The sequence below is a fragment of the Wielerella bovis genome (assembly GCF_022354465.1).
GTDB classification, from domain to species: domain Bacteria; phylum Pseudomonadota; class Gammaproteobacteria; order Burkholderiales; family Neisseriaceae; genus Wielerella; species Wielerella bovis.
On the sequence record NZ_CP092361.1, the window covers coordinates 979,556 to 1,037,226 of the forward strand.

The window sequence follows — 57,671 nt, forward strand, 5'->3', positions numbered from 1 at the left end:
TGCCTGAAACATGTTTAAACAATTTGTTGAGCAAACTGGGGGATTGACTGTCCATTGTGGTTTTTCTGGGTAATAAAAGTATTTTATTTTTCAGGCTGTCTTACAGTACACGACAAAAAACATTTCCGTAGGTCGGGCATTTATGCCCGACATCAGAAATCACGGCACATCGTCGGGCATGAATGCCCGACCTACAAAATGTCGTGTACTGAAAGGCCGCCTGAAAATTAAGCATAAGGGTCGGCAATATGTAACTGTGCCAATAAATCGGTTTCCAAAGTTTCCATTTCTTCGGCTTCGGCATCGTCCATGTGGTCAAAACCGATTAAATGAAGCGTGCCGTGAATGACTAAATGCGCGTAATGGTCATGCAGCGATTTGCCTTGTTCGGCGGCTTCGTGAGCAACAACTTGTGGGCAAATAATCAAATCGCCACGTAAAACATCATCTTGTTCTACAAAAGAAAATTCGCCTTCATTGTGAGCAAAACTCAATACATTGGTGGCGTAATCTTTGTCGCGATAATCATGGTTGTAAGCACGCGCTTCGGCTTCGTCCAACAAAATCAATGAAATTTCGGCGCGGCGATAAAAGTTTTTCAGGGCGTGCCAAATCCATTGATAAAATTGTTTTTCGCTAGGCAGATTATTTTCTTGGCTATCATTTTGATAATACAAAGAAAAGCGTTGTTTTTGAATGTATAAAAAAGGGAAATATTTGGTTTGTTTTTTCATAATTGGATTGTTTAAAACAGGTTTTCAGGCTGCCTTTTTTGGGATAGGCAGCCTGAAAAAAATTATTTGATTTGTCCCAATAATTGTTCGCGTGTTAGCAAGAAAACGAAGCCGTCGCCGCCGCTGGTGTTTAGCCACATAAACGGTAATTCTGGATAGGCAGCTTCTAATGTTTCGCGATTGTGTCCAATTTCTACTAGCAATACGCCCATTGGATTGAGGTATTTGGCTGCGTGGAGCAGGATTTGGCGTGTAGCATCTAAACCATCTTCGCCACTACCAAGTGCCAACTCGGGTTCATGCAAATATTCATCGGGTAAATCGGCAACAGATTGTGCGTCCACATAGGGCGGATTGGAAATAATCAAATCATATGTGCCTTCCAAGCCTTCAAATAAATCGGTATGAATCAGGTTGATGCGGTTTTCCAAGCCGTATTCTTCCACGTTGATGGCGGCAACTTCCAGCGCATCTAAACTCAAATCCACCGCATCAATTTCGGCGGCGGGATAGTGGTCGGCAAGTTGAATGGCAAGGCAGCCTGAACCTGTACACAAATCCAAAGCGCGATGCACCAATTCGGGATATTCAATCCATGGTGTGAGTGGTTCGCCAAGTAATTCGTAGATAAATGAACGCGGTACAATGACCCGTTCATCTACATAAAAATCGTAATCGCCTTGCCATGCTTGATTGGTAAGATACGCGGCTGGCACGCGTTCAATGACGCGGCGATACAATTTGTCCAGTAATTCTACACGCTCATCGTGCAGCAAAACGGCATCCAAATAGGGTTCCAGTGTATCCAATGGTAGATTGAGCGTGTGCAAAATCAAATAAGCGGCTTCATCGTGAGCGTTGTCGCTGCCGTGTCCAAACGATAATTGTGCTTGATTAAAACGGCTGACGGCGAAACGCAAAACATCGCGCACGGTTTTCAGGCTGCTTTCGGCTTGGGTAAACAGGTTTTCCAAGTGAGCGATGAATGGGTCTTCTTCGGAAGTGGGTAGGTTGTTTGTTTGATGAGACATGGTGGCTAGGGAAAAAATAAAAGTATTATTATAGCGATTTTTATTGATTATGGCAGATAAAAGGCAGCCTGAAACGTTTGTGTTGTTTTTCTTTGATGCAGTTTTCTAACTTTAATCGTTCCTATAAATATGAATACAAGGTTTCAGGCTGCCTTTATTCGCATCCTCCTACAATATTGACACTTTGCGTATGAAATTTGTCTAATGTGCTGCGGTGTCCAACGCTGACGATGATGCTGTCGGGTAATTTGGCGCGGATTAGGCGATAAAGTGCTGCTTCGGTTGGTTCGTCTAATGCGGCAGTGGCTTCGTCTAACAAAATCAATTTGGGTTTTGCTAATAAGATGCGTACAAAGGCGATGCGTTGTAATTCACCTGGTGACAAAATATGTTGCCAATCTTTGATTTTGTGTAAATGTTCGCGCATATAGGCGAGTGAACAGGCGTGTAGGGCAGCGTGTAAAGTGGTTTCGTCTGGTAATAAATTGGGATAACAAATGGCTTCTTTCAGGCTGCCTTGTGGGACATAAGCACGTTGCGGTACAAACATGGTTTCTTGCATATCGGGGGCAGCGATGTATCCTGACCCACCATGTGTCCATAATCCTGCTAGTAAGCGTAGTAACGAGGTTTTACCGCAGCCTGAAGGTCCTTTTATCAGTAGACTTTCGCCATTTTTAACAGATAAGTTGATGTTATCAATCAAAATATCGCCATGTGGACGTAATAATGCGATATTTTGAATTTTCAGGCTGCCTTGTGTGATTTCGCGTTCAGGCTGCATGGGATGTGGGTCGGTTTCGGTGCTGGCGAGAAAGCCGCTTAAACGTTCCAAGCGAGCGCGATAGGCAGTAAAGTTTTCGTAAAATAGGCGGAAAAATGATAAGGCGCGTTGTAATCGGGCAAATGCTTGTACGGTTTGTTGAATATCGCCAAGTTTAATTTGTCCTGCAAATAGGCGCGGTGCTTGTAAAATAATGGGCAGCAGTTGGATACCTTGACTGAACATGTCGTTAAATCCGCTTAATGTTACGCTTTGACGAGCAATGCGCCAGCGATTACGGATAATATCGGCAAAGCGTTGCGATAATCGTTGTTGTTCTACTGACTCGCCGTGATAAAAGGCGACACTTTCGGCATGGTCGCGTACGCGAATGAGTGAATAGCGGTAGTCGCCATTCAGTCGTTCATTTTCATAGTGGTATTTAATTAATGGGTTACCAATCCACATGGCGGCAAAGGTGGCAAGTATCACGAAAATAAAGACGAAAAAAACCAGCCCGTGTGGAATGCTGATGCCAAATATATTGAGTACGCCTGCCAAGCCCCATAAAACAATACCAAATTCTAGCGACGAGATGACGGAATTGAGCATACCTCGCACAAATTCTATGGTGTTGGCGATAAATTCTTGTGCATCTTGTTGAATACGTTGGTCAATATTGTCAGGGGTATGGTGGCGATTTTGTAGGCGATAGTAGTTTTTGTTGGCGAGCCAGCGTGTAATGAGAACACGATTGAGTCGCTCTGACCATTTTATGGCAAGAGCTTGGTCAAAAAAGTCGTTGATGACGCCGTTAAATGTGCGTAGCAGAACAACGCTGGCATTCATGGCGGCGAATTGCCAAAATGCGTTAACGTTCATGTCTTGCATGGATGTATATAAACCACTTGACATAAACGTGCTTAATACATTTAGGCGGATTTCGGTTAGCAGCAAAAGAATCATTATGGCGATGAAGCCTATGATTTTCAGGCTGCTTTTGGTGTCTAGGCAGGGGGCAAGGACATGGCTGAATTGTTTACCAAAACGGGTAAAATATGCCAGTAAAACAGTGGTAATGATGAGTATGAGTGTAACTCCACCAAAGGTTTGTAGTAACCACAATGGGGTGGCATTCAAAGTAATTTGCCATTTTTGCATGGTATTTTTTAAGAATAGGCAGCCTGAAAATAGTATCCACTGTGTTTTCAGGCTGCCTATTTTTGATAATGTTAATTAAAATGACCAATCGGCTTTCAACCAGAATGTGCGTGGCATACCAACTACAGCGAAACTGCGGTCATATTGTCCGCGTTGTACTTGCCAATAGGCTTTGTTAAATACATTTTCTACTGCGCCACTAATGGTAACATTTTGATTGTTTTTTAGTTTTAAGCCATATTTTGCGCCAACATCAACTAATGTGTATGAAGGGAAAGCGTATTGTTTTTGTGTATCTTGATACGATTTACCAAAATGGCTGATGCTGGTGTTCAGAGTTAAACCGTTTACATAAGGCGTATCCCATTCAACGCCTGCTTTGGCGATGATGCGCGGATTGGCAACTTGTACGCCGTTTACTAAATTATCTGCATAATTTGGATAATCGTGCACACGAGATTGCAAATACATCAAACCAAAATTGGGACGCAATGTGCCGTTCATGAGGTTGGCATAGGCATTCAATTCTATACCACGATTGCGCTCTTTGCCTTGCTCTTTTCCTGCGTAAACAGAGCCTGTTGCAGCAAGACGTGCGTAATCAGTATTCGATGCATTGCCACCTCGCCAGTAGCCAGGACGTGTGATTTGGAATGCGTTTAATGTGGTTACAATATCGCCCCAGTTTTTGCGGACACCAATTTCAAATTGACGGCTGACACGAGGGTCTGCCATAGTGGTATCCCCTGTTGTGATATCGGTAGAAACTGCACCAGGTTCCAAATCTTCCATGTAGTTTGCATACACGGTTAAGTTGGGATTAGGTACCCATGCTGCCATAGCCATTGGGCTGAAACGTGACGCATCTACCGACGTTTGTCTGATGTAATTATCTTGTTTAATCATTTGATAACGTCCACCCAAAGTGAGTCGGTATTGATTGTCCATCACGCCAAAAGTATTCGCCAATGCCAAGCTATCCACCACTACTTTGGAATGGACGCTTGGATTGGGATTCCAAGCTGTACCTACATTGCTATCCAAAGCCGCTAATTGTGAGGGAATATCCAACGCAGGATTAATTGTGGCAGCAGTGGTTTGACGTGCGCCTTGATAAGTTAAACGTTTGCGGATAATACGGTCATACGCCACATTCCAGCTATTGCTCACACTTTCTAAATCAAAATCGCCACGCGCTGCCAAGTTCATACTCAATGTTTTAAACCGTTGGTCGGTTAAACGTGCGCGGCCAGATTGATATGTTAAGCCACTTTTAGATGCGGTGGGTGAAGCAAAATTTCCCTCATAACGGGCATCGTTGTAGCCTATACCACCTGTAATTTGCACGTTATCAGTAGCATCATATTCAAATGTCGCCATATTGGTTTGGCTGCGCGTATTTTGTGCCTGCCAACTTGGTGCCAAATTCACATCGCCACTTGGTGCATCAAACAAACGACCTTGTGCATTTTGAATATCCTGAATGCGCGCACGACCACCATGTGTTTTACGTTTTGCATAAATACTGTCTACTGATGCACGCAGTCTTTCTCCACGATAATCAGCATTCACAGAAAATTCCTTATTATTTTCGTCATAGCCTTCGCGTGGCGTATCACCTGCACGCATCAAGCCATTTACACGAACACCCCATTCTTTGCGTTCACCAAAACGTTGTCCCAAATCTGCCGCAACTTGTCCGCGCGAGTCGCTGAACCAGGCTGTACTAATTTTGCGATTACCTTTATTGGACGCTTTTTTCGTCTCCATATTAACTGCACCCGAAACCGCACCTTCTGGATCCATACCCGTAACAGCGGTTGATGCGCCTTTAATCAGTTGTGCTGAACCAATGTGGACACTTGCCGTACCTTGTGTGCCATACATACCAGCCAGACCATTGACGCTAAATTGTCGTGCATCAAGTTGATAACCACGGAAATACAAACCTGTCAGCGTATTGCTTTCGCCACCAAATTGCCATGTAGAAGCATCTTTTTTTGCAATAGCATCTACTAATGTTCGTTGCTGCGAATCATTGAGATATTTTTCATCATAATTAACAACCGTAATCGGCACTTGGAAAGCATGTACTTTCCCCAATAGCCCCAGATTTGCTGTATCACGCAGATTACCATCGCTAGCTTTGGATAGTGCTCGAACACGTTTGACAACAACATTTTGTAATTCTTGTTGATGAGGTGTGGTTTCAGCAGAAGCGATGCCTACGCTTAAACTGAATAATGCAAGTGGTAGATATTTTAATTTCATAATAAATAACTATATTTTGTGAAGAGAGGTAAAAATATGTATTTTAATATAGAATACAAATTATTATCAATTTTTTTAGTAGGATAAAAAATAGGCAGCCTGAAAATTCTGATTAATAGAGGTTTCAGGCTGCCTAATTATTTGAGTAAATTAATAATTTATATTGCTTATCTTAGAACCTGTGTTCGTAAGATTGATAGCTTGATTTTATTGTCAATTCATGCGAATACAAGGCGGCTTCCCACGCCAATATTGAACATATTGGCGTGGGAAGCCAACGCAGTAGTCGTATGAATTGGCGATAAAAGCAAGCTATTAAGATTATGAACACAGGTTCTTAAAATTAAATCATGTCAAGAGATGTCTAAATCTGACAAATTAATTATTGAGATAGCAGCTTTTTCATAGAATAAAAAACACAAATTTCAGGCTGCCTCCCAAGACCAGCGACGTTGATATGCGTTCAATACTGCATTGGGATACTTATTGCTGCCCAAACTGCCATTGTAGCGTGCCAATGCACGGCGTAAATTACCATTTTCCACATTATTGTAGTGGCGCAAAATAGTACAGCCATAGCGCAAATTAGTGCGAACATCAAATAAATTGTGATTTTCATTGCCGATATAGCGCTGCCAAAACGGCATTACTTGCATCAAACCTTTTGCGCCCACATTACTGATGGCGTATTGCCGAAATGCGCTTTCCACTTCAATTAAGCCCAAAATAATTTGGGGATTCAAGCCTGCACGCGTGGCTTCATAATGAATCATAGTCAGTAAACGGCGACGATACCACTCGTTATCCACATATCGTGTGAGCCGTCCTGACATTTCATTGAGCCAACGTTGTCCCTCCGATGCTTTATCAAACACCAAACGCGGCGGACTAGCGTGTTCCACCGATTGACGCATAATGCTAGCAACATCATCGGATAAAGTTTCTTCTCGTTGTGCACCCGCAAAAACAAATTTAGGGCAGAGTAGGGAGGTGCTTGCTGTGAGCAAAAATTGGCGACGTGAAAGTTTGGACATTTTTATTAATTGGACAATTAAATGAACCTGCAATGTAAAGAAAAATGCCACGCATGGCAATGCTTTTTTGTTGGTATGATGATGAGAATCATCATAATCAAAGTTGTATTTTTAGATAAAATATATTTTCAGGCTGCCTAAATATATTTAAAAAGTAATCTGAAAATATTTTTCAGTTCAAAAAAGGAAAATCATGTTGTCTCCAATTTCATCAGAAACGATTGCTAGAATTACACAAGAAATTGAACATAATGAAAGTATTGAATTTCATCAAAAACAATACAACTCGCCGATGTATTCGCATTCATGGTATCAAACACAAGTTGTGAGACAAATGTCAGAATGGCTAGGTTATTCTTTGGTTGGTGGGGGTTATCTAATTATTCCATTGATTTTATTGATAATAATTATAAGTTTGATGGTGTATATAATCGCACCTTTGCATCGTTTTTTATTGCGCCAGCCTCCAAAAAATCCGCTCGTTCGTTTCAATTTTTTGCAACGTAATATCATGATTTTTCATGAAAATAAATTGGTTGAGACCATAGAGTTTGGCTTGGTTTCATCTTTGATGTGCGAACAAAAACCTTTGTTTTTATCCCGTGCTAATAAATTGATTGTATTACAAGTTTATGATAAAAATAGCCAAGCTCACACGGTTTTGGAAATGGAAACAGCTCCTTTGTTTGGTCAAACAGATGCGCGCTTTTTAAAACAAACCGATGATTTATTAGAGAGTCTTGCAAAAAAAATGAATTTGAAATTATTTTTTGATAAATCAAATTGGTAGAAACTTTGTTATATTTGTTTTCAGGCAGCCTGAAAACTTTTTCTTAATTAAAACAAGGGAATCATCATGCAAATTTCGTTAAATGAAAATCTGAATTTCAGTCGCATTATTCACGGCTATTGGCGCGCGCACGAATGGGGTTTAAATACCGAGCAATACATTGATTTAATTGAAAATGTGCTGAATTTGGGCATCACGACTTTTGACCATGCGGCTTGCTATGGCGGTTTTACCAATGAAACCGCGTTTGGCAAAGCATTGGCGGCAAAACCCAGTTTGCGCGAACAAATGCAAATTGTCAGCAAATTTGGGATTTTGTTTCCCAATCAGACATTTAGCGAAATGAAAACCAAGCATTACAACCACACGCGCCAACACATTATTTGGTCTGCCGAGCGTTCCGTGCGCGAATTGAATTGCGATTATTTGGACGTTTTGTTGGTACATCGCCCATCGCCTTGCACCAATCCCGAAGAAATTGCGGTGGCGTTTGACGATTTGCATGGTCGTGGTTTGGTGAAACATTTTGGCGTGTCCAATTTTTCGGTTAGTAAAATCAAAATGTTGCAATCGTATTTGGGGCAAGATTTGGTAACGAATCAAATTGAAATTTCGCCTTTGCAACTGACTTCGTTTGACAATGGCGATTTGGATTTTGCGCTGGAAAAACGCATGAAACCAATGGCTTGGTCGCCATTGGCGGGCGGCAAATTGTTTGACGGCAACGATGAACGCGCCCAACGGGTTCAGGCTGCCTTGCGCGAAGTGGGCGAGAAATATGGCGAAAACCGTTTGGATACATTGGCTTATGCGTGGCTGCTCAACCACCCCGCGAAAATCATGCCGATTGTGGGCAGCGGTCAGTTGTCGCGCATTCAAAATGCTGTGGATGCGTTGCGCCTGAATTTCAGCGAAGAAGATTGGATTCAGATTTACAGCGCATCTGTGGGCAAACCTGTGCCGTGAGTTTTCAGGCTGCCTGAAAACACAAATCAGTCATTTTGCATTACAATGTAAAACATTTGCAATACATTTAGAGGAGCGTGTGAATATGGCAAACATCAATATTCGCGTTGATGATGATTTGAAAAAACAATCATTTGCGGTGATTGAACGCTTTGGCATGACCCCCAGTCAAGCGTTCAAAATGTTTCTGACCCAAATCGCGCACACCAACACCATTCCCTTGTCTTTGGATTATCAAAACATCAATTACGAAGCCAATCCCACCACCATGCAAGCCATTGAAGATTATCGGAAAGGGCGCGTGGAAAGCTGTTCATCATTGGACGATTTAATGGACGGCTTGAATGAAAAAAATTGATTACACCAACCAGTTTAAACGCGATGCAAAAAAGCATTTTTTGGCATTGGCAACGGCTCAATGGACGGAAGTGATGTATTGTTTAATCAATGATTTACCTGTTCCCATTCAATACCGCGACCATGCTTTAACGGGCAATTTGTGTGATTTGCGCGATTGTCATATTCAGCTCGATTTGGTTTTGTTCTACGCCAAAAATGATGACACGATTACGTTGGTTCGTTTGGGCAGTCATAGCGAATTGGGTTTGTGAATTTTCAGGCAGCCTGAAAGTGTCAAATGGGGAAAAATATGGATAAAAACAGCATGATTTCAATAATTAAGACTTTGATTGGCATTGCCATTTTTCTCTTTTTTACTCACCCTAATGCATTAGGTGGGGCATTTGCGATTATTTTTGTTTTTGCTTGGTTGGTAGATGAACTAATCGGGCGCAAGAAACAATCGCCAAAACTTGGGCGAATTAGAGTGGCGTGTTGGTTGGTGGCGTTTGCTATATCATGTGGCATGCACTATGTTTACAATCACAATGCGCGGATTCATGCCCAAAAAATTGCCGATGATTTAGATGCTTATCGCACAAAACACGGACATTATCCCGAACATAATGCCTACAATGCACCCAGACAATATCATTTGCGCTACATTTGCTTTGAAGAATGTGTGAAAAATCAAAATTTGCCCATTTTGATTTATTCGTCATCATTAAGCCCGTTTTCCCGATATGGTTATGATTTTAAAAATAAAACTTGGGAACATACGCCTGATTGAAGGATTTGGCATTTTTCAGGCAGCCTGAAAATTTATTTAAATTATTTTTGTAAATGTAAGCATAGGAGTAAGATTATGATTTCAAATGATAGAACAGTTGTATTGAAATATTTTGTGCAACAATACTTTGATAATGATGTAAAACAAGTTGCAGAAATAACAGGTTATAAAGAATCGCAAATTAAAAATTGGCTAGAAGGAAAAACTCAGCCACAGAAAGCAACCTTGAAATACATTATTCATTGTGCGACAGCTCCCGAGTTTTACATCATTAATGAATTTTTTCCATTTGATAATAGTAAAGCACTACAAACTCAAATTAAAGAGTTATTGGGTAATCGTTATAAATATGCAGGTATTTATGCTTTTTATGATGCGTTCGGTAATTTGTTGTATGTTGGCAAAGCCAGTACTGACTTATTAACAGAAATTCAAGATGCTTTAAAGCGCACGATTCCAGTAGAAAAATTACCTAATTTTAAAAATATTGGTGAAAAAGATAGACCTCAAATTCGGGCGGAATTAGTTAAATATATTTCAGCTTATTATGTTGGCGAAACAGAATTTTCTGATTATCCGAAACACGTTGAATCTTTAATTTTACGCATTTCTAAACCATTATTTAACAAAATCAAAGGTTCTTTATTACATCATGCACCCAAACCAGAAGAATGATATTTCAGGCAGCCTGAAAAAATATTTTTTCAACTTTTCTTAAACAAAAACAAGGATAAAACAACATGACCAAACAAATCGCTATCTTACGCGGAGACGGTATCGGCCCAGAAATCATCGCCCAAGCCGTGCGTGTATTGGATAAATTGATTGAACAAGGCTTGGACGTGGCATACGACTACGCGCCTTTGGGCGGCGAAGCCTACGACCAATACGGTGTGCCTTACCCTGAATTTACGCAAAATCTGTGCCGTCAAGCGGACGCGGTGTTGCTCGGTGCGGTGGGTTCGCCACAATATGATAATTTGGAACGCCCTTTGCGCCCAGAACGCGGCTTGCTTGCCATTCGTAAAGATTTGAATTTGTTTGCCAATTTGCGCCCAGCCGTGTTGTACAAAGAATTGGCAAATGCGTCCACGCTGAAACCCGAAGTGGTGGCGGGTTTGGATATTCTGATTGTGCGTGAATTGACAGGCGATGTTTATTTTGGCGAACCGCGTGGCATCCGCATTTTGGAAAACGGTGAGCGCGAAGGTTTCAATACCATGAAATACAGCGAAAGCGAAATCCGCCGTATTGCCCACGTTGCGTTTAAAGCAGCACAAAAACGCAGCAAAAAAGTGTGTTCGGTGGGGAAAGCAAATGTATTGGAAACCACAGAATTGTGGCGCGAAATTTTTGATGAAATTGCGCCTGAATATCCCGATGTGGCACTCAGTCATATGTATGTGGACAACGCCGCCATGCAGCTCGTGCGTGCGCCCAAACAGTTTGACGTGATTGCGACTGGCAATATTTTTGGTGACATTTTGAGCGACCAAGCGTCCATGCTGACGGGTTCCATTGGCATGTTGCCGTCCGCGTCTTTGAACGAAACGGGCAAGGGTTTGTACGAGCCGTCTCACGGTTCTGCGCCCGATATTGCGGGGCAAAACAAAGCCAATCCTTTGGCGACCATTTTGTCGTTGGCGATGTTGGTGCGTTACAGTTTGAATGATGAAAATCGCGCCAAGCAAATTGAAAATGCCGTGCAAAAAGTATTGGAGCAAGGTTTGCGCACGGGCGATATTTTTGAAGAGGGTACAAAATTGGTGTCTTGCTCGGAAATGGGCGATGCAGTAATTGCGGCATTGTAATGTTTTAGGCAGCCTGAAAATGTAAAATGTATTTTCAGGCTGCCTATTTTATTTAGGCTTGGATTTATCCTAAGGAATGATTATGTTTAAGAACCTGTGTTCATAATCTTAATAGCTTGCTTTTATCGCCAATTCATACGACTACTGCGTTGGCTTCCCACGCCAATATGTTCAATATTGGCGTGGGAAGCCGCCTTGTATTCGCATGAATTGACAATAAAATCAAGCTATCAATCTTACGAACACAGGTTCTAAGTAAAAATAATATGGTGAATTCACTAAACCAGTACAGCGTTGCCAGCTCTCTTATGTACTCGGTGTACACGGCAGTCGCTGTCGCCTTGTCCTGATTTAGTGAATCCACTATACTGTTGCTACTTATTGTATTTTAACTGAACTATATTTACTTGAGATGCAGTGGTTGCTGTTACTTTATCTTAAATTTCTATGTTAAATGACTGCACATGGTGGTAATTAAAATTATTGTTTCATATATTTAATCCAAAAAAGTTTATTAATTTAAATATTTTCAATTAGTTATCATTGTATTACGTTTAAATAAATCTTTAATAGGCAGCCTGAAAGTAAAAATTTACACTAATAAATCTTGTCAAACTTTGACATATTTTAACAAATGTTTTATGATGAGTTCCAGTTGCTGTTAGAACGCTTCACAAAACGCTCACGGCTTTTCTATTTTCTATCTTTTTAATCAAAGAGGTATGTTTATAATGGAACCAATTATTTTGAATGGCTACTACACGCTCATTGCGGCAACATTGGTTTTGTTGCTGGGGCGCATATTGGTAAAGAATATCAAATTTTTGCGCGATTTCAATATTCCTGAACCGGTTTCGGGTGGTTTGATTGCAGCTGCTATTATCACAACACTATATTACACGGCAGGCATTACTTTCCAGTTTGAATCCGCTTTGCAAACAACTTTCATGTTGATTTTTTTCTCATCAATCGGCTTATCTGCCGATTTCTCGCGTTTGAAACAAGGTGGTTTTCCATTAGTTGCTTTCTTGATTATTGTGAGTATCTTTATTGTGTTGCAAAACTTTGTTGGAATTGGTTTGGCAACTTTAATGGGACAAAATCCTTTGGTTGGTTTATTAACAGGTTCTATCACATTAACAGGTGGTCATGGTACAGGTGCGGCATACGGTAAAACTTTGTCTGAACAATTTGGTGTGCAAGGCGCGGTAGAAATGGCTATGGTTTCTGCGACTTATGGCTTGGTAGCAGGTGGTTTGGTTGGTGGTCCAGTAGCACGTCATTTGTTAAATAAAATGGGTCATAAACCTTTGGCAGATGAGGTGGATTCTGGAGACCTTAAAGGCGAATACGATAATCAAACATTTGAAAAATCTGCACGCATGCGTTTGATTACTGCGGAATCTGCGATTGAAACAATGGCTTTGTTTGCTGCTTGCTTGGCATTCTCATCATTTGCATACGGTTATATGACTGAACACTTTCCAAACTTTAAATTACCACAATTCGTATGGGCATTAGGTTTTGGCGTATTATTGCGTAATGCACTGACAGGTATGTTTAAATTTGATATGTTTGACCGCGCGATTGACGTGTTTGGTAACGCATCATTGAGTTTATTCTTGGCAATAGCATTGATGAGCATGAAATTGTGGCAACTGGCTGGCATGGCAGGTCCATTGTTGGTTATCTTGTTGGCACAAACTGCGGCTATGATTTTATATGCTTACTTTGTTACTTTCCGTTTCATGGGTAAAGACTACGATGCTGCCATTTTGACAGCAGGACATTGTGGCTTTGGTTTGGGTGCAACGCCAACCGCGGTTGCCAATATGCAATCAGTAACAGGGACATTCGGTCCATCACATAAAGCGTTTTTGATTGTGCCACTGGTCGGCGCATTCTTCATTGACTTGGTCAATGCTGCTATTCTTGACCGTATGATGGCATTTTTTGGTTAATACTATTTAAAAATTAAGGCAGCCTGAAAAACTTATTTTTCAGGCTGCCTTAAAGCTATTTTTTTGATATGATGCACGCTTAAATTTTTACGAAGGATATTTAAATGACGAAACAAACCCTTATTGCTGCTACTTGCGCTGCCTTGCTTTTGTCCGCCTGTTCTAATAAAGAAGAAAACACCGCCGTGGCATCTAGCGCAGCTGTGGCAACAGATTGTAATCATCCTACTGTTGCTACACAGGTTCAACAAATCATTCAGCAAGCCATCGCAACACAATCACAAGGTTTTATCAATAAAAATGACAGCAATGGTATTTTGGATTCGGATAAACTCATCGCCATTGTAGCGCAATTAGGCATCAATATAAGCGATGTTCAAGCAGGTAAAATGCCCCATACTTGTGAAGCCCAAGTCAGCATTAACATTCCAGAAAACGTGTTGGCGCAAGCCAAAACCAATGCACCTTTGTTGCAAATTGAAGCACCCGTAGATGTCATTACCAAAGGCATCATTGGCAGCAACACAAAATTTGACAACAATACCTTATCTCTACCTTTGAATTACTCCATGCAAAACAATCAATTTGCATTGACCGATAAAAATTTAAATGGTGTGGCAAATCTGCTGACCGATGCACTTATGGCCTATGCGGTGCGTGATTTGCTGACTGTTAATGGCAAAGAAATCCGCCGCGAAGATGCTTTGCGTATGCTGACAAAATCAGCCGAGCCCAAACCCAATACCGCATCAACGCCCGCTGTAGTACCCCAAATTAAACAAGTAGAGCCGATTGGCGAACCAATTCCTACACCACCTGCCGATGTGCAAATGCCAAAAGAGGAAGTTATACCAGCAGAATCTCAACCTGCTGAAAATGCAAACGCACAAACGCAGCCTGAAACCTTAACGCCTCCTGACAGCAAACCACAAAGTCGCATTACCGATAATGATTTGGATAATGCGCGCCAAGCCAATGATGATGCCACACAAAACATCAAAGGCGCATGGCGTAAAATTGCGCCCGAAATCCAAAAAGATTTGGTGGCAGAACAACGTGAATGGGAAAGTAAAAAACGCCAATCATGCCGTAGCGCAGCCGCCAAAGGTGCGGACGCAGCCGAAAGTCGTTATTTGCAAATGCAATGCGATACTCGTATGACACGCGAACGCATAGAATACTTAAATGGTTACAGCATTGATTAATATTGTAAAAAAAGGCAGCCTGAAAATGTGGTATGCATTGTTTATCTTGCTTTCAGGCTGCCTGATTGTGTACGCTATTCGTTGTTACACCGCATACGTTACTGCCCCCTATTTGTTTGATAATCCAGCCCAGTTGTCCACGCAAAAAACCGCCTTGCTACTGGGTACCAACCCCAAACTCAAAGATGGGCGCAATAATTTGTATTTTGACTACCGCATTCGCGCCGCAGCCGATTTGTATCACGCAAACAAAATCCGCTACATCATCGTCAGCGGCGACAATCGCAAAAACAGCTACAACGAACCCGATTACATGAAAGCCGCGCTCATCGCACAAGGCATTCCTGCAGAACGGATTTATCCCGATTACGCAGGCATTCGCACTTTGGATTCCGTGTTGCGCGCGCACGCAATTTTTGGGCAACAGCGTCTCATCATTATTTCGCAAAAATTTCACAACGAACGCGCGGTGTATCTGGCGCAAGCACATGGCATAGAAGCCTACGGCTACAACGCCACCGATGTGGATGTGTATAACGGTTTCAAAACCCAACTGCGTGAATATGGCGCGCGAGTCAAAATGCTGCTGGACGTGTGGACAGGCAAAACCGCGCGACATGGCGGCGACAAAATCGTCATACCCGAATAAAACATTATTTGCAGGCTGCTTCACAATACACGACATTTTTTGAAATAAGCACGAATCTTGTTCCTTCCCCCGTCCTAAACGGGGGAGGGCTAGGGTGGGGGAAATCGGTGGAACAAATTTATTTTTCTGAAAATTAACGAGCCACCCCCCACCCTAACCCTCCCCCGCCAGCGTGGGAGGGGATAGATTTCAGGTAATATTAAAGATTCATGTCGTGTACCGTAAAGCTCCTTATATTCAATATTTTGAATAGCCAGTCTGAAAACCACATTAAATCAAATTATTATGTCTGATATTCTACAAAAAATTCTCGCTACCAAAGCCCAAGAAGTTGCCGCGCAAAAAGCCGCTATTTCTTTGGACGACATCAAACGCATGGCACACGATACCGAACCGCCACGCGATTTCATTGGCGCGATTACCGCCAAACATCAACTCAATCAACCCGCTATTATCGCCGAAATCAAAAAAGCCAGTCCGTCCAAAGGCTTGATTCGTCCCGATTTTCGTCCTGCCGACCATGCGCGTGATTACGAAGCGGCAGGCGTGGCGTGTTTATCCGTTTTGACCGATGAGCCGTATTTTCAAGGCTCGCCCGATTATTTGCGCCAAGCACGCGCCGCCGTATCGCTACCCGTGTTACGCAAAGATTTTATGATTGATGAATACCAAGTCTATCAAGCGCGAGCATGGGGCGCAGATGCGATTTTATTGATTGCAGCAGCATTGGACGAAGCGACTTTACTGCATTTGGAACGCACGGCACACGAGTTGGGCATGGCGGTTTTGCTGGAATTGCACGATGCGAGCGAGTTGGCAAAATGCGCCAAAATGAACACCATTTTGCGCGGCGTAAACAACCGCAATCTGCGGACATTTGACGTAGATTTGCAGCAAACGATTCAACTGCTGCCGCATCTTTCAGGCTGCATTACCGTTACTGAAAGCGGTATTCGCGATAAACAAGATGTAGATTTTATGCGTGAACAAGGCGTGCATACTTTTCTCATCGGCGAAACGTTTATGCGTGCAGACGATATTACCGCCGAAGTTCGGAAGCTATTTTAATGCGTAGGCAGCCTGAAAATATCCGCTGGATTGGCTTGCTGTGCGTATTATTGTCTGCTTGTTCGCCCAATCAAGATGATGCGCCACAAACTTCGCATATCATCGCTGCTTCGGTGGAGGCTAATCAAGCGGCGATTGCCAGCGCAATTTTGGCGGATGCCGAGCCTCGCAGCGATATTTTACAAGCGCGAAAAGAGGCAAAAGCTGAAGTTAGTGCATCGGATATTGCCGAAATGGCGACGCAAATGAATATGTTGCCAGAATATGTGCCTGATACATTTCAGGCTGCCTCTGTGCCTGAAAATTTACCGCCATTGCATCCGATTTGCGAGCAATATTATCAACGCGTTGATGCTTGTTTTGCGCGACAAGGCGATGATGCCAATGCCTTGCGTGCGCAAAATCAAGAAGCAAAAATTGAAGTCATGCGTGAAAATCCCGATGAAGCAACGTGCCACGCGCTGAACCAGAGTTTTAATTCTGTCGCCATGAATTTAGGTTGCGAATAGGCAGCCTGAAACCCATTAAAGTCCACATCATGAAATTTGCCTTTCTTTTTCTCAAATTCCTGTCCCGATTTCCTGTTAGCACGCTGCAAAAAATAGCGCGTGTTGTCGGTTTTTTGTGTTATTGGCTGGTTGTGCCGCGCCGCAAAGTCGGGCAGCGCAATTTGGCACTGTGTTTCCCCGAAAAATCCGCCGCCGAACGCGAACAAATTTTGCGTGAACATTTTTATCATATGGCATTATTGGTATTGGAATATGGGCGATATTGGTATGCCGATGCAGGCAGCCTGAAAAATGCCGTGCGCTATCAAGATAAAGAAATTTTGGATAAGGCATTGGCAAATAAAGAAAAAGTGATTTTGTTGTATCCGCATTTTACTGCGTTTGAAGCCGCCGTTTACGCGCTCAATCAAGACGTGGCATTGACCAGCGTGTATTCGCACCAAAAAAATGTTGAGCTGGATAAACAAATTTTGCATGGACGACACCGCTACAACAATGTCTTTTTGATTGGGCGCACCGAAGGTTTACGCGCCATTATCAAACACATTCGCAACAGCGATGCGCCTTTTTTGTATTTGCCTGACCAAGATTTTGGCGCGAAAGACAGTATTTTTGTGGATTTTATGGGCGTTCAGGCTGCCACGATTACAGGTTTGTCGCGCATCGCCAAAATGACCGATGCCAAAGTGATTCCCGCCATTCCCACGCGCGAAAACGATGGCACGGTAACATTGCAGTTTTATCCCGCGTGGGACAATTTCCCCAGCGAAGATGTTATGGCAGATACACAGCGCATGAATGATTTTATCGCCGAGCGTATTCGTGAACAGCCAGCGCAATATTATTGGCTACACAAACGCTTCAAAACCCGTCCCGAAGGCGAAGTTTCTGTTTATTAAAAATAAGGTTTCAGGCTGCCTTAATATCGTTGTTTAAAATAGAAATCAGGCAAAGCGACAACGAATGCAAAGGGTAGCCTGAAAATGACTTAATAAATATAGATGTATCTTTTTCTAAATATCTATTATCAAATATTTTTTTGTGATACATTACTTTGCACTCGCCCAAATATCAAAACAGGAAAAATACCATGAGTACCCATTTTATCCGTCCCGACATTCTCGCACAAAGCGCGTATCAAGTTGCCGATGTTCCCGCCGATTTCATCAAACTAGATGCCATGGAAGTACCCTACACTTTTCCCGAAGAGTTGCAAAAACAACTGGCGGAACAATTAGTCAATACGCCCATTAATCGCTATCCCAATATTGCCAGCAGTGGCATTCAGGCTGCCTTGCGTCAAACTTTCCACATTCCCGAAACCACCGCCATCGCTTTGGGTAATGGTTCGGATGAGTTGATTCAATTTCTCACTTTATTGGTTGCGCAGCCCAATGCCGTGATGTTGGCGCTGGAACCCAGTTTTGTCATGTATCGCCGCAACGCTGAATTATTCGGTATGCAATATGTTGGCGTACCACTTACGCCTGATTTTTCTCTGAATAAACAAGCGGTTTTAGATTCGATTGCGCAACACAATCCTGCAATTATTTTCATTGCCTATCCCAATAATCCCACAGGCGTTCCCTTTATTCGTAGCGATATTGAAGAAATTATTCAGGCTGCATCGGGTTTAGTTGTGATTGATGAAGCCTATGGTGCATTCAGCGATGATAGTTTTATCGCACAAGCAGGGCAGCCTGAAAACCTAATTATTATGCGTACATTGAGCAAAATTGGTTTTGCAGGATTGCGTTTAGGTTACGCGGTTGGCAGCCCGATTGTATTAAACGAATTAACAAAAATTCTGCCACCTTACAATATCAATCAGTTGAGCCTAACGGCTGCAAAATTTGCCTTACAGCATTTTGATATGATTGAAAAAAATATTGAAACTTTGAAAGATGAACGCCAGCATTTGTTTACTGAATTGGCATTATTGGACGATGTAACTGTGTATCCTAGCCAAGCCAATTTCTTAACCATCAAAGTGCCAGATGCACAGTATGCATTTAATAAATTAAAAGAAAACAAAATTTTAGTTAAAAATTTACATAATGCTCACCCATTTTTAGCTAACTGTTTGCGTCTTACCATTGGGACACCGATTGAAAATGCTCATGTTTTGCGTGTACTGCGCGATGTGATTGCCGAGCATAATCAACAAAAGCATCGTGGTTTAATGGCGATAACGCAAAAAGTAAACAATCAAAAATTGATGCGCAATATTTTGATTACGCTAGCGATTTTTTTAGTGTTTAGTATTTTTGTTGGCGTGATTTATTTTAGTACCATTAATCCTTAAATTTATTTTTCAGGCTGCCTTTACCATAAAACAAATCAGGCAGCCTGAAAAAATACATCACATCATGAAAGGAACTTTATGCGAACCGCAACCATTACACGCAATACCAGCGAAACTCAAATTACCGTATCTATCAATTTAGACGGCACAGGCAAAGCACATTTTGATACAGGTGTCCCCTTTTTGGAGCATATGCTTGACCAAATCGCGCGACACGGTCTGATTGATTTAGATATTGTTTGCAAAGGCGATTTACACATTGACGACCATCACACGGTGGAAGATATTGGCATCACGCTGGGGCAAGCACTTAAAGAGGCATTGGGCAACAAAGTGGGTATTCGCCGTTATGGGCACGCTTATGTGCCATTGGACGAGGCATTGAGTCGTGTGGTGTTGGATTTATCTGGGCGTGCTGGCTTGGAATATAATATTGATTTTACTCGTGCTTTGATTGGACGATTTGATGTGGATTTGTTCAGCGAGTTTTTTCACGGCTTGGTCAATCACGCGATGATGACGCTGCATATTGATAATTTGCGTGGCAAAAATGCACATCATCAAGCGGAAACGGTGTTCAAAGCGTTTGGACGTGCGTTGCGTATGGCGGTGGAATATGATGAGCGTATGGCAGGAAAAATGCCGTCTACCAAAGGAACGCTGACAGCTTGATAAAAAGGCAGCCTGAAATCTTGTAGGTCAGAGATTTGTGTCTAATAGTTTTTATAGTGAATTCGATTTAAACCAGTACAGCGTTGCCAGCTCCCTTATGTACTATGTGTACACGGTGGTCGCTGTCGCCTTGTCCTGATTTAGTGAATCCACTATAAAACCATTTATAAAGGGATTATCATGAAAAAAATCATTTTAGCAATTGCGTTATCAACTACATTAGCGATTCAAGCTGCCCCTGTTGCACAAAAATATGCACCGATGGCTGCGGAGCAAATGGCGCAACGCTCACAAACAGAAACGGCAAAATTGGTCAGTAAAACCGAAAGCCGTGTGGTGGCGTATTATGATAAAGATGGCGAAGAAACCCAAACGGAAAGCAAAGGCGGTTTTTATCGCATGTTGTTGGGTTATACGGCAGATGGTCGCGCAGTCGTGCAAGATTTCTATCAAGATACGCGTACCAAGCAAATTGACCCTGTGGTTATGTCCAAAGACAGCGATGTGAAAGATTTTTCTGTATATGCATCGGAAGGACGTACCACATGGTACACGCCTGAAGGTGAGCTGAAAAATTATGTTGTGATAGAAAAAGGCAAAATGCTGGAGCAAGGTTATTACAGGGATGGTAAATTGCGTTTATTGGCGCATGAACTAATGGGTCAGAACAAAGAAACATGGGGCTATTATTCTAATGGGCAATTATTTATGTATGCTAAACAAAAAGCCAATGAAACTGAGCCACATATTTTCATGTATGGTAAAAATGGAAATATATTGATTGACAGTCAAAAACCTTTAGATGGAGAACCTGTGGAAGAGGCAGTGGAAGCTGCTAAAATATATTTTGATTTGATGATGGAGTTTGATTTGTACTAAAACAATAAAAATAGATGTGAAAATGACATAAATCCAACAATAGGCAGCCTGAAAATATGTTTTCAGGCTGCCTTATACATAAAATATGCTAGAATTTCTACTATATCAGAATATATTTGAGGATATTATTGTGCAAAAATGGATATTTGCTACCGCGCTAACTGCAGTTATTAGTGTGCAAGCCGAACCACGCTTGCGCTATCAACATATTGCACCTAGGCAAGCTGATGTTTTAGCAAAACATTCTGCAACTGAAATGGAACGTGCCATTGTGCAGCCAGAATTGCGTTTTGTGGGCTATTTTGATGAAAATGGACAAGCAACAGCGCAAGCTGATGGCATAGGTTATTTTCGGATGCAGTTGGGAAAAACAGCTGATGGGCGAATTGTGATTCAAGATTTTCATCAATCTTCACGAACCAAATATACTGATCCATTTATTGTTCCGAAAAAAACACATTTAAATCAGTTTCAGGTAACAACATGGGCAGGTTTCCATTCTAAATATTTACCAACAGGACAATTACAATCGTTTGTAGAATATGAAAATGGTGAACGTAAGAGGTCGGCATATTACGCCAAAGGACGTTTGCGCTTGGTGGAAAATGAAGTAACTGGCGAGTTTGGGCGATATGCGTATTATCCTAATGGTAAGCCGATGCTGATTGTGGTGGAACGTGATGGTAAAATGCATGGCAAAATGTTTAATACGCGTGGTCAGGTGGTTTATGACAGTCGCCGCGATAAAATGCCTATTAATGCCAATAGCCCTAAAGCACGCGCAATTCAACGTGTAATGAGTGCTTTTCAAGATTTAAAACAAGAAATGCAGGCAGCTAATTTATTAGAAGATAATAAATAGGCAGCTTGAAAAGGACGTATCATGAAGAAAATGATTGCGCTTGCATGCCTGTCTGTGGTGCTGCAAAATTTTGCATATGCAGCACCTGCAACTGTCCCGAAAATACCTGTGCAAACAGTTGCCCCTGCATCTGCAAAAACGTTGGCAATACAATCTGATTTGGCGACAAAACAATTAATTAAACAGGAAGAAACGCGTGTTGTAGCGTTTTACGATGCGCAATGGCAAAAATCTGATATGCCTGTACAGGGTGGTTATTATCGGATGTTGGTAGGTAAAACGGCGACGGGGAAATCGGTTATACAAGATTTTTATCAAGATACGCGTACCAAACAAATTGATCCATCTGTTATTGCGCAAGAATCGGAATTAACCAATTCAGATACACGAGCAGCAGAAGGACGCGTGATTTGGTATACCCCAATGGGTGATTTAAGCAAATTTGTGTGGGTACAAACAGGCAGTATTACGCGTGCAGCCCATTATAATAATGGGCAATTACAGATGGCGTATCAGCGCTTGCCCAATACAGAACGCATTTGGGCATATTATCCCAATGGTAAATTATTGGCGTATTCCACTGCGAAGAATAAACAATCTAAACATTATCTTTTTGATGAAAAGGGACAATTTTTGATTGATAGCAATCATGTGAAAAATATACCTGATAAACATCCGAAGATTGATTCAATTCGCCAAGCTGCATCAATGTATTTTGATATGTTGAACGTTGTTGCACCTGAATTGGGAATTTAAAGTTTCAGGCTGCCCTATTCAAGGCAGCCTGAAAACATAAGGAAACATTATGTCTCGTACGACTTATATTATTGTTGCTGTGCTTTCCATTATGTTTGGCACATTTACTAATTATTCTATGGTTAGCGAAAGTAAAAGTTCACGCGGTTACACAGGTTCATCGGGTTATGTGGGCGGTTTTTCAGGTGGGCATAAATGAGTGATTATCGTCCCAGCGCACATGGTTTGCTGGATTTATACGGTTGTCCTGCGGATATTTTGCGTGATGCGGTTGCATTGGAACAAGCTTTGCGTCAAGCCGCCCATAATGCACAAGCTACGATTTTATCAGCACATTTTCATACTTTTGGTGGACATGGTGGCGTAACAGGTGTGGTATTGTTGGCAGAGTCGCACATCACTATCCACACTTGGGCGGAACATGGTTTTGCAGCTGTGGATGTGTTTTTATGTGGCAGCCTACAACCGCAAATTGCAGCGCAAAGCATTCAGGCTGCCTTATCTGCTCAAACGGCACAATGGCGTGAATATCCGCGTGGCGAGAATTTGTTTCAGGCAGCCTGAAATCTTGGTATAGTGAAGTAAAATAAGAAAGATGCAAGGCGACCACGCCCGCTGTGTACAAATAGTACATAAGGGCGTGGTCGCCTTGTCCTATTTTTATTTTAAGCGACTATAACAAATGTCGGATACACGAATCTGACCTACGAGTTTTCAGGCTGCCTGAATCGATTTTTCAAAGGTTTCAGTTTGAAAAAACATTAACCAGTAAGAAATATGGTTTTAAAAATCAGTGAATCAATATCACGAAATTTTATGTTATGATTCAAAAGTTAATTTTTTACACCACTCACACAAGGATAAATAACATGAAAAAAATCATCGCTGCAACCGTTTTGGCATTTGCCGCAGTCAGTGCAACCGCTGCATCATACGAAATTGACCCAAAACACACCAATGCTCGTTTTATGATTGACCATTTTGGTACATCAAGTAACGTAGGTGGCGTGTATGAAATTGAAGGTAGCATGGAATTTAATCCAGCTAAACGTATAGGTAGTGTGGACATCACTTTACCATTGGCAAACTTGCGCAGTAGTTCTGATGCGTTTACGGGACATTTGAAATCTGCGGATTTGTTCCATGCCGACAAATTCCCAGAAATGCGTTTTCAATCTACCAAATTTCATTTTGTTGGTAAAAAAGTGGTAGCGGTAAGCGGTAATCTAACTTTGTTGGGTAAAACGCATCCTGTAAAATTGCGCGCCAACAAATTTAACTGCTATAACAGTCCAATGTTGAAAACCGAAGTATGTGGTGGTGATTTCACAACCACGATTGACCGTACCAAATGGGGCATGGATTATTTGGTTAGCGCAGGAATGAGCAAAAAAGTACGCTTGGATATTCAAATTGAAGCTGCAAAAAATAATTGATTGAGAATTAAAAAGGCAGCCTGAAAACATTTTCAGGCTGCCTTTTTATACTTTATTTTTCGTGAAACAAAACTTTATTTGTCCACACAATCAATAGCACAATCGGAATGCCTAGCGCGGCGGTAAACGTGAAAAATCCCGTATATTGAATATGCTCCACAATCGCACCCGAATAGCCGCCCAGTGTTTTGGGCAGCAAACTCATCAAAGAAGAGAATAGGGCGTATTGCATTGCACTAAATTGAATATTGGTCAGCGAGGATAAGAACGCTACGAAAATAGTAGATGCCAATCCTGCGGCTAAATTATCAATAGAAACCACAAGATACAACATAGCAATATCGTACCCTCGCATCGCCAATAACACAAATAATAAATTGGTGGCGGCGGATAAAATTGCGCCCAGCATCATCATTTTCATGATATTGAAACGTTGTGCTAATACGCCGCCTAATATGCCACCCAGAATCATCATCAATACGCCAAATACTTTAACGGCGTTGCCAATTTCGGTTTTGCTAAATCCTAAATCACTGTAAAATAAATTGGAAACCACGCCTGCAACAATGTCAGATATGCGATACAAACCAATCAAGGTAAGCAGCAGCAGGGCTTTTTTGCCGTATCGGGTAAAAAAATCGGCAATCGGTTCTACGCAAGTTTGATAGGCAATGTGTTTGGGCGTGATTTTGCTGATGATGGCGATGCCTGCTAAAACAGCGCCCACTGCGATAGAGCCCGATAAACGGATGATTTCCCAGCCCAATGCGATAATAGGTGTGGGTTTTTCAGGCTGCATGACGCCAATTTGTTTGAATGCAAAAATAAATCCAATAATAAACAACACAAACATCAGCAATAAACGCACATTTTCTTGCGCGTTTAATCGTGCTGGGCGTTGTTGATTGACTTCTGGTTCGCGCACGCACCGAATGGTAAGCGTGAGCAAAATCGCCATAAATGCTGCCATGAAATAATAGGTGCTGCGCCATGCGTCATACACATAATGCTCGCGGCTGGAACCGAGCCAGTCTGCTAAATAGAGTGAACCTGCGCCTGCGACAATCATGCCGATACGATAACCCATAGTGTAGGTGGATGACATAACAGATAACATGGCAGGATTATTCGGTGCGGCTTCAATGCGATAAGCATCAATCACAATATCTTGCGTGGCAGCGGAAAAACCGAGTAACACGGAAGATGCAGCCATAAGTGATAACAGCGATTGTTGCGCGGGATTGATGGACGCCATCAGTATAATCGCGGCGATAATCAATAATTGCGCCAACAGCAACCAACTGCGGCGTTTGCCCAATTTACCGATAAGGGGCAGTTGCAGCGAATCAATCAACGGTGCCCACAAAAATTTGAAGGAATAACCCAAGCCTGCCCAGCTAAACATGGTTACCAATTTGCGTTCTACGCCCGCTTCGGGTAACCAAATGGAAAGCGTGCCGAAAATCAAAGGAAACGGTAGCCCTGCGGCACAACCGAGCAACAGCATGATGATGGCGCGGCGGTCTGAATAACTGTGTAGGGATTTGGATAGGGAAGTCATAATGTAATCAATAAAATAATTTGTGCGGATTATAACAGTTTCAGGCTGCCTGATATATTTTGTACGATAAAGGCAGCCTGAAAAGAGTTTGACAATTCGGGGGGGGGGGGTAGTATTCTACCCTTTCACATTTATAAATCAATCGGGTAGGGTGTATTTTATGGAAAATGAAGTTCAATTATTGGATAAGGCAGCCAGTCGCCCATTTAGCGATGGTTGGGTTTGGATAAAAAAGCCTGTGGTTTAAGCCAAGAACGCGCGGGTAAATGGCTGTTGATGTCTTTTATCATGTGCCTATGCATCAGATTATGTGGCTTTTTTCTATACGATGTTCCCATCAATATTTTGCGTGAATTTATTGCATTATTTTTGCTGCTCTCATTTACAGGCGGTTTGGTAGTTTCTATGGCATCGCTGATAGAAGAAGATGATTTAGCGACATCTTATTTGTTCGCAGGTTTTCAATATAAATTTTTGCAATTACTGTTTCTCTCTATCTATGTAATTCTGATTTCAGGTGTTTTTAACGGACTCGGTTACATGATATTAATGGCTGTTGGTATCAATATCATAACACTAGCTGTCATAGTTCCGATTGTATTTTTTATTTCTTTTTCAATCAGTTGGCTCGCATTGCCTTTGATGATGTTGCAAGATATCAAACCACTTACCGCCATTAAAATGAGCTTTTTAGGCAGCCTGAAAAATATTTTGCCGATTTTATGCGCTTTTTTAATATTCATCTTGGCGATTGGCGGATTTGTGATGCTCATCATATCCTTGGCAGACATTTTAAGCGATAGAACCGTATCCAAAATCAGATTTTTAGTTCTGGTTTTATTATTAACCGCCCCAATTATCAATGCCGCTTTCATGTATGTTGGATATCGGAATATTTGGACAAATGTGCCGATGGAATAAAACAAATTTGTTACAATAAAGCGTTATCCAGTAGGGGCTGTTGACAATTCGTTTCACGGTTGTTTTTTCATCAAAATCGCCAACTTCTGCGTCAAAAATACTCGCCAATGGACGGCATTGGCTCGCATTTTTTCCTTGAATTTGGCGATTTTGCCTGAAAAACCAACTCCGCGCCCAAATTGTCAACAGCCCCTAGCGATAACGCTTTTTGCTTTTCAGGCAGCCTGAAAAATACATTTAAGGAAAAAACATGACCCAAATCGTCAAATATTTAAAAGACTACACCGCACCGACTCATCTTGTGCCCAAAACCGATTTATTGTTTGAAATTGAAGACACGCACACTTACGTAACCGCCACGCTGCACATTGAACCCCAAACCAGCACACAAGGCGGCCTGAAACTACCCGGCGATGCCGAGTTGATTTCATTGGCAATCAACGGCGAAAAGCAGCCTGAAAACGCATACCAATTAGATACCGCCAACGAAACACTCATCATCAAAAATACCCCGAATATTCCATTTATTTTAACGATTGAAACGCGCGTTGAGCCAAGCAAAAACAAATCTTTCAATGGTTTATACGAAAGTGGTGGCAATCTCTACACCCAATGCGAACCCGAAGGTTTCCGCAAAATCACATTCCACCCCGACCGCCCAGACGTGATGGGCGAATTCACCACAGAAATTCGCGCAAATGCCGACAAATTCCCCGTTTTGCTGTCAAATGGCAACAAAATCCGTTCAGGCAGCCTGAATGACGGGCGACATTTTGCCGTGTGGCACGACCCCCATGTGAAACCGACTTATTTATTTGCGCTGGTGGCAGGCGATTTGGCTTTGACATCGGATTTTTTCATCACACAAAGCGGTCGCCGCGTAGAAATTGAGTTCTACACCCGCGCCGAAGACACGCCACAAGTGCCATTCGCCATTGAAGCATTAAAAAATTCAATGAAATGGGACGAAACACGTTTCGGCTTGGAATACGATTTGGACATCTACATGGTCGTGGCGGTCGGCGATTTCAATATGGGCGCGATGGAAAACAAAGGCTTAAATATTTTCAATACCAAATACGTCCTTGCCGACAGCCGCACCGCCACAGACGCGGATTTTGAAGGTGTAGAAGCCGTGATTGCCCACGAATATTTCCACAACTGGACAGGCAACCGCGTAACCTGCCGCGATTGGTTCCAACTGTCGCTCAAAGAAGGCTTGACCGTGTTCCGCGACCAAGAATTTTCAGGCGACCGCGCCAGCCGTGCCGTGCGCCGCATTGAAAATGTGAAATTATTGAGAATACATCAATTTGCCGAAGACGCATCGCCAATGGCACACCCCGTCCGCCCAGCCAGCTATGTGGAAATGAACAATTTTTACACCATGACCGTGTACGAAAAAGGCGCGGAAGTTGTGCGGATGTACCACACTTTTTTGGGCGAAGAAGGTTTCCAAAAAGGCATGAAATTGTATTTTGAACGCCATGACGGTCAAGCCGTAACCTGCGATGATTTCCGCGCGGCAATGGCGGACGCAAATGGCTTTGATTTTGAACAATTTGCATTGTGGTATTCGCAAGCGGGTACGCCCACGCTCAAAGTTTCAGGCAGCCTGAAAGACGGCAAATACATTTTGAATGTGAAACAAAGTTTGCCCGACACGCCCGATATGCCGTCATCAGCGAAACAGCCGATGATGATGCCACTTTCTATCGCATTTTTTGATGAAAAAGGCGCAAAAATCGCTTTCAGGCAGCCTGAAAATGATGAAACACGCCAAGAAATCGTTTTGACGCTCAATCAAACCGAGCAATCATTTGAATTTTTGATTGAAAACGCGAATGCCGTTACACCGTCATTATTGCGTGGTTTTTCTGCGCCCGTGCATTTGCAATTTGATTATACAAATGAACAACTTGCCTTGTTGTTGGCGCACGATGACGATGAATTTGCGCGTTGGGAAGCGGGGCAAACTTTGTTCCGCCGCGCTATTGCCGAAAACGAAACCGCTTTGCAAAACGGCAATAATCCGCCCGAACATACTTTGTTAATCCATGCCTTGCGTAATATTTTGAATGACAATGACATGGACGCGGCATTCAAAGCCATGCTGTTGCAAGTGCCAGCCGAAGCCGAATTGTGGGGCGAGCGCGACAACATCAACCCCGTGCTGGTGGCGATGGCGCGTGAAGCCTTGTTGGACGAAATCGCCCACGCTTTGCATGGCGAATTGTTGGCGAATGCGCTCAATGCGCGTGAAGCGGAAAACGCGGACAAACGCGGCAAAGAAATTGAAATTTATGAATACAATCCGCAAGATGCAGGTTTACGCGCTTTGCAATATGCGTGTTTCCCATTGATTCATCGTTTTGATGAATCGGCAACCATTGAGCAAGTGTTTGAACATTATGATGAAATGGCGCGGAAAAACATGACCCACGAATGGGGCGTGTTGTCGTCCATCAACAGCAATGCGAGCGCGAAACGCGATGAATTATTGGCGCGATTTGCCGCGAAATTTGATGACCAAGCCCTTGTAATGGATAAATATTTCTCGCTGATTGCGTGCAGTCGCCGTGCGGACACTTTGGCGCAGGTTCAGGCTGCCTTAAATCATCCGCGTTTTGCGCTGACCAATCCAAATAAAGTTCGCGCTTTGATTGGCACGTTTGCGCGGAATGTGCCGCATTTTCATGCACTTGACGGTTCGGGTTACGCTTTTGTGGCGGAACACATCAAAAAAATTGATGAATTCAATCCGCAAGTGGCGGCAGGTTTGGCGCGCGCGTTTAATTTGCTGAAACGGATTGAGCCGCAACGTCAAGCCTTGATGCGTGGGGAATTGGAGGCGATTGAGGCATTGCCAAATTTATCCAAAGATGTGCGGGAGATTGTGGAAAAAATCTTGGCGTAAGGACTGCGCGTCCAGCGAAAAATGAATTTCAGGCAGCCTGAACAACAATTCAGGCTGCCTGAAATTTTTATTTATCAATCTGTTGCATGATTTCCAGCGTTTTGGATAAAGCCAAAATCATTTTTTGATAATGCTCTAAATCAGCCACAGTCAGCGTTTGCCCTTTGCGGTCTTTCAGCCATTTTTGCGCTGGCTGATAACCGCCAATATACATTTCCCACACGGTTTGCGGCACACCTTTCAGGCTGCCTGTTTTGCTCCAAAACACGGTTTCATTTTCGTATTTCAATTTATCCACCGTCATATCAGGATTTTCGGCGTTAAATTCGGTGATGAAATTTGCCATATCGCAATCATCGTGTTTGAGCGTGTGCCACAAACGCAATTCTTTGCCCAAATCTGCTAAACGGAAAAATTCGCTTGCATTTTCGGGATAAGGAATGCGTGGGAAATTGGTTTTCAGCATTTCGGCGTATTTTGTCCGATAGTTGGGGCTGTGTAATACGGCATAAATGTAGTCCAATAAATTTTCAGGCGTAAAATCATCACTTCCCCAATCTTTTTTGATGATTTTGGCGATTTTTTTGACAATGGTTTCATTGATATTGGGCTGGCGTTGCAGGCTGCCTGAAAAATTTAAGGATTGGTTATCGGGGTACACATACAAAGGGAAAATACTTGTTATCTCACTGGTTTTATTGGAAACATAACCAGATTCCATGATAGTTTCACTAATTAAACAATGCTGATAAGTTGAGCCTGATTTAAATTGTTTTGTTAGGCATAAACCTAAATTTATTTTTCCTACAAAATGTTTCATCACATTACCACGTGGCATACAATGAAAACCTTTGCTGTTACCTGTGAAAAATGTATAACGTGTATCAAATGGTCGGTAGGCAATCGGCACAATTTGGTGTGTTTCCAAATGATTTTTCACATCTGTTTGTGCATCTGCTATAGTCGCAGAATTGAAAAATCATTACAGCGTTGCCAACGTCCTTATGTGTTTTCACACACGGCGGACGTTGTCGCCTTGTACTGTTTTTTCACTTCTACGACTATACATTCCAATCGCGCACATCTTTACCTAAATTAAATCGTGTTCGTGCACTTTCTGTTTCCAAATTCACAAATTCATCTAAAATATATTTCATTCTTTCTTTGCTTGCTTGAATGCACAAATCATCACGAGCAGTAACAATTCCCACACTATTTATTGGGAATAATTCCATTAAATCAATCATTTTATGATAATTCGCCAATTCATCTGCATTATAGCTTTTTGGCACAAAGAAATAATCGGGAGCACTAGGCTGCAATTTTGTCCATGAAACTGTATTCAAATCATAATTTTGTAAAAATGTGAATTTATCGGCACGTTTTCCAAATAAATTGGCGTGATACACTTTTGCCAATTCGCCTTTTTTCTTTTTCTCGCCCGTTTTCACAAAAATATTGATGCACACACCTTCGGTAATATCAAAAACATTGTCGTCTTTGCTACCATCAGGGGCGGTTTCCTGCTTTTTACTGTTGCCGTGTAAATCCAAAATGTAGATTTGATCGTAAGTTTGTAGCATATTCCAGCGCACACCGCGAAAAATCACGCCATCTAAATAGCTGTTCATATTGATGAAACCGATAACGCCTTGTTTGGTTTTTTCAATATGGTGCTGGGCGTAGCGAAGAAATTTCACATAATCGTTGTTAATCCATTTGCTGTTGCGTTCTTTTAATTTTTGGTCGGTATTGGGTTCTTTTTTGTAATCGTCCATTAAACCCATAATCCATTCGCCTTTGTTTTTGCTTTCGCCAAAATAGGGCGGATTACCGACTACCACCATAATGGGATTGTCGCGTTTAATCGCATTGGCGCTGTTGGCTTCATTGCTCAACCATTGGGCAAACAATGTGTTGGTGTCGGGGTGGTGTTCTTCCAAAGTGTCGGTTAGGAAAACGTTTAAGCGTTGTTTGCTGTTTTCAGGCAGCCTGAAATCGGTTTCTTGCAAAACCAAGTCCAATTTTAAATGTGCCATGGCATAACTTGCCATCATCAATTCAAAACCGTTTAAGCGTGGAATTAAATCTGTGGGTACATAGTTTTGCCATAAGCCTTTTTGTTTGCCAAATTGGGCGTAAATGTGGCGTACGATTTCGGCGAGAAACGTGCCTGTACCTGTGGCAGGGTCTAAAATTTGTACACGGTGGATTTCTTTGTCCGTCATGATTCTTTTGTAGCCACCACCTTTGGCTTGCTTTTTGGCTGTGGTTTCTACAGCAATTTCGGTTTTGCTGTTATCACGCAAGCCTTGTTTGATGCCCAAATGGGTTTTGAGTGCTTGGTCTATGGCTTTGACAATAAATTGTACGGCAGGTTGGGGGGTGTACCATACGCCATTTTCTTTACGGATTTTGGGGTCGTATTTTTCCAAAAAGGTTTCATAGAAATGGATAAATGGGTCGTCTGTGAGTTTGTTTTTACCAAAATCTTTCAAGATTTTTGGCACGTCTGCCACACGAAAAATGTCGGCAAGTACGTCCACAATCCACACAATGCGTGTATCCAAGTTTTCTTCTCCCAATTTTTGGAAGAGTTCACGCAAAAAAGGATTGCTTTTGGGCAACAGTCGGGCTGCTTCATGGCGGCTGAATGTTTCGGGCGTATCATCGTGTAAACGTGCAGCAAACATACCGTAAGCCAATGTTTGTGCGTATAAATCAGCAAATTCCTTTTCAGTTAAGTCATGTAATAAATGTTCGCGGAAACCTTCTAAATAGCTTTCTAATTCGCTGATTCCATCGCTTTTGGCGTCTTGTTCCAATGCTTTTTTAATCACATCTGCCATCATGCGAGCTTTGTTTGCCATCATTTCTGCCAAAACCGATGGCGAATTGATTTTTTGCCCTTGATATTGCACAAATGTTTGAATAAGTTGGGTAAATTTTTCAAATTCTTCGTGATAAATTTCCATTTGCCCCATAAAGAAATTTGCCAAACGAATATGGGCAATACGTTCGCCGTCCCGATAAAATTCAAATTGTAAATAATCGGTAATAATCAGATTATCCAAAGCACTTTTGTAACGCGCAAACTGTTCTTGCAAGATTTTGTGGTGTAAATCTACACCAATATCTTTGGCTTCTATATAGCCAATGGGTAAATCATTGCGTGTGAGAATGTAATCTGGTGCACCACAGGCAATGCGTTTGGGTTCATTGGTTACTTGAATTTCAGGTGCAAGTTGGGCGATTAATTTTTGCAAAGCTGGGCGATAACTGTGTTCAGTGGCTTTACCTGAATTGAATAAAGTGTGGCATTCTTGGAGATAGTTTTGGATGGGCATGATGATTTTCTCTTAATCAATAATTCATAATCTGGGCTATTTTAGCGAAAAAAAAGTTTTCAGGCTGCCTGATAGTTCTTTTGAGAATGTATCTAATCTAACATATTAACTCAAGTGCCGATTGTTTTGCCGATTACGACCAAAAGTCAGTTTGCGCGAACACAAGGTTTTGCTGTACATCTGGACGAGCGCACCAAAACACAAGGCATTATCCGCACCGACCAGCCACGCGCTTTGGACATTAACGCAAGAAATGGCAGGAAATTGGAAACCTTACCGATTGATTTAATGAATGAAGTGTTGGCGAAAATGGCGACTTTTTTAAGCTGAAAATAAATTTCAGGCTGCCTGAAACATTAAACTATTAATTTTCAAAGTGTGAATAGCAATACTGTTCTCTGCGATTGCCAGCAATTTAGCTACAATTTAAACCAAAAAATCGTTTGGCAAATATGCATCTAAATCAGATTGACTTTCCCAAAGTTCAATAAACAAATGGTGCAGGTGGAATGCTTGCGTAGTTATTACTCAAATTCTATTTATAGTGAATTCACTTTAAACCAGTACAGCGTTGCCAGCTCCCTTATGTACTATGTGTACACGGCGGTCGCTGTCGCCTTGTCCTGATTTAAATTGAATCCACTATAGTTATGTTTATTTTAAATATCTATATGCCATTTTTTACACAAAATATCGTATAATTTAAGGTGTTTATCACTCCTAATGTTTCAGGCTGCCTATCTCATTACAGGCAGCCTGAAACATTCACACACAATGAAAAATACATTTGATACTGTAACCCATAATTTATTACATGCCAATCACATCCATGCCGAAGAACTTGCCAAATCATTGTCCATCATTGGCAGCTATCATGTTGATTATGCCGATATTTACTGCCAAAGAACCGCTTTTGAAAGCTGGCATTTGGATGAAGGCATGGTCAAATCTGGCAGTTTTCAAATTGACCAAGGTGTAGGCGTGCGTGCCGTATCGGGGGACAAAACCGCATTTGCCTATGCCGACAGCTTAACCGCCGATGCCATCAAACGCGCTGCAGAAACCGTCAAAGTCATTGGTGCAGCAGGCAATCACACCCCCATTCGCGTACCTGTGCCAACTTTCAGCCAGCCTGTTCACGGCACATTCAATCCCATTCATACCCTGCAATCGGCTGAAAAAGTGGCTTTATTGCAAAAAATTGAACAGCTTGCCAAAGCCGCCGACCCACGCATCGTGCAAGTCATGGCAGGTTTAACTTGCGAACACGATATGGTTTACATCGCCCGTTTGGATGGCAAACACGCAGCGGATATTCGTCCACTTGTGCGTTTGAGTTTAACTGTCATCGCCAAACAAGGCGAACGCCGTGAACAAGGCAGCGCAGGCGGTGGCGGACGCGTAGATTTAAACTATTTCAACGATGCCAAAATCAAAGAATATGTGAACCATGCAGTACAACAAGCCTTGATTAATCTGGAAGCCCGCCCTGCTCCAGCTGGTGCCATGACGGTGGTATTGGGTAATGGTTGGCCCGGTGTATTGCTGCACGAAGCAGTAGGGCATGGTTTAGAGGGTGATTTCAATCGCAAACAAACCAGTGTATTTTCAGGGAAAATAGGCGAGCGCGTTGCCGCCAAAGGCGTGACCGTGATTGACCAAGGAAATATTGCCGATAGACGAGGCAGCCTGAATATTGACGATGAAGGCAATCCGACTGGTCGCACCGTTTTGATTGAAGACGGCATTTTGACAGGCTACATGCAGGACGAAACCAACGCACGTTTAATGGGTGTGCCCGTAACAGGCAATGGACGACGCGAAAGTTACTCATCGGTTGTCATGCCTCGTATGACCAATACATTTATGGAAAATGGCAACCATGACCCACAAGAAATCATTGCCAGCGTGGATAAAGGCATTTACGCGGTGAATTTTGGTGGTGGACAAGTGGACATCACCAGCGGTAAATTTGTGTTCAGCGCAAGCGAAGCGTGGTGGGTGGAAAAAGGCAAATTACAATACCCCGTAAAAGGCGCAACCATCATCGGCAGCGGCTCGGAAGTCATGAACCACATTGCCATGATAGGCAATGATACGGCTTTGGATACAGGTGTGGGCGTTTGTGGTAAAGACGGTCAAAGTGTGCCTGTGGGTGTCGGTCAGCCCACTTTACGCATTGATGCAGGCTTGACTGTGGGTGGCAGCGAAATGAATAGATAAAACTTGTTTTCAAGTAGAAAGCTTTGAAAAACCTATTCAGGCTGCCTGAAAACTCATAGGTTGGATAATCGTATTCGACATTTTAAATCAAATTAAATACTTGTTAAATATGAAAAAATATCAGATTTAAGAATCCGACCTGCAATTTTGAGTTTTGCAAAGGTTTTTACCTGAAACTTTTACAGAATTTATTTTGCAACTGATGTAGAGGTGGATTGAAACCTTTGCAAAACCCTATTTTTTGAAAAATAAATTTCTTAAAATTCAAAAAATTAAAATTTTTAAATATCAAATTTTAGGAGTTTTGCAAAGGTTTCATAGGTGTACACGACGGTCTCTGTCGCCTTGTCCTGATTTAAATTGAATCCACTATATTTTGGGGACGACTGTAAAAAAGGCGGAGATAAAATCCACCTTTGCTAATCAAATTGTGTCATGATTTTAAGCTGAAAATAGGTTACCACTCAAACCAATGTCGTTTTTTTCGTGTACGAAATGTCCATTCTTCAAGTTTTTTTTCACCATTCATATGATAATGAAATGCCACACGATATTCTGTATCAAATGCCAATGGTTCAATCGGGAAAAGAGCAAATTCGGTTTTAGATAACAAATTATTTGGGTCGCTGGAAACCGTTAAAATTTCTGTTTTTGTGATTTCGCCATTGGGCGCAAAAATCTGAAAATCCTCCATGCGGATATCGCCTTTTTGCCCATAAAATGCAATGCTTACAGGATTACCTGTTTTATCATAATGTGGCATGGGATTGGGGGTTTCCTTGCCATCATATTTAGGTTCTGCATTCTCGCCAATGGGAAATTTAACCGCAATTTCTTGACTTGGAGGAGGTGTATCTAAATGAATTTCTACACTTTTCCCACGACAAGGCATCGTCATAATATAGCGTTTACCATTGGGCGGAGTGTCGCACACCTCACGGTCGTAACTGCTGCCTTGATTAACCACAAATGCATTGTATTTGCCGTTTGCCCATGCTGCACCTGCTTCATCGTGATTGGGATTGAGCAGCGATAAACGATGATAAATTGCCGTCATTAAGCCATCAATGCTGCTTTTACCCGAACGCGCAAAATTACCAATGGTTAAATTCTCAGCAATTGGTGCGGAATATCCCACAGCCGTCGCCCTAACTTGCGGTGTTTCTCCCGTAAAAAATGGATTGCTGGTATTTAATTCATCGTGTCCATGCGCATCTTTGCTCAAATATTTGGCATGATTTTGAGCCGATTCCTCCAACATTTCATATCGTGTCAATGGCATCAAACCTGCTTGATTACGCCAATAATTCAACTGTTGCAAGCCAGCTTGTGCTTCACGTTGCGGATTAAATCGCTTTTGTGATAAATAAACCAAACTAAAAATTGCAATACACACTGGTATCCAAAACCAAATAATACGCAATGACAGGGAAGATTGTGTCGCTGTATGTCTGCGGCGTTTTTTACTCATACTTTTCTAGTATCCTTAATAATGGATATTTTCAGGCTGCCTTAATATATAACTTGGTAAATAAACCATAATAGAATATTAATTCATCAAAAGGCAGCCTGAAAGATTATTTTCCGCATATTGCTGACAAAAATAGGATTACGCCAATTTTTGTTTAACTAAATCCTGAACTTGGGTCGGATTTGCCTTGCCTTTGGACGCTTTCATCACTTGACCGACAATCGCATTCAAGGCTTTTTCGTTGCCCGATTTGAATTGTTCAACGGCTTTGGCATTGTTCGCCAACACTTCGTCCACAATCGCTTCAATCGCGCCTGTGTCCGTCATTTGCTGCAAACCGTGTTTTTCAATGATTTGCTCAATGCTGGATTCGGGTTCAGCCCACATTGCTTCAAACGCCTGTTTTGCCAATTTGCTGCTTAATGTGCCGTCTGCAATTTTTTTGACCAAATCCGCCAAACGGTTTGCCGTAATCGGATTATCTTGTAAATCAATGCCTTCTTTGTTCAAACGCGATGCCAAATCGCCATTCATCCAGTTGGCAACCAATTTGCCGTTGCCATTGGAATTTTGCGCCGCCGTTTCAAAAAAGGCTGCCTGAACACGCGATGCCGTCAGCAAACGCGCATCGTATTCGCTCACGCCAAAATCTGCGACAAAACGCGCTGCCATTTCTTTTGGCAATTCAGGCATTTGTGATTTGGCTTTGTCCATTTGTGCGTCTGAAATGATGACGGGCAACAAATCGGGGTCGGGGAAATAGCGGTAATCGTGCGCGTCTTCTTTCAAACGCATCACGCGCGTTTCGCCTTTTTCAGGGTCAAACAACATGGTGGCTTGTTGCACTTTGCCGCCATCTTCCAAAATTTCAATTTGTGCTTCCACTTCGTAGCTGATTGCTTGTTCCAAAAATCTGAACGAATTCAAATTCTTGATTTCACGGCGCGTACCAAATTCCGCTTGACCTTTGGGGCGTACCGACACATTCGCGTCCACACGGAACGAGCCTTCCGCCATATTGCCATCGCAAATATCCAACCACGTTACCAAGCCATGCAAGGCTTTGGCGTAGGCGACCGCTTCGGCGGCGGAACGCAATTCGGGTTCGGAAACCACTTCCAAAAGTGGCGTGCCAGCGCGGTTCAAGTCAATGCCTGTTGCGCCATTCAAGCCCTCGTGGACGGATTTGCCTGCGTCTTCTTCCATGTGGGCGCGGGTTACGTTAATCGTTTTAACTTCATCGCCCACCACGATATCCAATTTGCCGTGTTCTACAATCGGCAAAGCCAACTGGCTGATTTGATAGCCTTTTGGCAAATCGGGGTAGAAATAGTTTTTGCGGTCAAACACATTTTTGCGGTTAATGGTCGCATTGAGTGCCAAGCCCAATTTAATGGCTTTTTCCACCACTTCGCGGTTCATCACGGGCAACGCCCCAGGTAAAGCGCATTCCACCACGCTGGCGTGGGCATTGGGTTCTGCGCCAAAAGCGGTGCTTGCGCCACTGAAAATTTTGGATTTGGTGTTAAGTTGGACGTGGATTTCCAGTCCGATTACGGTTTCCCAAGTCATTTTTGGTCTTTCTGATATTGAAATAAATGTATAGGCAGCCTGAAAACAGATTTTCAGGCTGCATTATCGTTAAAATATGGAAAAAATTCTGGTTTTCAGGCTGCCCTTTTATCATATGCAGCCTGAAAAATAGCGCGTATTATAACAGCCCCAATCCTATTCTTACTACATTAGCGTTCCCATAAATATCTTGCTACCCAAACATGGTTAGGCTTCATTCATTTTTTCAGGCTGCTTTCATACACAAATTTTCATCATCAAGGCAGCCTGAAAACAAATAATCTTTGATAGAATACAACACTTATTGAGTGTAGAAAGCACAGCATGAATAAAAAAGTTATTTTTCTCATTGCTTTTATAATATGCAGCGGTATGAGTTACATCGCGTATAACTTCATTCAAAAAGCAGGCGAAAGTGCTGCCAATATACACAGCAACATTCCCCTCAAAGAGCCTTTAAATGATAATGCACCTTTACGCCCTTCCGATGAATCCACAAGTCATGTCGCATCATTTCCCTTTGCGGCGATATTTGATTCATCGCCAACCAATGGCAATGATATTGCGATACAAGCAGGAGATTTTGCCTATATTCATGGCGAACCGCATATTCAATTAGCCATTCAAAATCAAAGTTCATTTACCGCATCCAGTGTGTACATCAGTTTGAGTCTTTATTTGGACGATAATAGCAAACCCACAACACAATTAATTGGCGTGCCCGTTACTTTGGAGGGTGGTTTAGCATCGGGTGGCGAAACCATTATTCATGTGCCAGCAGAAGGCGTGGCATGGCGCAGTCCAGAAGTCGCGCAAGCACAAAAACGGCGTATTTTGGCGCAAATTGTGGCGGTGGGCGACACCAGCAACGGTAGCACCGATTATCCACAAATTAGTGAAGGTGTCATGCTAACGCAAACAAAAAATGATTGGTCGGGCAGTCAAACAATGAATGAACCGATACCAACTGAAAATGACGATGATGAGATACCAAATAATGCTGCATCGTCGCCATCGGAACAAATCAGTACGCCGCCTATTCCTGATGTCGCGTCTACGCCGCAATCAGCGTTTATTTCGCATGAAGATTTAATGTATCGTCGTGATGAAGAATTGAATCTACCAACGGGCGAACCGCGTATTTTGTCGCACGAAGTTCGTGTAGAAAGAAAATAAACGCAGATAAAACGAAATAGGCTGCCTGAAAAGTAGGTGGATTTTTGAATCCAACCAATCTTGCAAAATGGCGTTTTAGGCTGCTTGAAAATGATTTCACAAAATAATTAGGACAAAAAATGTTACACAACAAAAAAGTATTGGTCGCAGGATTGGGCGGTACGGGTGTGTCAGTGTTAGCGTATTGCGCGCATATTGGCGTGGACGCGGCGGCTTATGATGCGAATGTATCGGATAATCAACGCGTTGATTTAACAGATAAATTCCCAAAATTTCCCATTTTTTCAGGCAGCCTGAAAGATGCTTTGATGGGCTATGATGTGCTGGTGTTGAGTCCAGGGATTACGCGCAGGCAGCCTGAAATCCGTGCATTTGAAGAACGCGGCGGCAAAGTGGTCGGCGATGTGGCGATTTTGGCGGATATTCTGAAAAATCAATCGGATAAAATCATCGCCATCACGGGCAGCAACGGCAAAACCACCACCACCAGTTTGGTTGGGCACTTGTGTGAACGCGCAGGTTTGGACACAGTAGTGGCGGGCAATATCGGTACGCCTGTGTTGGAAGCATGGTTGGCGCGTGGCGGCAAGGCGGCGGATGTGTGGGTATTGGAATTGTCCAGTTTTCAATTGGAAACCACAGATGATTTGAATGCGGACGCGGCAGCGTGTTTGAATGTGTCGGAAGACCATTTGGACAGATACGATGATTTGTTGGATTATGCGCGCGCCAAAGACATGATTTTCAATGGAAAAGCGGTGCAGGTTTTGAATGCGGACGATGTGTTTTGCAGCGCGATGAAGCGTGAACATCGGACGGTAAAATATTTTTCATTAAATAAATCAACAGATTATTATTTGGACACGGTTTCAGGCAGCCTGAAATGTGAAGGCGTTGATTTAATGCAGGAAAATGACATTTCTTTGCAGGGCAGCCACAATACGGCGAATGTGTTGGCGGCATTGGCTTTGTGTGAAAGCATTGGTTTGGCGCGTGAAGTTTTATTGAAAAATGTAAAAACATTCAAAGGTTTGCCGCACCGTGTGGAAAAAGTGGGTGAGAAAGACGGCGTGATTTTTATTGACGACAGCAAAGGCACGAATGTGGGCGCAACGGTGGCGGCGATTGCGGGTTTGCGCGAAAAAATTTGGCTGATTGCGGGCGGCATGGGCAAGGGGCAGGATTTCACGCCTTTGCGCGATGTATTGCGCGGCAAGGCGAGAGCGGTGTTTTTGATTGGCGTGGACGCACCGAAAATTGCGCGTGATTTGGACGGCTGCGGCGTGGATTTGGTGTTTTGCGACACTTTGCCGCAAGCGGTGCAACAGGCGTTTGCGGCGGCGCAGTCGGGCGAGATTGTGTTGTTAAGTCCTGCGTGTGCGAGTTTTGATATGTTTAAGGGTTATGCTCATCGCGCGGAAGTGTTTGTGGACACGTTTAAGGCGTTGTGATTTTTTCAGGCTGTCTTTACATTAAAACATTGTATTAGGCAGCCTGAAAACGTTAAATGTTGCAATAAAATGTTAGTTTTATTGACAGTTTCTAATTTAAAAAAACAAAATCTTACTTTTCAATCATGGAAGGTCAAAAATATGAAAATGAAGCAGTTGGCAATCATCTCTTTGGTTTTTGCAAGTATTTCTGCGCACGCTGAATTTGTGGAAAACATGCCAAGTAGTTCAGATATGCAGATGAATACGGTGCAAGCAACACAAAATATGCGCGATGGTTATCATGTTATTTTGGAAGGCTATATTACTGGTAGAGCTGGTCATGTGGATTCGGAAAAATTTTTCTTTAAAGATGAAACGGGTAGCTTGAAAGTGGAAATTGATGATGATGTGTGGCGTGGTCAAAAAGTTTCTCCACAAACTAAAGTACGCATTTGGGGTGAGGTAGACCGAGATTCTTTCAATCGCGCTATGGAAGTTGAAGTGGATAGATTGGAAATCATCCAATAATTCGTTTTTGAAGATATTTTAGGCAGCCTGAAAACATAAATTGGTTTTCAGGCTGCTGAAACGCTTGTACTAATTCAAACCGTGCTTGTGTGCCATTTTCGGTTTGCACCGTTTCGGCGAACATGGCGAGCGGTCGCACCCACACACCGTATTCGCCATACAAAGCGCGGTAAACCACCAGTTTTTCTTGCGTTTCGGAATGGGTGGCGATTTCCAACACTTCGTAGAGATTGCCTTTGTAATGGCGGTAGATGCCGCGTGGGATTTGGTTTTCTTGCATGTTTTTTTCCTTTTATTTGTAGGGTGCGTACTACGCACCGAAATTCAGGCAGCCTGAAATAAAATGGTGGGGAAGTTGGTGCGTGGTATGCACCCTATGCGGATTGTCTGAAAATGAGTTAGAACATGAGAAAAGCCCATGCCACATTATTATTTTTAAGTAGCATGGGCTTAACAAATTCGGTGAGGGTGGAAGGACTTTAACCTTCGGCTAAACTATTGGTAATAACAAAAGATTGTACTGCTGATGTCCCGTCAGTTTGGTTTGTCATTATTACAATGAAAACACCCTCAGTTAGCCACAAAGCCAAAACCTACCATCGCACCAATACTAGATATAGTAACATTGAGAATTGACCATACAGTTGCCATTGAAACCTCCATTCCTAATTCCAATTTATCGGTTGAAAAAGCAATTTTGGGTGTAATGCCATACTGATTTAGGACATTCTTGACAGTACTACCTATTGTTATTAAACCCCAATTCTTTATGTTAATTATGTCGGATATTTTACCACGAAAAATTTTACTTCGTAAAAACCGAATACTCATTGCTACATGATTTTCAGGCAGCCTGAAAATGTAGCTTGGGTCTTGACCCAACATTACGCGCCATTATCGCCCAATGTTGGGTTTGCAACCCAATCTACCATTTTTACAACATCACCCTTTCAATCCCCCCATTATTCGCCTTTTCCACAAATTCATTTTGCCAATTTTCGCCTAAAATTTTCTTCGCCATTTCAATCACAATGTAATCCGCAGGCAAATTATTGTCGTCCGAATAGCGGCTCAAACCTTGCAAACACGCTGGACACGATGTCAGCATTTTCACAGGTTCGCCTTCGGGCAACTGCTTCAAATTTTTGGCGATTTCTTCCTGTTTGCGGAATTTCACTTGCGTGGCGATGTCGGGGCGTTTCACCGCAAACATACCGCTTTCGCCACAACAACGGTCGCTGTTGACCACGTTTTGTCCCATTAAGGCACTTGCCAATTTCGCGCCGTCCATGCTCTTAATCGGCGTATGGCAAGGGTTGTGGTACAAATACTGTTGCCCCTTAACCCCTTCTAATTGAATGCCTTTTTCCAACAAAAATTCGTGAATGTCCACAATGCGGCTGTTCGGGAAAATGTCTTCAAAACGATAACCTGCCAATGAGTCGTAACACGTTCCGCAACTCACGACAATCGTTTTAATGTCCAAATAATTCAAGGTGTTCGCCATGCGATGGAACAACACTCGGTTTTCCGTAACCATTTGTGTGGCCTTGTCTTTGTCGCCACCCGCATTTTGCGGATAACCACAACACAAATAGCTCGGCGGCAACACCGTTTGCACACCTGCGTGGTACAACATCGCTTGCGTGGCTAAACCCACTTGCGAAAACAGTTTTTCCGAACCACAACCAGGGAAATAGAACACCGCTTCCGCATCTTCGCCCACTTGCGGATTGCGAATAATCGGAATGGTTTTGCTGTCTTCAATATTCAGCAGGGCGCGAGACGTTTTCAACGGCACATGGCGCGGCAAAGGTCGGTTGATGAAATGCACAACTTGTTCTTGAATATGCGCTTTTTGCGTGGTGGCTTTGGGGGCGGCTTTTTGTTTATTCGCACCCACATTGAATTTTTGCGCCAAATCGTAGCCCAAATTTTGCAATTTAAAGCCCGTTTCCGCCACGCCTTTACGCAGGATTTTGACCGCAGTCGGGTCTTTCGCGTTGAGCAAAGCCATGCCTGCTGCCACCGCAGGATTGAATTTCGCCTTGCCCGATTTTTTCAAAAAGGCGCGAATGTCCACCGTTACATCGCCAAAATCAATTTTCACGGGACACGGTTTCACGCAACGATGACACACCGTGCAATGGTCGCCAATATTGCCTAATTCATGGAAATGTTTCAGCGACACGCCGCGCCGCGTTTGCTCTTCATACAAAAACGCTTCGGCAAGCAAACCCACGCCCAAAATTTTATTTCTTGGCGAATACAACAAGTTGGCGCGTGGAACATGGGTTGAGCAAACGGGTTTACATTTGCCACAACGCAAACAATCTTTCACGGCATGGGTAATCCGCCCCAAAGCCGATTGTTCCATAATCAGGCTTTCAAAGCCCAATAATTCAAACGATGGCGTGTAGGCGTTACGCAAATCCGCGCCTTTCATCAATTTGCCGCGATTGAAATTGCCTTTCGGGTCAATGCGTTGTTTGTAATCCCAAAACGGCTGCATTTCTTCATCGGTCATAAACTCCAATTTGGTGATGCCGATGCCGTGTTCGCCCGAAATCACACCGTTCAGGCTGCGTGCCAATTTCATAATCCGCGCAACGGCATGATGTGCCGTTTGCAACATTTCATAATCGTCTGAATTAACAGGGATATTGGTGTGAACATTGCCGTCGCCCGCGTGCATGTGCAGGGCAACGAACACGCGACCGCGCACGGTTTTGGCGTGGATTTTGCCCAAACCTGCCATGATTTTCGTGTCGGCTTGGCTGCTGAAAATGTCTTCCAAAGGCTTCATGATGTCTTCTTTGACCGACACACGCAGCCTGAAATCACGGAATGCAATAAAGCAACTTGCCGCAAAATCCGCTTCGGGCGTAACCACGATTTCTTTGGGATAACGTTTTGAATATTCAGACAAAGGCGCGTCCAAATTGTCCAACAGCCATTGCCAACGTGCTTGTACCGCATGCACAAAATCCAGCGCGTGTTTGGCGCGGTCGCCCAATAATTCGTGTTTGGGCAAATCGCTGTCCAGTTGTTCAACGGGCAGGCTGCCTGAAAGATAATCGGACAAGGCGGCACACAATTTCAGCTTGTTTTGAATGGATAATTCAATGTTGATGCGTTCAATGCCGTCCGAATATTCGCCCAATCTTTCCAATGGAATAACCACGTCTTCGTTGATTTTAAAGGCGTTGGTGTGGCGCGCAATGGCGGCGGTTCGGCTGCGGTCTAACCAGAATGTTTTGCGTTGTTCGGGCGACACGGCAATGAAGCCTTCGCCATCACGCGCGTTTGCCAATTTGATGATGTGTTCGCAGGCTGCCACGACTTCATTTTCATCGTCCGAAACCAAATCCGCCAACAAAACCATTTTCGGGCGACCTTTGCCAGCCGCTTTGGTGGCGTAACCGACCGCGCGGACGTATCGCCAATCCAAATGTTCCAAACCTGCCAATTTAACCGTTTGATGTGAAAGCATATAATCGCGGATTTCCACAATGGACGGCGTGGCGTTGGCAACCGTGCCGAAAAATTCCAGACACACGGTGCGAATGTGCGCGGGCATGCGGTGCAACACGAATGCGACACTCGTGATGATGCCGTCCGTGCCTTCTTTTTGCACGGCTGGCAAACCGCTCAAAAATTTGTCGGTAACGTCTTTGCCCAAACCGACTTTGCGGAACAGGCTGCCTGAAATTTCCAAACGCTCGGTTTTGGCAATGGTTTCGCCATCGTCTTTCAAAGTGTGTACGTCAAACAGGGCGACTTCTTCGTCATGGATTTTGCCGAAATTGTGTTTAACACGTTCAATTTTCAGCCATTCTCCTTGTGCATTGACCATTTTCCACCAAGCGAGATTGTCCAAAGCGGTGCCCCACAATACGGCTTTTTTGCCGCCTGCGTTCATGGCAACGTTGCCGCCCACGCACGATGCGTCTGCGGAAGTCGGGTCTACGGCAAACACGAGTTTGGCGGCAGACGCGGTTTCTTCTACGCGGCGCGTTACCACACCTGCGCCGCAATGGATAATCGGGTGTTTGCCTTCCAAACCTGCCAGTTCAACGTATTCCACGCCATTGTGTTTGTCCAATTTTTCTGTGTTGATGACGGCAGACATCGCGTCTAATGGGACTGCGCCGCCTGTGTAACCTGTGCCACCACCGCGTGGGATAATGGTCAAATCCAATTCAATCAGGGCGCGGACAAGTGGCGCGATTTCCTGTTCGGTATCGGGATTGATGACAACAAAGGGGTATTCCACGCGCCAGTCGGTCGCATCGGTAACGTGGGTAACGCGCGCCAAGCCGTCAAACATGATGTTGTGTTTTTTCGTGATTTTGGACAAACGCGCCATGATTTGTTCACGTTTGAGTTTGGTTGCAGCAAAACTGTGTTCAAATCTGTTTACGGCACTTTCGGCAGCCTGAACCAATTTCAAAACATCGGAATTATCATCACGGCGTTTGTTGATTTCCTGTAAACGATGGTGCATGGCTTCTACCAACGCGGTCAGACGTTTGGGATTTTCTAGCAAATCATCAATTAAATATGGATTGCGTATTACCACCCAAATATCACCCAATACTTCAAACAACATGCGCGCAGAACGTCCTGTTTTGCGTTGTTGGCGCAAGGTTTCCAAAATTTGCCATGCGTGTTCGCCCAATAAACGGCTGATAATTTCTTTGTCAGAATAAGATGTGTAGTTGTAGGGAATTTCGCGGATACGTTGGTCTGGTGTATACGTTATGGCGGTCATGATGCGTTCCTTTGTTTATTGTCATTGATGTGGTTTAGACTATATTTGGATGGCAGCCTGAAAATGAGATGGGGCAAATGATTAGATTTAACGAGACAAGGCACGTTGGGAGGCTAATTCCGTTCGGTTAAGTATCATTCACTATACATTCTAACGTAAAATAATCTTTCATAGGCAGCCTGAAAACAGAAATATAAATTTTTCAGGCTGCTTTTTTATAACAGTATTTGCATATACGGTATATGCTTCACATATTTTTTAATAGCAAAAACCTTTATAGGTGTAGAATTAAATAAACGGTACACACAGGAGAACAGTTATGGCTTATTCACAAGATTATCGCCAAATGATTTTAGAAAAATTAAATTCGGGTTACAGCTACCGTGAATTGGCAGCGGAATATGGCATCAGTCGCAGTACCATTCAACTATGGAAAAAATGCATTGAACGTAAACCCTACCCCAAAAGAACCAATAAAATCAATGATGAATTATTGCGAAAAGACGTAGAACAATTTCCTGATGATTTTCAAAGAGAACGCGCTGTTCGCTTTAACTGTTCACAAAGAGCCATTGGTGTGGCACTTAAACGGCTAAAAATCACTCAAAAAAAAGATTCTTAAACACCCCAAAGCTCAACCCGAAACAATTGAACAATTTCTCTCATTAAAACAACAGTATGAGCAAGAGAAACGTCCTATTGTTTATATTGATGAAAGTGGTTTTAAAAACCAAACTTATCGTCCTTATGCCTATGCGCCAAGAGGACAAGTTTGTCATGGCAATCACAACTGGCAAATCAAAAACACAACCAATGCCATTGGCGCACTGTACCAAAATCAATTGATTGCAGTGGGTTTGTATGAATTCAGCATCAATTCAGATGTGTTTTATTCATGGGTTCAAAACGTTTTACTGCCACAATTACCACCTAACAGTGTTTTGGTTATGGATAATGCGACTTTTCACAAACGCCAGGACATTCAAGAGCTTATTGTTTTATCAGGGCATGTGATTTTATGGTTACCGCCATACTGTCCTGATTTGAATTTAATTGAGCACACTTGGGCTTGGATTAAACATTTACGTCAAGATTGGTTATTGGATTGCATTCACTCTTTGTTTTTTTATTTTACTTGGTTGTGTACCGAATTTTAATTTCTTTATCTATACAAAACTTAAAATGGTAGGTTAGATTTTTGAATCCTATATTTTTCAAATAATTGTTTTGTAGTGGATTCAATTTAAATCAGGACAAGGCGACAGCGACCGCCGTGTACACCGAGTACATAAGGAAGCTGGCAACGCTGTACTAGTTTAACGCGAACTCGGGATAAGAAATTTCATAAAAATTAAAGGGCAAACGTGATAATCTATTGTTTGCACACAACCAAGTATCACGAAAGCCCTTTAACATGGATTATCTTACCGCACTTTTCTGCCAAATTGATGATTTTTGCAAAGAATTTGAACCCAAATTCAATAGCAAATTGATTAAAAACAATAAAATTCGTAATAGACCAAGTTGTATCAGTACCGCAGAAATCATGACCGTACTGATTGCTTTTCATCAATATCGCATGCGTGATTTCAAAACCTATTACCAATGGCAAGTCCAATCCATTTGGCAGCGAGACTGCCCCAATATGCCCAGCTACAACCGCTTTTTGGAACTGGCTACACGAGCCTTACCTGCTATGTTGGTATTTTTAACCACCCAAATGGGCAAATGCACAGGTATAGGTGTGGTGGATTCAACCACTTTGTCGGTTTGCCACAATCGCCGTATTCACTCGCATAAAGTGTTTAAAAACATCGCGCAAAGGGGCAAAAGCAGTACAGGCTGGTTTTACGGTTTCAAATTGCATGCGGTATTTAACCACTTGGGTGAGCTGGTCAATTTTTGCTTAACCGCAGGCAATGTGGATGACCGTCAAGGTTTAAAACAAATGGCAAAGCACCTATTCGGCATTTTGGTGGCGGATAGGGGCTATATTGGAAAAGATTTAAGTGATTGGCTTAAAGAGAAATATGGCATTACTTTACTAACGGGTATCAAAAAAGGCATGAAACCCAAACAATACACAAGTGAGCAGAAAAAGCTGCTTAAAAAACGTGGTGTTATAGAAACCATTTTTGGGCAACTGAAAAATTTGTGTCAAATTGAACATACTCGGCATCGTTTGGAGCGTGGTTTTATCTTGAATTTGATTTCAGGTTTGACTGCCTATTGCCTGTTTCCTTATAAGCCAATGATGTTTGGAAAAAAGTCTTTGTTACCAATGAAGTAAGAAAGACTTATCCCGAGTTCGCGTTACTTAGAACGAATATAATCTAAATAAATTTTTGGTAAAGGATCTTTATAATTTTCATCAATTAAAAAACCTTGCTTTTTCAATTTCCTTTCTTTTTCAATACGGCTTTGTTGAGTTTGAATATAATACTCTTCTACACTCGGTAACCATAATGCAGCTTCTGCATGATTTTTATTTTTTTCATCATAATCGCAAGCATCGCGGTATATTTCTTGCTCCATCGCTTGAAAAACTAAATTAACTGTATAAATAGCTTCACCTCTCAGAAATGCCATTTGCTCCCCTTTTATACTAATAAACAAGATAATATCATCAGCATATAGTTTATAAACTAGTGTAGTAACATTATTTTTAAATACACTTTCCCATTCTTCTAAAGTTGGTTGATAAGCTATTGAGGCATAATAAATGCCATAACCTTTCTTTATTTCCCTTTCCCAAGTTTTTTGAGTACCAATTAAACGTGGCGAGTCCCAATAATAATATTCTTTCCAACCCAATTTTTGTAAATCATGTATAAATTGATAGAATTTATTTCTTGTGATTTCATGGGCATTGGATTCAAAAGAACGATAGAATGGTGCATCAATATCCAATTTTGTAACACCAAAACCCAATTTCTCTTGGCTCGTTGCCAGAATTTTGCTGTTTTCAGGCAATATAAAACTGTATTGCCCATGCTCAAAACGCATACGATGGTACATCGGTATACTCATAAACGTTACACTATAAATGGGTTCATAACTGGCATTCAGTCTTTTTGCCATTTTCTGTTCATTTTCGCGCAAATAAATTTTTTTCACACCATCATACATTTTCATGTTCTCCGTATTCATAAAAAATGGTACATAAATGACCATAATAAATAAAAAACTAAATAATATAATTCCATTGTTTTTTAGCCAATTCATACCAAACCTATGATTTCGGTGTAAGTTTATCAGAATACCAATTCGCTAATTTATTTAATGAAGCCAACATTTTATCAGTATCAGTATTCATCAATTCGTGATATTTTTTGGCAGCTTCTACAATCCATACCATTCTTTGCTCTACATCTTCAACACGAAATTTTTCGTTCGTTGCCACTTTACCTGGAATATATTGTGCATGCTGATAACTTGATGAGAGTGTCGCAAGATTTCGCCTAACTAATTCCATTACAACCTCTTTATCTTTTGGGGTACTAACAAATCTAGGGTCTTTGCTATCTTCTTGTTCAGTTAAAACTAATTTTAAATCAGGAGAAAACAAACTAAAAAGCCTCATTCTTTTCATAGCGTCAATTAATGGCTTTTTATTCCAGTTTCCGTAGGTCGGGCATTTATGCCCGACACAATATACCGTTATCATGTCGGGCATAAATGCCCAACCTACAAATTGTCTATAAGTTTCAGGCTGCCTTTAAATAAAAAGGCAGCCTGAAAAGATTTACGCGATTTGCGTTTGGTGTTCATCGCCCACGCGCTCGCGGATTTTGCCCAAGCGGTAAACCGTTTCACCTTGTTCCGCCAAGAATTTTTCGGCTTTGTCCGCGTTTTCGGGCGACACAATCACGACCATGCCCACACCACAGTTGAAGGTACGGTACATTTCAGCCGTTTCCACATTGCCACCTTTTTGCAACCATTGGAATAATTTGGGCAATTCCCACGCTTTTGCATCAATTTGCGCCACGCAGTTTTCAGGCAACACGCGCGGCACGTTTTCCGTGATGCCGCCACCTGTGATGTGTGCCATGCCTTTGATTTCAAATTCTTTTAAGGCTGCCAAAATCGGTTTCACATACAAACGGGTTGGCGCGATAATCGCTTGACGCAAGGTTTTGTCACCATCAAAAGGCGCGTCCAAATCGGGATTATCGCGCGCCAAAATTTTGCGAACCAGCGAATAGCCGTTGGAATGCGCCCCATTGCTCGCCAAACCCAACACCACATCGCCCGCCTTGATATTGCGACCGTTGATGACTTGCGATTTTTCCACCACGCCCACAGCAAAACCTGCCAAATCGTACTCGCCATCGGGGTACATACTTGGCATTTCAGCCGTTTCGCCACCGATTAAGGCGCAGCCTGATTCTTCGCAACCTTGCGCGATGCCTTTAATCACATCGGTGGCGCGCGCCACGTCCAATTTGCCGCAAGCAAAATAATCCAAGAAAAACAATGGTTCTGCGCCTTGTACCAAAATGTCGTTCACGCTCATCGCCACCAAATCAATGCCGACCGTGTCGTGTTTGTCCCACTCAAACGCCAGCTTCAATTTGGTGCCAACACCGTCCGTGCCACTCACCAAAACAGGGTTTTCGTATTTTTTGCTGATTTCCACCAACGCGCCAAAGCCGCCCAAATCGCCCAGCACTTCGGAGCGCATGGTGCGTTTGGCGAAAGGTTTGATGTTTTCAACGAGTTGGTCGCCAGCGTCAATGTCCACGCCTGCGTCGCGGTAGCTTAAAGATTCTTGGGTCATGGTGTTTTCCAATCATGTGATAAAAAATGGGTTTCAGGCTGCCTGAAAAAAGAGAATTTTACTTAAATTTACGGTTTTTTGATAGTATTTTTATGATGATAGGCAGCCTGAAAGGCTTTCAGGCTGCCTTATTTTATCATTCAATTATTAACGTTTACGGCGACCGCCAAAACTGCGCTGCGGCGAAGTAGGGCGAGTATTACTGTATCCCTGATTGCTTGGGCGATAGTTTGGTGTTGCACTTTTTTGAGTCGCACTATTTTGTGTTGGTGCAATCGCTTGTCGTGGGCTGGTACCTTGTTGTTGGTTATTGGCACTAGGTGCGGCACGCGGTGCTTCTGGATATTTGGCACGATAATCATTGTGTACGCGCGTAACTGCTGCAGTTGGTTTGCTGACTGGCGCATACTTTGCTGCATTACGTTGATTCATTGCATTGGCTGCCAAATAACCCGCAGCGGCGCCAATCGCGCCATATAACAACCAACTGCCTGTATCAGGGTCAAAAGTATATTGTTGTCCGTCTGTACCTTGCACGATTTCACCTGCTTTGGCATTGGCTTGAGCTGCTTGTGGAATGGTGCTGGCAACTTCTGATGCCACCAGTTGATATACTTGTGCATCGGATGCGCTAGCCGCTTGTGGTTGTTTCAATTCATTTTGCAAACGTTGAATTTCAGCTTGCTGTTTCAATAATTCAATTTCTTTTTGATTTTCAGCTATTTGTCTGTCTTTGTCACTGCTTTGCGTACCGCCACCACAAGCGGTTAAAGTTAGTGCAGTAGCTAAAATCAAAATTAAAGATTTATTCATAGTGTTTATTTCTTTCTGTGATAAATAATATTGTGGAAATAGGTTTCAGGCTGCCTAATTGATTGATAACAAATAAAGGCAGCCTGAAAAGCGCAGAGAACTTAAATTGCACCAATTTTGTGTTGATTTTTTGCAATCCAATCACGCAATTCCTCCACCGACATCCATTCGCGGTTATTATCGCTAGAGTAAACAAAGCCTTCGGGAACTTTTACACCATCTTTAATGCGTTCGGGGCTGTCGCTCCAACCATTGATTGCGGGCAAAATCTTAAAATGTTCAGGGTATTCGTAGGTGTTGAAGGAATCTTCCGCGCTAATCATTTGTTCGTGCAATTTTTCGCCAGCGCGTATGCCGATGATTTCGTGGCGACATTCAGGTGCGACCGCCGTCGCTAAATCGCCAATGGTCATGGACGGGATTTTTTTCACATAAATTTCGCCGCCCACCATATCATCAAACGCATGCCAAACCAATTCCACACCCTGTTCTAGCGAAATCATAAAGCGCGTCATACGGTTGTCGGTAATCGGCAAAACGCCTTTATCTTTGATGGACAAGAAAAATGGAATAACAGAACCGCGCGACCCCATCACATTACCATAGCGCACCACCGCAAAACGCGTACCGTGTTCGCCCGAATAAGCATTGCCAGCGACAAACAATTTATCGGAAGCCAGTTTCGTTGCGCCATACAAATTCACGGGGCTGCTGGCTTTGTCGGTGGACAGCGCGACCACTTTTTTCACGCCTTTGTCTATGCAAGCATCAATCAGATTCATCGCGCCATTGATGTTGGTTTTGACACATTCAAAGGGGTTGTATTCGGCGGTTGGCACGATTTTGGTGGCGGCGGCGTGGACGACATAATCCACACCGTCCAAAGCGCGATACAGGCGGTCTTTGTCGCGCACATCGCCAATGAAAAAGCGGACACGTTTGTCGCCTTCAAATTTTTTTGCCATATCCCATTGTTTCATTTCATCGCGTGAAAAAATAATGATTTTCTTGGGAGTGTATTTTGCCAAAGTCATAGGAACAAAAGTGTTACCAAACGAGCCTGTGCCGCCTGTGATGAGAATAGTGGAGTTGTGTAACATGATGGGCAATATGGTCAAATAAAAAAGGCGATATTATAGCAGTGTTGTGCGAAATGAGCTTTGAAAATACATCGTGTTATCTCAAGTATATTTTCAGGCTGCCTTATATATTAATCAGGTACTTCATACCTTGTCTTAATTCATGTTATAGTCGGTTAAAATAAAAATAAGACAAAATAACAGTGGTTGCCGTGTACAAATCGTACGAGAGGTGGGCAACGCGGTATTTTCTATTAAAATTTTGAACGACTATCAATCTAAACTGCTGTACTTTACCCATAATCACGACACCAATATTCTTGTTCTATCGCACGTTTTTCAAAAAAATCCGCTAACATATCATATTGTTGTTCCGCATCCTCAATCTGATTAATAGATTGGCGGACAGACTCGCTTTCAGGCTGCCGTGCCAGATACCAGCCAATGTGTTTTCGTGCAATACGCACGCCACTTTTGGCACCATAAAACGCGTGAATTGCTGCTAAATGTCCCAATGCAATTTTGGAGGCAGCCTGAAAACGCATGGGTGGCGGCATTGTGCCATGCTGCAAATAATGCTGAATATCGGCAAAAATCCACGGTTGTCCTTGCGCACCACGACCAATCATCAAAGCATCTACCCCTGTTTGCGCCAAAACTGCTGCTGCTTTTTCGGGCGATACGATATCGCCATTTGCCCATACGGGAATATTCAAATTGCGTTTAACTTCGCCAATCAAATCATAATTTGCCTCGCCACGATACATTTGCGCCCGTGTGCGTCCATGTATCGCCAAAGCTGCAATGCCAGCATTTTGTGCCATTTGTGCGATGGTTAAAATATTTTTATGCTCATCGTCCCAACCCAAACGTGTTTTTAAGGTAACAGGCACATCTACCGCTTGCACCACTGTTTGCAAAATTTTTTTCACCAAAGGTTCATTTTGCAGCAATGCACTTCCAGATAATACATTGCATACTTTTTTGACTGGGCAACCCATATTGATATCAATCACTTGTGCGCCTAATGCCACATTGTATTGTGCAGCCGATGCTAATTGTTCAGGGTCGCTGCCCGCAATTTGTGCCACAACCACGCCATTTTCCCCTGCGTGATTTTGACGATGCAGAGTTTTGCGTGTGTGCTGCATACTGGGATTATCGGTAACCATTTCGCAGGTTGCCCAGTCTGCACCAAATTGTCTGGCGATTTGACGAAAGGGCAAATCAGTAATACCTGCCATCGGCGCAAGGGCTAATTTAACATTCTTAATTTTTTCAATTAATTCTTTGTTTTTCATATAGTTATTTGGTATTTTTATTTTTGAGTAACAGTGTTTTTATTGCACCATATTTATATCATTTTAATTTAGAATTAAGATGATTGTCCGCTGGTATGATTTTGTAATCAATAAATAGGCAACTTGAAACCTTTGCAAAACCCTATTTTTTGAACTTTTTTGAAAAATAAATTTCTTAAAATTCAAAAAAATTAAAATTTTTAAATATCAAATTTTTGGATTCTTGCAAAGGTTTCAGGCTGCCTGAAACGCAATTTATGGCTGTGTTGATTGAGATTCAAAGTGATGTTTTGCCATATTCAAAGACCAACCGTCCTGTTGTGGTAGCGCATCGCGCATTTCATCTACCGAAACTTTCTGTAATTTCCTGTCCCAACACGTTTGGGGGACATTTTGTGTGGGATAAGTAACAACCAAAATGGTTTTGGGCTGCGATTTGCGCCACCCCAGCAAAGTATTTTTCGGTAAACCGCAATGTTTTTCAGGGGAATCATTTAATTCAATTAAAAAGTTATGCACAGTTTTTTTTGCTGTCTACCACCAAATCAAATCCATCAAAATCCATTTTTATCGTGGCTTTAATAATATCATAGCGATTAGCATGAATGAACCAAAAACCTTGTTCTACATCACGAAATTTATCTTCTGTACGTTTTAAACTGCGATTGCTTAAGGTAAAGTTTATCCCTAAACTGGGTAAGAATACAGTTTGCCCTCGTTCTAAAAAACACTCATTTAAATAAAATAATTGCTCAAAATTTTCATTATTTAATCGTTTTCCATCATAAATCGGTAAAAGTTTAAAAGTAATATCATATGAGTTATCACAAATCCAATTTCCAATAGCCACATATTTTTCCGACCTCACTTCCATTTTGGGTAAATTCTTGTTTAAGCGCGTAATGGGAAGATTATTCCACATAATTGCTTGCGGAAACGAGGCATATCTAAATTTTTCAGGTTCAGGCTGCTTTCTGTAGTAATCAAAATCTGTTTCAATTTTTGTTCCTGCTGGCATGGTTATGCCTGAAATGGTTTGTGGTTGGGATAGTGTGATGTAGCTTAAACTTTTTGCCCGTTCACGGATTTGGGGTTTAATGTAATACTCGTTAAATAAAAAGCACAAAAAAACATGGGAATATCCAAAATAATTAAATTCCTATTCCACTTATCTATTTTTCTTTTAAAAATAAATTTAACAATACCATAAATCCAACACGATAAGTGCATGCCCACATAAGGCATAAGAATAAAGTATATAAAAGCAAGTATCAACACACCATAAATGATGATTTCAGCCGATAAACTAGCATATGCCAACGCATTCGCATTCAACAAAACCATCATGCCAATCAAGCAAGCGATTTTTTGTATTTTATTCATGGCTTTTCCTTTCGTAAAAATGGATTTCAGGCAGCCTGAAAACGGAATTTTCCCCTTTCAGGCTGCCTGAAAACCTTTACAACTCAATATTTTTCAATTTCGCAACAGTATTAATATCCTTATCGCCACGCCCCGACAAATTCACCAAAATCACTTGGTCTTTGCCCATTTTTGGCGCGTTTTCCACCGCCCACGCCAGCGCGTGCGAGCTTTCCAGTGCAGGAATAATGCCTTCATATTGGCACAATAAATCAAAGGCTTGTAAAGCGGCTTCGTCATTGGCGGCATGATATTCCACGCGTTTTAAATCGTGCAAATGGCTGTGTTCGGGTCCAATTCCGGGGTAATCCAAACCTGCGGAAACCGAATGCGTTCCCAAAATTTGTCCGTTTTCGTCTTGCATTAAATAGCTGCGGAAACCGTGTAACACGCCAATCGGTGCGCCCGATGTGATGGGCGCGGCATGGTCGGGCGTGTGGACACCGTGTCCGCCCGCTTCCACACCCACCAATCGCACCGAAGTTTCTGAAATATATGGGTAAAATAAGCCAATCGCATTTGAACCGCCGCCCACACACGCTACTGCCACATCAGGCTGTCTGCCGATGGCGGCTTGCATTTGTTCTTTCGCCTCGTTGCCGATGACACATTGGAAATCGCGCACCATTTCGGGATAGGGCGCAGGACCTGCTGCCGTGCCGATGATGTAGAAGGTGTCGTCCACGCGAGCCACCCATTCGCGCATGGCTTCGTTCATCGCGTCTTTGAGTGTGCGGCTTCCACTTGATACGCTCACCACATTTGCACCGAGCAATTTCATGCGGAACACGTTGGGTGCTTGGCGTTGGATGTCGTCCGCACCCATATAAACGTGGCATTCCATGCCAAAACGCGCCGCTACCGTTGCACTTGCTACGCCGTGTTGTCCTGCGCCTGTTTCGGCGATAACGCGCTTTTTGCCCATGCGTTTGGCGAGCAGGGCTTGACCGATGGTGTTGTTCACTTTGTGCGCGCCTGTGTGATTTAAATCTTCGCGTTTGAGCCAAATTTGTGCGCCACCGAGTTTTTCAGACAGCCTTGCCGCGTGGTAAACGGGACTGGGGCGACCCACATAATTCGCCAAATCACGATGAAATTCTGCCCAAAATTCGGGGTCTTGTTTGGCTTCTTGATAGGCTTGCGCGAGTTCTTGCAAGGCTGGGATAAGGGTTTCGGCAACGTACACGCCGCCGTGTTCGCCGAAAAAGCCGTTTTGGTCGGGGGCTTGATAATTGGTGTGAGACATTGGGATTTCCTTTCTGATTTTTGTAGAAAATAGTTTTAACTTCGTTGAAACCTAGCACTTTCAGAATGCTTGAATATTGCAATTTTACATCTGAATGATTGATTTATTGATAGTATCACAAAGGCAGCCTGAAAACGCATTTCAGGCTGCCTAATTTTTGTTAAAATTTATATTTTCATTATTATCATAAAAAATAGTGCAACAAAATATATCGTTATTATTTGATTAATACAAAATTTCATTTCAGGCAGCCTGAAACATCCATCACAATTTGAAAACAAGGAACAAAATGAATACTGAATTTACCCCCTTATTTAAACAACTTAATACCATTATTTTAGGAAAAGAATCCGTTCTAAAACAATTAATTACTTGTATTTTAGCGGGCGGACACGTTTTACTGGAAGACGTACCAGGGGTGGGCAAAACCACATTGGCAAGCAGTTTGGCGGCGGTGCTGGGTTTGCATTATCAGCGCGTGCAATTTACCAATGATATGCTGCCTGCCGATTTGTTGGGCGTAAACGTGTTTGCGCCGAATGAAGCGGCGTTTAAATTTCACCCCGGTCCTGTGTTCAACCAATTTGTGTTGGCGGACGAGATTAACCGCGCTTCGCCCAAAGTGCAATCCGCGCTGTTGGAAGCGATGGAAGAAGGGCAAGTGTCGGTGGACGGCAAAACTTATCGTCTGCCGCAACCATTTTTGGTGGTGGCAACGCAAAATCCATCGGAGCAGCTTGGCACATTCCCCTTGCCCGAAAGTCAGCTTGACCGCTTTATGATGCGCTTGAGCATGGGTTATCCTGTTGAAGAAGCAGAAAAAATGTTGTACCACATGGGCGACCGCCGCCAATTAGTCCCCAAAATTCAAGCGATTGGCTCTCCCGAAATTTTGGCGCAATGGCAAGCGCAAGTGCAGCAAGTTACCGTGTCCGAAGCGGTGGCGGCGTATATTTACCGTTTGGTGGCGGCGACGCGCCAAGCGGGGCGATTTGCGCTGGGTTTGAGTCCACGCGCGGGTTTGGCGGTGGCGAATGCGGCAAAAGCGTGGGCGTTTTTGGACGGACGCGATTTTGTCTTGCCCGAAGACGTGAAAGCGGTTTGGGTGTCGG

53 protein-coding genes and 2 pseudogenes (2 of these 55 running past the window's edge) are annotated in these 57,671 nt (G+C 42.7%); 32 read left to right on the forward strand and 23 right to left on the reverse strand.

The genetic code is table 11. The features are described from left to right. The 6 genes from MIS45_RS04850 to MIS45_RS04875 all read right to left on the reverse strand — a co-directional run. Nucleotides 1-55 carry the start of a CorC family transporter gene (locus MIS45_RS04850; RefSeq protein WP_249451202.1) on the reverse strand. 788 nt of this gene lie to the left of the window's left edge, so 55 of the gene's 843 nt are visible here — the first part of the coding sequence; its start codon is at nt 53-55; its stop codon lies beyond the left edge, outside the window. A 172-nt stretch (nt 56-227) separates the two neighbouring features. Further along, the gene (ybeY, locus tag MIS45_RS04855) at nt 228-734 is read right to left on the reverse strand and encodes an rRNA maturation RNase YbeY (RefSeq protein ID WP_249451203.1); all 507 of its coding nucleotides are present in this window, start codon (nt 732-734) and stop codon (nt 228-230) included. 62 nt (nt 735-796) lie between these two features. After that, nucleotides 797-1,699 (reverse strand): 50S ribosomal protein L3 N(5)-glutamine methyltransferase, encoded by a 903-nt coding sequence (prmB, locus tag MIS45_RS04860; protein ID WP_249451342.1) that lies wholly within the window; start codon nt 1,697-1,699, stop codon nt 797-799. A gap of 220 nt (nt 1,700-1,919) precedes the next feature. Further along, a complete protein-coding gene (locus MIS45_RS04865) occupies nt 1,920-3,689 on the reverse strand; it encodes an ABC transporter ATP-binding protein/permease (RefSeq protein ID WP_249451204.1) in 1,770 nt (589 codons plus the stop codon). Between the two features lie 75 nt (nt 3,690-3,764). Continuing rightward, nucleotides 3,765-5,960, reverse strand: coding sequence for a TonB-dependent receptor (locus MIS45_RS04870; RefSeq protein ID WP_249451205.1), 2,196 nt, complete (start codon nt 5,958-5,960; stop codon nt 3,765-3,767). Nucleotides 5,961-6,385: 425 nt separating this feature from the next. Then, entirely contained in the window at nt 6,386-6,994 is a 609-nt protein-coding gene (locus tag MIS45_RS04875; RefSeq protein WP_249451206.1) for a lytic transglycosylase domain-containing protein, read from the reverse strand. 193 nt (nt 6,995-7,187) lie between these two features. Between MIS45_RS04875 and MIS45_RS04880 the strand changes: the two genes are divergently transcribed. The 21 genes and pseudogenes from MIS45_RS04880 to MIS45_RS04980 all read left to right on the forward strand — a co-directional run bounded on the left by MIS45_RS04880 (nt 7,188) and on the right by MIS45_RS04980 (nt 23,992). Beyond that, entirely contained in the window at nt 7,188-7,784 is a 597-nt protein-coding gene (locus tag MIS45_RS04880) for a hypothetical protein (protein ID WP_249451207.1), read from the forward strand. A gap of 66 nt (nt 7,785-7,850) precedes the next feature. Next, nucleotides 7,851-8,750 (forward strand): aldo/keto reductase, encoded by a 900-nt coding sequence (locus MIS45_RS04885; protein ID WP_249451208.1) that lies wholly within the window; start codon nt 7,851-7,853, stop codon nt 8,748-8,750. 85 nt (nt 8,751-8,835) lie between these two features. Then, nucleotides 8,836-9,108, forward strand: a complete 273-nt coding sequence (locus tag MIS45_RS04890) for a type II toxin-antitoxin system RelB/DinJ family antitoxin (RefSeq protein WP_249443568.1) — start codon at nt 8,836-8,838, stop codon at nt 9,106-9,108. Beyond that, the gene (locus MIS45_RS04895) at nt 9,095-9,361 is read left to right on the forward strand and encodes a type II toxin-antitoxin system RelE/ParE family toxin (RefSeq protein ID WP_249451209.1); all 267 of its coding nucleotides are present in this window, start codon (nt 9,095-9,097) and stop codon (nt 9,359-9,361) included. The genes MIS45_RS04890 and MIS45_RS04895 overlap by 14 nt, the downstream gene beginning before the upstream one ends. Before the next feature lie 53 nt (nt 9,362-9,414). After that, on the forward strand, nt 9,415-9,879 hold the full coding sequence (locus tag MIS45_RS04900) for a hypothetical protein (protein ID WP_249451210.1): 465 nt from the start codon (nt 9,415-9,417) through the stop codon (nt 9,877-9,879). 75 nt (nt 9,880-9,954) lie between these two features. After that, entirely contained in the window at nt 9,955-10,554 is a 600-nt protein-coding gene (locus MIS45_RS04905; protein WP_249451211.1) for a GIY-YIG nuclease family protein, read from the forward strand. Nucleotides 10,555-10,619: 65 nt separating this feature from the next. Beyond that, complete coding sequence (gene leuB, locus MIS45_RS04910; protein WP_249451212.1) at nt 10,620-11,690, forward strand: 3-isopropylmalate dehydrogenase; 1,071 nt, start codon at nt 10,620-10,622, stop codon at nt 11,688-11,690. 731 nt (nt 11,691-12,421) lie between these two features. After that, the gene (gltS, locus tag MIS45_RS04915) at nt 12,422-13,651 is read left to right on the forward strand and encodes a sodium/glutamate symporter (RefSeq protein ID WP_249451213.1); all 1,230 of its coding nucleotides are present in this window, start codon (nt 12,422-12,424) and stop codon (nt 13,649-13,651) included. Between the two features lie 104 nt (nt 13,652-13,755). After that, a complete protein-coding gene (locus tag MIS45_RS04920) occupies nt 13,756-14,856 on the forward strand; it encodes a lysozyme inhibitor LprI family protein (protein WP_249451214.1) in 1,101 nt (366 codons plus the stop codon). Continuing rightward, nucleotides 14,837-15,505, forward strand: coding sequence for a SanA/YdcF family protein (locus tag MIS45_RS04925; protein WP_249451215.1), 669 nt, complete (start codon nt 14,837-14,839; stop codon nt 15,503-15,505). The genes MIS45_RS04920 and MIS45_RS04925 overlap by 20 nt, the downstream gene beginning before the upstream one ends. A 285-nt stretch (nt 15,506-15,790) precedes the next feature. After that, entirely contained in the window at nt 15,791-16,573 is a 783-nt protein-coding gene (gene trpC, locus MIS45_RS04930) for an indole-3-glycerol phosphate synthase TrpC (RefSeq protein ID WP_249451216.1), read from the forward strand. Next, nucleotides 16,573-17,082 (forward strand): hypothetical protein, encoded by a 510-nt coding sequence (locus MIS45_RS04935; protein WP_249451217.1) that lies wholly within the window; start codon nt 16,573-16,575, stop codon nt 17,080-17,082. The genes trpC and MIS45_RS04935 overlap by 1 nt, the downstream gene beginning before the upstream one ends. 29 nt (nt 17,083-17,111) lie before the next feature. Beyond that, entirely contained in the window at nt 17,112-17,981 is an 870-nt protein-coding gene (locus tag MIS45_RS04940; RefSeq protein ID WP_249451218.1) for a lipid A biosynthesis lauroyl acyltransferase, read from the forward strand. A 191-nt stretch (nt 17,982-18,172) separates the two neighbouring features. Beyond that, nucleotides 18,173-19,387: a histidinol-phosphate transaminase gene (hisC, locus tag MIS45_RS04945; protein WP_249451219.1), complete on the forward strand. Its 1,215-nt coding sequence runs from the start codon at nt 18,173-18,175 to the stop codon at nt 19,385-19,387. An 81-nt stretch (nt 19,388-19,468) separates the two neighbouring features. Continuing rightward, nucleotides 19,469-20,059: pseudogene (gene hisB, locus MIS45_RS04950) on the forward strand (imidazoleglycerol-phosphate dehydratase HisB); the annotation flags it as partial. A gap of 180 nt (nt 20,060-20,239) precedes the next feature. Beyond that, nucleotides 20,240-20,938 (forward strand): hypothetical protein, encoded by a 699-nt coding sequence (locus MIS45_RS04955; RefSeq protein WP_249451220.1) that lies wholly within the window; start codon nt 20,240-20,242, stop codon nt 20,936-20,938. Nucleotides 20,939-21,068: 130 nt separating this feature from the next. Beyond that, nucleotides 21,069-21,800: a toxin-antitoxin system YwqK family antitoxin gene (locus tag MIS45_RS04960; protein WP_249451221.1), complete on the forward strand. Its 732-nt coding sequence runs from the start codon at nt 21,069-21,071 to the stop codon at nt 21,798-21,800. A gap of 21 nt (nt 21,801-21,821) precedes the next feature. Next, complete coding sequence (locus MIS45_RS04965) at nt 21,822-22,556, forward strand: hypothetical protein (protein WP_249451222.1); 735 nt, start codon at nt 21,822-21,824, stop codon at nt 22,554-22,556. A 49-nt stretch (nt 22,557-22,605) separates the two neighbouring features. After that, the gene (locus tag MIS45_RS04970; protein ID WP_249443583.1) at nt 22,606-22,755 is read left to right on the forward strand and encodes a hypothetical protein; all 150 of its coding nucleotides are present in this window, start codon (nt 22,606-22,608) and stop codon (nt 22,753-22,755) included. Continuing rightward, entirely contained in the window at nt 22,752-23,120 is a 369-nt protein-coding gene (gene speD / locus MIS45_RS04975; RefSeq protein ID WP_249451223.1) for an adenosylmethionine decarboxylase, read from the forward strand. Before MIS45_RS04970 ends, speD begins: the two co-directional genes overlap by 4 nt. 305 nt (nt 23,121-23,425) lie before the next feature. Continuing rightward, complete coding sequence (locus MIS45_RS04980) at nt 23,426-23,992, forward strand: YceI family protein (RefSeq protein ID WP_249451224.1); 567 nt, start codon at nt 23,426-23,428, stop codon at nt 23,990-23,992. 52 nt (nt 23,993-24,044) lie between these two features. Here the strand turns inward: MIS45_RS04980 and MIS45_RS04985 are convergent, their stop codons facing one another. Further along, nucleotides 24,045-25,553: an AmpG family muropeptide MFS transporter gene (locus tag MIS45_RS04985; RefSeq protein ID WP_249451225.1), complete on the reverse strand. Its 1,509-nt coding sequence runs from the start codon at nt 25,551-25,553 to the stop codon at nt 24,045-24,047. 222 nt (nt 25,554-25,775) lie between these two features. Here MIS45_RS04985 and MIS45_RS04990 point away from each other — a divergent pair, with 222 nt between their 5' ends. Together MIS45_RS04990 and pepN are read left to right on the forward strand one after the other, a co-directional pair. After that, nucleotides 25,776-26,474: a hypothetical protein gene (locus MIS45_RS04990; protein ID WP_249451226.1), complete on the forward strand. Its 699-nt coding sequence runs from the start codon at nt 25,776-25,778 to the stop codon at nt 26,472-26,474. Between the two features lie 250 nt (nt 26,475-26,724). Next, complete coding sequence (pepN, locus tag MIS45_RS04995) at nt 26,725-29,391, forward strand: aminopeptidase N (protein ID WP_249451227.1); 2,667 nt, start codon at nt 26,725-26,727, stop codon at nt 29,389-29,391. A 67-nt stretch (nt 29,392-29,458) separates the two neighbouring features. On the opposite strand, the gene MIS45_RS11330 is transcribed toward pepN, so the two are convergent. After that, nucleotides 29,459-30,319, reverse strand: coding sequence for a type ISP restriction/modification enzyme (locus MIS45_RS11330; RefSeq protein ID WP_283397438.1), 861 nt, complete (start codon nt 30,317-30,319; stop codon nt 29,459-29,461). Nucleotides 30,320-30,452: 133 nt separating this feature from the next. Further along, the gene (locus MIS45_RS11335; protein ID WP_283397439.1) at nt 30,453-32,738 is read right to left on the reverse strand and encodes an N-6 DNA methylase; all 2,286 of its coding nucleotides are present in this window, start codon (nt 32,736-32,738) and stop codon (nt 30,453-30,455) included. A gap of 114 nt (nt 32,739-32,852) precedes the next feature. On the opposite strand from MIS45_RS11335, the gene MIS45_RS05005 reads away from it, so the two are divergent. Both MIS45_RS05005 and tldD read left to right on the forward strand, forming a co-directional pair. After that, nucleotides 32,853-33,068 carry a type II toxin-antitoxin system PemK/MazF family toxin gene (locus MIS45_RS05005; RefSeq protein WP_249444942.1) on the forward strand — a complete coding sequence of 72 codons (216 nt, stop codon included), beginning with the start codon at nt 32,853-32,855 and terminating at the stop codon, nt 33,066-33,068. A gap of 444 nt (nt 33,069-33,512) precedes the next feature. Next, the gene (tldD, locus tag MIS45_RS05010; protein WP_249451228.1) at nt 33,513-34,961 is read left to right on the forward strand and encodes a metalloprotease TldD; all 1,449 of its coding nucleotides are present in this window, start codon (nt 33,513-33,515) and stop codon (nt 34,959-34,961) included. A gap of 457 nt (nt 34,962-35,418) precedes the next feature. On the opposite strand, the gene MIS45_RS05015 is transcribed toward tldD, so the two are convergent. Together MIS45_RS05015 and gatB are read right to left on the reverse strand one after the other, a co-directional pair. Further along, complete coding sequence (locus tag MIS45_RS05015; RefSeq protein WP_249444944.1) at nt 35,419-36,432, reverse strand: CAP domain-containing protein; 1,014 nt, start codon at nt 36,430-36,432, stop codon at nt 35,419-35,421. A 138-nt stretch (nt 36,433-36,570) separates the two neighbouring features. After that, nucleotides 36,571-38,004, reverse strand: a complete 1,434-nt coding sequence (gatB, locus tag MIS45_RS05020) for an Asp-tRNA(Asn)/Glu-tRNA(Gln) amidotransferase subunit GatB (RefSeq protein ID WP_249446462.1) — start codon at nt 38,002-38,004, stop codon at nt 36,571-36,573. Between the two features lie 324 nt (nt 38,005-38,328). Here gatB and MIS45_RS05025 point away from each other — a divergent pair, with 324 nt between their 5' ends. The 3 genes from MIS45_RS05025 (at nt 38,329) to MIS45_RS05035 (ending at nt 41,141) form a co-directional block, all read left to right on the forward strand. Next, a complete protein-coding gene (locus MIS45_RS05025; protein WP_249451229.1) occupies nt 38,329-39,180 on the forward strand; it encodes a hypothetical protein in 852 nt (283 codons plus the stop codon). Nucleotides 39,181-39,299: 119 nt separating this feature from the next. Beyond that, nucleotides 39,300-40,631 (forward strand): UDP-N-acetylmuramoyl-L-alanine--D-glutamate ligase, encoded by a 1,332-nt coding sequence (gene murD, locus MIS45_RS05030; protein WP_249451230.1) that lies wholly within the window; start codon nt 39,300-39,302, stop codon nt 40,629-40,631. Between the two features lie 141 nt (nt 40,632-40,772). After that, a complete protein-coding gene (locus MIS45_RS05035) occupies nt 40,773-41,141 on the forward strand; it encodes a YgiW/YdeI family stress tolerance OB fold protein (RefSeq protein WP_249451231.1) in 369 nt (122 codons plus the stop codon). A 58-nt stretch (nt 41,142-41,199) separates the two neighbouring features. Here MIS45_RS05035 and MIS45_RS05040 read toward each other — a convergent pair. Next, nucleotides 41,200-41,421: pseudogene (locus MIS45_RS05040) on the reverse strand (DUF1653 domain-containing protein); the annotation flags it as partial. A gap of 654 nt (nt 41,422-42,075) precedes the next feature. Next, complete coding sequence (locus MIS45_RS05045) at nt 42,076-45,915, reverse strand: DUF3683 domain-containing protein (RefSeq protein ID WP_249451232.1); 3,840 nt, start codon at nt 45,913-45,915, stop codon at nt 42,076-42,078. A gap of 319 nt (nt 45,916-46,234) precedes the next feature. On the opposite strand from MIS45_RS05045, the gene MIS45_RS05050 reads away from it, so the two are divergent. From MIS45_RS05050 to MIS45_RS05060, 3 genes are all read left to right on the forward strand, one after another. Further along, nucleotides 46,235-46,537: an IS630 transposase-related protein gene (locus tag MIS45_RS05050; RefSeq protein ID WP_249441922.1), complete on the forward strand. Its 303-nt coding sequence runs from the start codon at nt 46,235-46,237 to the stop codon at nt 46,535-46,537. 25 nt (nt 46,538-46,562) lie between these two features. Continuing rightward, nucleotides 46,563-47,072: an IS630 family transposase gene (locus MIS45_RS05055; protein WP_249447679.1), complete on the forward strand. Its 510-nt coding sequence runs from the start codon at nt 46,563-46,565 to the stop codon at nt 47,070-47,072. Between the two features lie 257 nt (nt 47,073-47,329). Then, nucleotides 47,330-48,205, forward strand: a complete 876-nt coding sequence (locus MIS45_RS05060; RefSeq protein ID WP_249451188.1) for an IS982 family transposase — start codon at nt 47,330-47,332, stop codon at nt 48,203-48,205. Between the two features lie 23 nt (nt 48,206-48,228). On the opposite strand, the gene MIS45_RS05065 is transcribed toward MIS45_RS05060, so the two are convergent. The 10 genes from MIS45_RS05065 to trpB form a co-directional block, all read right to left on the reverse strand. Then, the gene (locus MIS45_RS05065; RefSeq protein ID WP_249451233.1) at nt 48,229-49,050 is read right to left on the reverse strand and encodes a hypothetical protein; all 822 of its coding nucleotides are present in this window, start codon (nt 49,048-49,050) and stop codon (nt 48,229-48,231) included. A 97-nt stretch (nt 49,051-49,147) separates the two neighbouring features. Further along, a complete protein-coding gene (locus MIS45_RS05070) occupies nt 49,148-49,591 on the reverse strand; it encodes a DUF2515 family protein (protein ID WP_249451234.1) in 444 nt (147 codons plus the stop codon). Between the two features lie 69 nt (nt 49,592-49,660). Beyond that, a complete protein-coding gene (purM, locus tag MIS45_RS05075) occupies nt 49,661-50,698 on the reverse strand; it encodes a phosphoribosylformylglycinamidine cyclo-ligase (protein ID WP_249451235.1) in 1,038 nt (345 codons plus the stop codon). Between the two features lie 147 nt (nt 50,699-50,845). Then, the gene (locus MIS45_RS05080; RefSeq protein WP_249444951.1) at nt 50,846-51,511 is read right to left on the reverse strand and encodes a hypothetical protein; all 666 of its coding nucleotides are present in this window, start codon (nt 51,509-51,511) and stop codon (nt 50,846-50,848) included. Nucleotides 51,512-51,612: 101 nt separating this feature from the next. Then, nucleotides 51,613-52,611, reverse strand: a complete 999-nt coding sequence (pseB, locus tag MIS45_RS05085; protein WP_249443483.1) for a UDP-N-acetylglucosamine 4,6-dehydratase (inverting) — start codon at nt 52,609-52,611, stop codon at nt 51,613-51,615. Nucleotides 52,612-52,883: 272 nt separating this feature from the next. After that, on the reverse strand, nt 52,884-53,891 hold the full coding sequence (gene dusB, locus MIS45_RS05090) for a tRNA dihydrouridine synthase DusB (protein ID WP_249451236.1): 1,008 nt from the start codon (nt 53,889-53,891) through the stop codon (nt 52,884-52,886). 255 nt (nt 53,892-54,146) lie between these two features. After that, on the reverse strand, nt 54,147-54,410 hold the full coding sequence (locus MIS45_RS05095; RefSeq protein ID WP_249451237.1) for a hypothetical protein: 264 nt from the start codon (nt 54,408-54,410) through the stop codon (nt 54,147-54,149). Beyond that, nucleotides 54,403-54,909: a hypothetical protein gene (locus MIS45_RS05100; RefSeq protein WP_249451238.1), complete on the reverse strand. Its 507-nt coding sequence runs from the start codon at nt 54,907-54,909 to the stop codon at nt 54,403-54,405. The genes MIS45_RS05095 and MIS45_RS05100 overlap by 8 nt, the downstream gene beginning before the upstream one ends. Before the next feature lie 44 nt (nt 54,910-54,953). After that, nucleotides 54,954-55,274, reverse strand: coding sequence for a hypothetical protein (locus MIS45_RS05105; protein WP_249451239.1), 321 nt, complete (start codon nt 55,272-55,274; stop codon nt 54,954-54,956). 76 nt (nt 55,275-55,350) lie between these two features. Continuing rightward, nucleotides 55,351-56,559 (reverse strand): tryptophan synthase subunit beta, encoded by a 1,209-nt coding sequence (gene trpB, locus MIS45_RS05110; protein ID WP_249451240.1) that lies wholly within the window; start codon nt 56,557-56,559, stop codon nt 55,351-55,353. A gap of 289 nt (nt 56,560-56,848) precedes the next feature. Here trpB and MIS45_RS05115 point away from each other — a divergent pair, with 289 nt between their 5' ends. Then, nucleotides 56,849-57,671 carry the 5' portion of an AAA family ATPase gene (locus MIS45_RS05115; RefSeq protein WP_249451241.1) on the forward strand. The gene runs 83 nt beyond the window's last position, so 823 of the gene's 906 nt are visible here — the first part of the coding sequence; its start codon is at nt 56,849-56,851; its stop codon lies beyond the right edge, outside the window.

What these genes read in the sequence shown, in the direction of transcription:
- ybeY (WP_249451203.1), bottom strand. Translation starts at nt 734, where the DNA reads ATGAAAAAACAAACCAAATATTTCCCTTTTTTATACATTCAAAAACAA.
- MIS45_RS04865 (WP_249451204.1), bottom strand. Translation starts at nt 3,689, where the DNA reads ATGCAAAAATGGCAAATTACTTTGAATGCCACCCCATTGTGGTTACTA.
- MIS45_RS04870 (WP_249451205.1), bottom strand. Translation starts at nt 5,960, where the DNA reads ATGAAATTAAAATATCTACCACTTGCATTATTCAGTTTAAGCGTAGGC.
- MIS45_RS04875 (WP_249451206.1), bottom strand. Translation starts at nt 6,994, where the DNA reads ATGTCCAAACTTTCACGTCGCCAATTTTTGCTCACAGCAAGCACCTCC.
- MIS45_RS04880 (WP_249451207.1), top strand. Translation starts at nt 7,188, where the DNA reads ATGTTGTCTCCAATTTCATCAGAAACGATTGCTAGAATTACACAAGAA.
- MIS45_RS04885 (WP_249451208.1), top strand. Translation starts at nt 7,851, where the DNA reads ATGCAAATTTCGTTAAATGAAAATCTGAATTTCAGTCGCATTATTCAC.
- MIS45_RS04890 (WP_249443568.1), top strand. Translation starts at nt 8,836, where the DNA reads ATGGCAAACATCAATATTCGCGTTGATGATGATTTGAAAAAACAATCA.
- MIS45_RS04895 (WP_249451209.1), top strand. Translation starts at nt 9,095, where the DNA reads ATGAAAAAAATTGATTACACCAACCAGTTTAAACGCGATGCAAAAAAG.
- MIS45_RS04900 (WP_249451210.1), top strand. Translation starts at nt 9,415, where the DNA reads ATGATTTCAATAATTAAGACTTTGATTGGCATTGCCATTTTTCTCTTT.
- MIS45_RS04905 (WP_249451211.1), top strand. Translation starts at nt 9,955, where the DNA reads ATGATTTCAAATGATAGAACAGTTGTATTGAAATATTTTGTGCAACAA.
- leuB (WP_249451212.1), top strand. Translation starts at nt 10,620, where the DNA reads ATGACCAAACAAATCGCTATCTTACGCGGAGACGGTATCGGCCCAGAA.
- gltS (WP_249451213.1), top strand. Translation starts at nt 12,422, where the DNA reads ATGGAACCAATTATTTTGAATGGCTACTACACGCTCATTGCGGCAACA.
- MIS45_RS04920 (WP_249451214.1), top strand. Translation starts at nt 13,756, where the DNA reads ATGACGAAACAAACCCTTATTGCTGCTACTTGCGCTGCCTTGCTTTTG.
- MIS45_RS04925 (WP_249451215.1), top strand. Translation starts at nt 14,837, where the DNA reads ATGGTTACAGCATTGATTAATATTGTAAAAAAAGGCAGCCTGAAAATG.
- trpC (WP_249451216.1), top strand. Translation starts at nt 15,791, where the DNA reads ATGTCTGATATTCTACAAAAAATTCTCGCTACCAAAGCCCAAGAAGTT.
- MIS45_RS04935 (WP_249451217.1), top strand. Translation starts at nt 16,573, where the DNA reads ATGCGTAGGCAGCCTGAAAATATCCGCTGGATTGGCTTGCTGTGCGTA.
- MIS45_RS04940 (WP_249451218.1), top strand. Translation starts at nt 17,112, where the DNA reads ATGAAATTTGCCTTTCTTTTTCTCAAATTCCTGTCCCGATTTCCTGTT.
- hisC (WP_249451219.1), top strand. Translation starts at nt 18,173, where the DNA reads ATGAGTACCCATTTTATCCGTCCCGACATTCTCGCACAAAGCGCGTAT.
- MIS45_RS04955 (WP_249451220.1), top strand. Translation starts at nt 20,240, where the DNA reads ATGAAAAAAATCATTTTAGCAATTGCGTTATCAACTACATTAGCGATT.
- MIS45_RS04965 (WP_249451222.1), top strand. Translation starts at nt 21,822, where the DNA reads ATGAAGAAAATGATTGCGCTTGCATGCCTGTCTGTGGTGCTGCAAAAT.
- MIS45_RS04970 (WP_249443583.1), top strand. Translation starts at nt 22,606, where the DNA reads ATGTCTCGTACGACTTATATTATTGTTGCTGTGCTTTCCATTATGTTT.
- speD (WP_249451223.1), top strand. Translation starts at nt 22,752, where the DNA reads ATGAGTGATTATCGTCCCAGCGCACATGGTTTGCTGGATTTATACGGT.
- MIS45_RS04980 (WP_249451224.1), top strand. Translation starts at nt 23,426, where the DNA reads ATGAAAAAAATCATCGCTGCAACCGTTTTGGCATTTGCCGCAGTCAGT.
- MIS45_RS04985 (WP_249451225.1), bottom strand. Translation starts at nt 25,553, where the DNA reads ATGACTTCCCTATCCAAATCCCTACACAGTTATTCAGACCGCCGCGCC.
- pepN (WP_249451227.1), top strand. Translation starts at nt 26,725, where the DNA reads ATGACCCAAATCGTCAAATATTTAAAAGACTACACCGCACCGACTCAT.
- MIS45_RS11335 (WP_283397439.1), bottom strand. Translation starts at nt 32,738, where the DNA reads ATGCCCATCCAAAACTATCTCCAAGAATGCCACACTTTATTCAATTCA.
- tldD (WP_249451228.1), top strand. Translation starts at nt 33,513, where the DNA reads ATGAAAAATACATTTGATACTGTAACCCATAATTTATTACATGCCAAT.
- MIS45_RS05015 (WP_249444944.1), bottom strand. Translation starts at nt 36,432, where the DNA reads ATGAGTAAAAAACGCCGCAGACATACAGCGACACAATCTTCCCTGTCA.
- gatB (WP_249446462.1), bottom strand. Translation starts at nt 38,004, where the DNA reads ATGACTTGGGAAACCGTAATCGGACTGGAAATCCACGTCCAACTTAAC.
- MIS45_RS05025 (WP_249451229.1), top strand. Translation starts at nt 38,329, where the DNA reads ATGAATAAAAAAGTTATTTTTCTCATTGCTTTTATAATATGCAGCGGT.
- murD (WP_249451230.1), top strand. Translation starts at nt 39,300, where the DNA reads ATGTTACACAACAAAAAAGTATTGGTCGCAGGATTGGGCGGTACGGGT.
- MIS45_RS05035 (WP_249451231.1), top strand. Translation starts at nt 40,773, where the DNA reads ATGAAAATGAAGCAGTTGGCAATCATCTCTTTGGTTTTTGCAAGTATT.
- MIS45_RS05045 (WP_249451232.1), bottom strand. Translation starts at nt 45,915, where the DNA reads ATGACCGCCATAACGTATACACCAGACCAACGTATCCGCGAAATTCCC.
- MIS45_RS05050 (WP_249441922.1), top strand. Translation starts at nt 46,235, where the DNA reads ATGGCTTATTCACAAGATTATCGCCAAATGATTTTAGAAAAATTAAAT.
- MIS45_RS05060 (WP_249451188.1), top strand. Translation starts at nt 47,330, where the DNA reads ATGGATTATCTTACCGCACTTTTCTGCCAAATTGATGATTTTTGCAAA.
- MIS45_RS05065 (WP_249451233.1), bottom strand. Translation starts at nt 49,050, where the DNA reads ATGAAAATGTATGATGGTGTGAAAAAAATTTATTTGCGCGAAAATGAA.
- MIS45_RS05070 (WP_249451234.1), bottom strand. Translation starts at nt 49,591, where the DNA reads ATGCCCGACATGATAACGGTATATTGTGTCGGGCATAAATGCCCGACC.
- purM (WP_249451235.1), bottom strand. Translation starts at nt 50,698, where the DNA reads ATGACCCAAGAATCTTTAAGCTACCGCGACGCAGGCGTGGACATTGAC.
- MIS45_RS05080 (WP_249444951.1), bottom strand. Translation starts at nt 51,511, where the DNA reads ATGAATAAATCTTTAATTTTGATTTTAGCTACTGCACTAACTTTAACC.
- pseB (WP_249443483.1), bottom strand. Translation starts at nt 52,611, where the DNA reads ATGTTACACAACTCCACTATTCTCATCACAGGCGGCACAGGCTCGTTT.
- dusB (WP_249451236.1), bottom strand. Translation starts at nt 53,891, where the DNA reads ATGAAAAACAAAGAATTAATTGAAAAAATTAAGAATGTTAAATTAGCC.
- MIS45_RS05100 (WP_249451238.1), bottom strand. Translation starts at nt 54,909, where the DNA reads ATGCCAGCAGGAACAAAAATTGAAACAGATTTTGATTACTACAGAAAG.
- MIS45_RS05105 (WP_249451239.1), bottom strand. Translation starts at nt 55,274, where the DNA reads ATGAATAAAATACAAAAAATCGCTTGCTTGATTGGCATGATGGTTTTG.
- trpB (WP_249451240.1), bottom strand. Translation starts at nt 56,559, where the DNA reads ATGTCTCACACCAATTATCAAGCCCCCGACCAAAACGGCTTTTTCGGC.